This is a genomic window from Pseudoduganella flava (assembly GCF_007830495.1).
GTDB lineage: Bacteria > Pseudomonadota > Gammaproteobacteria > Burkholderiales > Burkholderiaceae_D > Rugamonas > Rugamonas flava.
Genome location: NZ_VLKW01000015.1, coordinates 1 through 56371, shown reverse-complemented (window position 1 = coordinate 56371; position 56371 = coordinate 1). Strand labels below are relative to the sequence as shown.

54 protein-coding genes and 2 rRNA genes (1 of these 56 cut by a window edge) are annotated in these 56371 nt (G+C 66.1%); 16 read left to right on the top strand and 40 right to left on the bottom strand.

Going from position 1 to position 56371, the window contains the following annotated elements; all coding sequences use genetic code 11:
• Together astC and IP92_RS27800 are read right to left on the bottom strand one after the other, a co-directional pair.
• Window positions 1-1150 carry the 5' portion of an acetylornithine/succinylornithine family transaminase gene (gene astC, locus IP92_RS27805; protein WP_145881539.1) on the bottom strand. The gene continues 95 nt to the left of window position 1, outside the view, so the window shows 1150 of its 1245 coding nt (coding positions 1-1150); the start codon lies at window positions 1148-1150; its stop codon lies off the left edge, out of view.
• Window positions 1151-1388: 238 nt separating this feature from the next.
• The gene (locus IP92_RS27800; protein WP_145881538.1) at window positions 1389-2327 is read right to left on the bottom strand and encodes a GlxA family transcriptional regulator; all 939 of its coding nucleotides are present in this window, start codon (window positions 2325-2327) and stop codon (window positions 1389-1391) included.
• Between the two features lie 145 nt (window positions 2328-2472).
• Here IP92_RS27800 and IP92_RS27795 point away from each other — a divergent pair, with 145 nt between their 5' ends.
• The 4 genes from IP92_RS27795 to IP92_RS27780 all read left to right on the top strand — a co-directional run bounded on the left by IP92_RS27795 (window position 2473) and on the right by IP92_RS27780 (window position 5118).
• On the top strand, window positions 2473-2904 hold the full coding sequence (locus tag IP92_RS27795; RefSeq protein WP_145881536.1) for a MarR family winged helix-turn-helix transcriptional regulator: 432 nt from the start codon (window positions 2473-2475) through the stop codon (window positions 2902-2904).
• Between the two features lie 23 nt (window positions 2905-2927).
• Entirely contained in the window at window positions 2928-3215 is a 288-nt protein-coding gene (locus IP92_RS27790; protein WP_307724878.1) for a hypothetical protein, read from the top strand.
• 85 nt (window positions 3216-3300) lie between these two features.
• On the top strand, window positions 3301-4137 hold the full coding sequence (locus IP92_RS27785) for an HDOD domain-containing protein (RefSeq protein WP_145881534.1): 837 nt from the start codon (window positions 3301-3303) through the stop codon (window positions 4135-4137).
• Window positions 4138-4185: 48 nt separating this feature from the next.
• Entirely contained in the window at window positions 4186-5118 is a 933-nt protein-coding gene (locus IP92_RS27780; RefSeq protein WP_145881532.1) for an alpha/beta hydrolase, read from the top strand.
• 4 nt (window positions 5119-5122) lie between these two features.
• Here the strand turns inward: IP92_RS27780 and IP92_RS27775 are convergent, their stop codons facing one another.
• On the bottom strand, window positions 5123-6109 hold the full coding sequence (locus IP92_RS27775; protein ID WP_199271946.1) for a YeiH family protein: 987 nt from the start codon (window positions 6107-6109) through the stop codon (window positions 5123-5125).
• Between the two features lie 95 nt (window positions 6110-6204).
• Between IP92_RS27775 and IP92_RS27770 the strand changes: the two genes are divergently transcribed.
• The 3 genes from IP92_RS27770 (at window position 6205) to IP92_RS27760 (ending at window position 9243) form a co-directional block, all read left to right on the top strand.
• Window positions 6205-7089 (top strand): LysR family transcriptional regulator, encoded by an 885-nt coding sequence (locus IP92_RS27770; RefSeq protein WP_145881528.1) that lies wholly within the window; start codon window positions 6205-6207, stop codon window positions 7087-7089.
• Between the two features lie 76 nt (window positions 7090-7165).
• Window positions 7166-7837: a heavy metal response regulator transcription factor gene (locus IP92_RS27765; protein ID WP_145881526.1), complete on the top strand. Its 672-nt coding sequence runs from the start codon at window positions 7166-7168 to the stop codon at window positions 7835-7837.
• The gene (locus IP92_RS27760; protein WP_158206748.1) at window positions 7834-9243 is read left to right on the top strand and encodes a heavy metal sensor histidine kinase; all 1410 of its coding nucleotides are present in this window, start codon (window positions 7834-7836) and stop codon (window positions 9241-9243) included. The genes IP92_RS27765 and IP92_RS27760 overlap by 4 nt, the downstream gene beginning before the upstream one ends.
• On the opposite strand, the gene IP92_RS27755 is transcribed toward IP92_RS27760, so the two are convergent.
• The 4 genes from IP92_RS27755 to IP92_RS27740 form a co-directional block, all read right to left on the bottom strand.
• On the bottom strand, window positions 9191-9382 hold the full coding sequence (locus IP92_RS27755; protein ID WP_145881522.1) for a hypothetical protein: 192 nt from the start codon (window positions 9380-9382) through the stop codon (window positions 9191-9193). The genes IP92_RS27760 and IP92_RS27755 overlap by 53 nt on opposite strands.
• 152 nt (window positions 9383-9534) lie before the next feature.
• Window positions 9535-10152: a glutathione S-transferase family protein gene (locus IP92_RS27750; RefSeq protein ID WP_145881519.1), complete on the bottom strand. Its 618-nt coding sequence runs from the start codon at window positions 10150-10152 to the stop codon at window positions 9535-9537.
• A 65-nt stretch (window positions 10153-10217) separates the two neighbouring features.
• Complete coding sequence (locus tag IP92_RS27745; protein ID WP_145881517.1) at window positions 10218-10910, bottom strand: helix-turn-helix transcriptional regulator; 693 nt, start codon at window positions 10908-10910, stop codon at window positions 10218-10220.
• A gap of 99 nt (window positions 10911-11009) precedes the next feature.
• The gene (locus IP92_RS27740) at window positions 11010-11795 is read right to left on the bottom strand and encodes an FRG domain-containing protein (protein ID WP_145881514.1); all 786 of its coding nucleotides are present in this window, start codon (window positions 11793-11795) and stop codon (window positions 11010-11012) included.
• Between the two features lie 155 nt (window positions 11796-11950).
• Between IP92_RS27740 and gntR the strand changes: the two genes are divergently transcribed.
• On the top strand, window positions 11951-12979 hold the full coding sequence (gene gntR / locus IP92_RS27735; protein ID WP_145881512.1) for an HTH-type transcriptional regulator GntR: 1029 nt from the start codon (window positions 11951-11953) through the stop codon (window positions 12977-12979).
• Between the two features lie 148 nt (window positions 12980-13127).
• Here gntR and IP92_RS27730 read toward each other — a convergent pair whose 3' ends face one another.
• From IP92_RS27730 to queA, 10 genes are all read right to left on the bottom strand, one after another.
• Window positions 13128-15530 (bottom strand): GH36-type glycosyl hydrolase domain-containing protein, encoded by a 2403-nt coding sequence (locus IP92_RS27730; RefSeq protein ID WP_145881510.1) that lies wholly within the window; start codon window positions 15528-15530, stop codon window positions 13128-13130.
• Window positions 15493-16890: an MFS transporter gene (locus IP92_RS27725; RefSeq protein ID WP_145881508.1), complete on the bottom strand. Its 1398-nt coding sequence runs from the start codon at window positions 16888-16890 to the stop codon at window positions 15493-15495. Before IP92_RS27725 ends, IP92_RS27730 begins: the two co-directional genes overlap by 38 nt.
• 469 nt (window positions 16891-17359) lie before the next feature.
• Window positions 17360-17995 (bottom strand): hypothetical protein, encoded by a 636-nt coding sequence (locus IP92_RS27720; protein WP_145881506.1) that lies wholly within the window; start codon window positions 17993-17995, stop codon window positions 17360-17362.
• Window positions 17996-18003: 8 nt separating this feature from the next.
• Window positions 18004-18957 carry a 5'/3'-nucleotidase SurE gene (gene surE / locus IP92_RS27715; RefSeq protein WP_145881504.1) on the bottom strand — a complete coding sequence of 318 codons (954 nt, stop codon included), beginning with the start codon at window positions 18955-18957 and terminating at the stop codon, window positions 18004-18006.
• A gap of 131 nt (window positions 18958-19088) precedes the next feature.
• On the bottom strand, window positions 19089-20129 hold the full coding sequence (locus tag IP92_RS27710) for a PIG-L family deacetylase (RefSeq protein ID WP_260071922.1): 1041 nt from the start codon (window positions 20127-20129) through the stop codon (window positions 19089-19091).
• A 236-nt stretch (window positions 20130-20365) separates the two neighbouring features.
• Window positions 20366-21388, bottom strand: coding sequence for a protein translocase subunit SecF (secF, locus tag IP92_RS27705; RefSeq protein ID WP_145881499.1), 1023 nt, complete (start codon window positions 21386-21388; stop codon window positions 20366-20368).
• A 29-nt stretch (window positions 21389-21417) separates the two neighbouring features.
• On the bottom strand, window positions 21418-23277 hold the full coding sequence (gene secD, locus IP92_RS27700) for a protein translocase subunit SecD (protein WP_145881496.1): 1860 nt from the start codon (window positions 23275-23277) through the stop codon (window positions 21418-21420).
• Between the two features lie 68 nt (window positions 23278-23345).
• A complete protein-coding gene (gene yajC / locus IP92_RS27695; RefSeq protein WP_145881494.1) occupies window positions 23346-23678 on the bottom strand; it encodes a preprotein translocase subunit YajC in 333 nt (110 codons plus the stop codon).
• Between the two features lie 193 nt (window positions 23679-23871).
• A complete protein-coding gene (tgt, locus tag IP92_RS27690; protein ID WP_145881492.1) occupies window positions 23872-25011 on the bottom strand; it encodes a tRNA guanosine(34) transglycosylase Tgt in 1140 nt (379 codons plus the stop codon).
• A 12-nt stretch (window positions 25012-25023) separates the two neighbouring features.
• Window positions 25024-26049 carry a tRNA preQ1(34) S-adenosylmethionine ribosyltransferase-isomerase QueA gene (gene queA / locus IP92_RS27685; protein WP_145881490.1) on the bottom strand — a complete coding sequence of 342 codons (1026 nt, stop codon included), beginning with the start codon at window positions 26047-26049 and terminating at the stop codon, window positions 25024-25026.
• 114 nt (window positions 26050-26163) lie between these two features.
• Here queA and recG point away from each other — a divergent pair, with 114 nt between their 5' ends.
• Complete coding sequence (gene recG, locus IP92_RS27680; RefSeq protein ID WP_145881488.1) at window positions 26164-28233, top strand: ATP-dependent DNA helicase RecG; 2070 nt, start codon at window positions 26164-26166, stop codon at window positions 28231-28233.
• Between the two features lie 76 nt (window positions 28234-28309).
• Here the strand turns inward: recG and IP92_RS27675 are convergent, their stop codons facing one another.
• Complete coding sequence (locus tag IP92_RS27675; protein ID WP_145881486.1) at window positions 28310-28912, bottom strand: TetR/AcrR family transcriptional regulator; 603 nt, start codon at window positions 28910-28912, stop codon at window positions 28310-28312.
• 112 nt (window positions 28913-29024) lie between these two features.
• Between IP92_RS27675 and IP92_RS27670 the strand changes: the two genes are divergently transcribed.
• A complete protein-coding gene (locus tag IP92_RS27670; protein ID WP_145881484.1) occupies window positions 29025-29783 on the top strand; it encodes an SDR family NAD(P)-dependent oxidoreductase in 759 nt (252 codons plus the stop codon).
• Between the two features lie 316 nt (window positions 29784-30099).
• On the opposite strand, the gene IP92_RS27665 is transcribed toward IP92_RS27670, so the two are convergent.
• Window positions 30100-31317, bottom strand: coding sequence for an MFS transporter (locus tag IP92_RS27665; protein WP_145881481.1), 1218 nt, complete (start codon window positions 31315-31317; stop codon window positions 30100-30102).
• A 209-nt stretch (window positions 31318-31526) separates the two neighbouring features.
• Between IP92_RS27665 and IP92_RS27660 the strand changes: the two genes are divergently transcribed.
• Window positions 31527-31850 (top strand): PEP-CTERM sorting domain-containing protein, encoded by a 324-nt coding sequence (locus IP92_RS27660; protein ID WP_145881479.1) that lies wholly within the window; start codon window positions 31527-31529, stop codon window positions 31848-31850.
• Here the strand turns inward: IP92_RS27660 and IP92_RS27655 are convergent, their stop codons facing one another.
• The 4 genes from IP92_RS27655 to IP92_RS27640 are packed head-to-tail and all read right to left on the bottom strand — an operon-like array spanning window position 31851 to window position 35479.
• Window positions 31851-32846 (bottom strand): Gfo/Idh/MocA family protein, encoded by a 996-nt coding sequence (locus tag IP92_RS27655; protein WP_145881477.1) that lies wholly within the window; start codon window positions 32844-32846, stop codon window positions 31851-31853.
• Window positions 32843-33646, bottom strand: a complete 804-nt coding sequence (locus IP92_RS27650; RefSeq protein WP_145881475.1) for a DUF3025 domain-containing protein — start codon at window positions 33644-33646, stop codon at window positions 32843-32845. Before IP92_RS27650 ends, IP92_RS27655 begins: the two co-directional genes overlap by 4 nt.
• Before the next feature lie 4 nt (window positions 33647-33650).
• Entirely contained in the window at window positions 33651-34703 is a 1053-nt protein-coding gene (gene pyrC / locus IP92_RS27645; RefSeq protein ID WP_145881473.1) for a dihydroorotase, read from the bottom strand.
• Between the two features lie 50 nt (window positions 34704-34753).
• Window positions 34754-35479, bottom strand: a complete 726-nt coding sequence (locus IP92_RS27640) for an amino acid ABC transporter ATP-binding protein (protein ID WP_145881470.1) — start codon at window positions 35477-35479, stop codon at window positions 34754-34756.
• Between the two features lie 179 nt (window positions 35480-35658).
• Here IP92_RS27640 and IP92_RS27635 point away from each other — a divergent pair, with 179 nt between their 5' ends.
• Complete coding sequence (locus tag IP92_RS27635) at window positions 35659-36918, top strand: dicarboxylate/amino acid:cation symporter (RefSeq protein ID WP_145881467.1); 1260 nt, start codon at window positions 35659-35661, stop codon at window positions 36916-36918.
• Window positions 36919-36928: 10 nt separating this feature from the next.
• Here the strand turns inward: IP92_RS27635 and IP92_RS27630 are convergent, their stop codons facing one another.
• The 5 genes from IP92_RS27630 to IP92_RS27610 form a co-directional block, all read right to left on the bottom strand.
• Window positions 36929-37402: a hypothetical protein gene (locus IP92_RS27630; RefSeq protein WP_145881465.1), complete on the bottom strand. Its 474-nt coding sequence runs from the start codon at window positions 37400-37402 to the stop codon at window positions 36929-36931.
• Entirely contained in the window at window positions 37399-37611 is a 213-nt protein-coding gene (locus tag IP92_RS27625; RefSeq protein WP_145881463.1) for a hypothetical protein, read from the bottom strand. The genes IP92_RS27630 and IP92_RS27625 overlap by 4 nt, the downstream gene beginning before the upstream one ends.
• A gap of 18 nt (window positions 37612-37629) precedes the next feature.
• Entirely contained in the window at window positions 37630-38385 is a 756-nt protein-coding gene (locus IP92_RS27620; RefSeq protein WP_145881461.1) for a hypothetical protein, read from the bottom strand.
• Window positions 38382-38777, bottom strand: a complete 396-nt coding sequence (locus tag IP92_RS27615; protein ID WP_145881458.1) for a hypothetical protein — start codon at window positions 38775-38777, stop codon at window positions 38382-38384. Before IP92_RS27615 ends, IP92_RS27620 begins: the two co-directional genes overlap by 4 nt.
• 161 nt (window positions 38778-38938) lie before the next feature.
• Entirely contained in the window at window positions 38939-40765 is a 1827-nt protein-coding gene (locus IP92_RS27610; protein ID WP_145881456.1) for an ABCB family ABC transporter ATP-binding protein/permease, read from the bottom strand.
• Between the two features lie 65 nt (window positions 40766-40830).
• On the opposite strand from IP92_RS27610, the gene IP92_RS27605 reads away from it, so the two are divergent.
• Window positions 40831-41274, top strand: a complete 444-nt coding sequence (locus IP92_RS27605; RefSeq protein WP_145881593.1) for an acyl-CoA thioesterase — start codon at window positions 40831-40833, stop codon at window positions 41272-41274.
• A gap of 5 nt (window positions 41275-41279) precedes the next feature.
• Entirely contained in the window at window positions 41280-42848 is a 1569-nt protein-coding gene (locus IP92_RS27600; RefSeq protein ID WP_145881453.1) for an alkaline phosphatase D family protein, read from the top strand.
• Between the two features lie 60 nt (window positions 42849-42908).
• On the opposite strand, the gene IP92_RS27595 is transcribed toward IP92_RS27600, so the two are convergent.
• From IP92_RS27595 to IP92_RS27575, 5 genes are all read right to left on the bottom strand, one after another.
• Window positions 42909-43457, bottom strand: a complete 549-nt coding sequence (locus tag IP92_RS27595) for a PEP-CTERM sorting domain-containing protein (RefSeq protein WP_145881451.1) — start codon at window positions 43455-43457, stop codon at window positions 42909-42911.
• Window positions 43458-43619: 162 nt separating this feature from the next.
• Window positions 43620-45290, bottom strand: a complete 1671-nt coding sequence (locus IP92_RS27590) for a long-chain fatty acid--CoA ligase (RefSeq protein ID WP_145881449.1) — start codon at window positions 45288-45290, stop codon at window positions 43620-43622.
• A 47-nt stretch (window positions 45291-45337) separates the two neighbouring features.
• Window positions 45338-47035, bottom strand: coding sequence for a long-chain fatty acid--CoA ligase (locus tag IP92_RS27585; protein ID WP_145881447.1), 1698 nt, complete (start codon window positions 47033-47035; stop codon window positions 45338-45340).
• A 239-nt stretch (window positions 47036-47274) separates the two neighbouring features.
• A complete protein-coding gene (locus tag IP92_RS27580; protein ID WP_145881445.1) occupies window positions 47275-48405 on the bottom strand; it encodes an aminopeptidase in 1131 nt (376 codons plus the stop codon).
• A 9-nt stretch (window positions 48406-48414) separates the two neighbouring features.
• Window positions 48415-50490: a molybdopterin-containing oxidoreductase family protein gene (locus tag IP92_RS27575; protein WP_145881443.1), complete on the bottom strand. Its 2076-nt coding sequence runs from the start codon at window positions 50488-50490 to the stop codon at window positions 48415-48417.
• A gap of 184 nt (window positions 50491-50674) precedes the next feature.
• On the opposite strand from IP92_RS27575, the gene IP92_RS27570 reads away from it, so the two are divergent.
• The gene (locus tag IP92_RS27570; protein ID WP_145881441.1) at window positions 50675-51868 is read left to right on the top strand and encodes a M20 aminoacylase family protein; all 1194 of its coding nucleotides are present in this window, start codon (window positions 50675-50677) and stop codon (window positions 51866-51868) included.
• On the opposite strand, the gene IP92_RS27565 is transcribed toward IP92_RS27570, so the two are convergent.
• A complete protein-coding gene (locus IP92_RS27565; RefSeq protein WP_260071892.1) occupies window positions 51860-52774 on the bottom strand; it encodes an NAD(P)-dependent oxidoreductase in 915 nt (304 codons plus the stop codon). The two genes, IP92_RS27570 and IP92_RS27565, sit on opposite strands and share 9 nt — an antisense overlap.
• A gap of 138 nt (window positions 52775-52912) precedes the next feature.
• Here IP92_RS27565 and IP92_RS27560 point away from each other — a divergent pair, with 138 nt between their 5' ends.
• Window positions 52913-53461: an acyloxyacyl hydrolase gene (locus IP92_RS27560; protein WP_229419006.1), complete on the top strand. Its 549-nt coding sequence runs from the start codon at window positions 52913-52915 to the stop codon at window positions 53459-53461.
• Between the two features lie 49 nt (window positions 53462-53510).
• Here the strand turns inward: IP92_RS27560 and IP92_RS27555 are convergent, their stop codons facing one another.
• From IP92_RS27555 to IP92_RS27530, 6 genes are all read right to left on the bottom strand, one after another.
• Complete coding sequence (locus tag IP92_RS27555; RefSeq protein ID WP_145881439.1) at window positions 53511-54266, bottom strand: spondin domain-containing protein; 756 nt, start codon at window positions 54264-54266, stop codon at window positions 53511-53513.
• Window positions 54267-54278: 12 nt separating this feature from the next.
• On the bottom strand, window positions 54279-54572 hold the full coding sequence (locus tag IP92_RS27550) for a hypothetical protein (protein ID WP_199271947.1): 294 nt from the start codon (window positions 54570-54572) through the stop codon (window positions 54279-54281).
• A gap of 112 nt (window positions 54573-54684) precedes the next feature.
• Window positions 54685-55320, bottom strand: a complete 636-nt coding sequence (locus tag IP92_RS27545) for an NrsF family protein (protein ID WP_145881436.1) — start codon at window positions 55318-55320, stop codon at window positions 54685-54687.
• Complete coding sequence (locus tag IP92_RS27540; RefSeq protein ID WP_229419005.1) at window positions 55317-55862, bottom strand: sigma-70 family RNA polymerase sigma factor; 546 nt, start codon at window positions 55860-55862, stop codon at window positions 55317-55319. Before IP92_RS27540 ends, IP92_RS27545 begins: the two co-directional genes overlap by 4 nt.
• A gap of 172 nt (window positions 55863-56034) precedes the next feature.
• A 5S ribosomal RNA gene (gene rrf, locus IP92_RS27535) occupies window positions 56035-56147 on the bottom strand.
• Window positions 56148-56257: 110 nt separating this feature from the next.
• Window positions 56258-56371, bottom strand: a 23S ribosomal RNA gene (locus IP92_RS27530); the annotation flags it as partial.

Genomic DNA, 56371 nt, shown 5'->3' with positions numbered 1-56371 from the left:
GCACGACGTCCGGTCCGGCGATCAGCACCATCAGGCCTTCCGCCTCGACGGCGCGCTGGATGTCCTTCGAGCGGCCCTTGAACTCCTCGCCGACGACGAGGCCCAGCAACAGGCCGGCGCCGCGCACGGCGGTGAACACCTGCGGATAGTCGCGGATCAGTTCTTCCAGCTGCTCGATCAGGTACAGGCTCGCTTCCTTCACGCGGGCCAGGAACGCCGGCTGGTTGATCGTCTCGAACACGGTCAGCGCGACGGTGGTGGCCAGCGGGTTGCCGCCGTAGGTGGTGCCGTGGGTGCCGACGGACAGGACTTTCGCCAGCTCGTGCGTCGTCAGCATCGCGGCGACGGGGAAGCCGTTGCCCAGCGCCTTGGCCGACGTCAGGATGTCCGGCGTCACGCCATAGCCCATGTAGGCGAACAGCGAACCGGTACGGCCCATGCCGCACTGGACTTCGTCGAAGATCAGCAGCGCGCCGGTCTTGTCGCACAGTGCACGGAGCTCCTGCAGGAATTCAGGATTACCTGGCATCACGCCGCCTTCGCCCTGCACCGGCTCGACGATCACGGCGCAGACGTCGTCGCCGATCGCGGCGCGTGCCGCTTCGATGTCGTTGTACGGGATGTGGTCGATCGACGGCGGCAGCGGCTCGAAGCCTTCGGTGTATTTCGACTGGCCGCCGACGGACACGGTAAACAGCGTGCGGCCGTGGAACGAGTTGAAGCACGAGATGATGCGCGACTTGTGCGGGCCGAACTTCGCGTGCGCATGCTTGCGCGCCAGCTTCAGCGCGGCCTCGTTGGCTTCCGCGCCGGAGTTGCAGAAGAACGCGCGGTCGGCGAACGTCGCTTCCGTCATCGCCAGGCCGAGGCGCAGCACGGGTTCGTTCGTGTAGCCGTTCCCCAGGTGCCACAGCGTGTTGGCCTGGCGGGTCAGCGCCTCGACGACGATCGGGTTGCAATGGCCGAGCGCCGCGACGGCGATGCCGGAGGTGAAGTCCAGGTAACGCTTGCCGGCCTGGTCCCACAGTTCCAGACCCGCTGCTCGCACCGGTACCATCGCGGCCGGCGCATAGGTCGGCACGAGCACTTCGTCATACGTCTGCCGGGTGACAGGGCGAGTGGTAACAGTCGAATCAAGCTTGGCGTTCATTGGCATTCCCCATCAGAGTTAAGAGGTACAGCCGCGGCAAGTCCACGGTGAGTACCCATTGTAAAAGCGGGGATGCTAAAACTCTTTTGAAAGTGCGACAAGAATTTTTATATATCGGTGCAGGGTCGGACCCGCTGGGTCTGACCCAAGAAGTTGCATTTTGGGTTGGTCGCGTCAAGACTTAACCCCAATATACAAAGTCTAGGGTCAGGCCCGGCGCGCAGCGCCGGGCCTGACCCTATGCCCCCGCCAGCTTGCGCTGCCGCTCCTCCCGCGGCGTATTGCCGAACAGCGCGCCGAATGCGGTGGAGAAATGGGAGCCGGACGAGAAACCGCACATCAGCCCTACCTGCACGATCGAATGGTTGGTTTCCAGCAGCAGCTGGCGCGCCCGCTGCAGGCGCAGTTCGAGGTAGTAGCGCGACGGCAGGCTGCCCAGGTATTGCTTGAACAGGCGCTCCAGCTGGCGCCGCGACAGGCCGACCAGCTGAGCGATGTCGTCGGTGGACAGCGGCTCCTCGATGTTCGCCTCCATCAGCGTGACCGCTTCCGACAGCTTCGGCTGCAGCGCGCCGAAGCGGGCCTGCAAGGCCACGCGCTGGCGTTCCTCGGCGCCGCGCACGCGGTCGATGCACAGCGCTTCCTTGACGACGGCGCTGGTGCCGCCGCCCAGCAGGTGCTCGATCAGCGTCAGCGCGAAGTCGATGCTGGCCGCGCCGCCGCAGCAGCTGAGCACCCGGCCGTCCAGCTCGAACAGGTGCGGCGTCAGGATGGCCCGCTCGGCGATTTCCTCGGTATCGGCATACAGGGCCCACGGCAGCGCGATGCGCACGCCGGCCGCCAGGCCCTGCTCGGCAAGCCACAGCACGGCCGCGCCGACGCCGCCCCAGTATTGGGCCCCGCGGCAGCGCTCCAGCGCCGCGTGCAGCAGGTCGGCCTGAGGCGCGGGCTGCTGCTCATCGGCGACCAGCAGCGCCACGTGCCAGCCGTCGCCCGGCTCGCGCGCCGCCGCCTCGAGCGTGCGCACGTCGAGCGTGAAGCCGGGGTGGGCGCGCTGCGCGCGGCGCAGCGGCTGGACAAGACCGGACCAGGTCAGGCTTTCGGCATCGCCCGCGTTCACCAGCAGCATGCGCAGCGCGGGTTCGCGGGCCAGCCGCGCGAGGTTAGCGAAGGACATCGATGCGGGACATGCGGTACGGACCCTGGTAAAAGTGCCCGGCAGGCAGTGCCGCCGGGCCGGTATGGCCGACTATGATAGCGGAACTGCACGCCCCTGCGTGCGGCGCCGTCGTAGCCGCCTCTGCGCCGCTATAATCTGGCCCATGGGCGAACGCTATCTGAAAAGTATCCGGCTGCTGGCGGAATGCATGCAGGGCTTCGAACGCCTGTCCGGCCGGCATGTCCGCGAACAGGGCCTGACCCACGCGCAGTTCGACATCATCGCCACGCTGGGCAATACGCCCGGCATGTCGTACAAGGAGCTGGGCGAGCGCACCCTGATCACGAAGGGCACGCTGACCGGCGTGATCGAACGGCTGGAGCAGAAGGGCCTCGTCGCGCGCGAACGCAGCCCCGTCGATGCGCGCAGCTGGTTCATCCGCCTGACGCCCCAGGGCGAGCAACTGTTTGCCGACGTGTTCCCGCGCGTGACGGCGCGCGGCGGCGAAGTGTTCGCGCAGTTCACCGAGTCCGATTACGAGCAACTGGAACAGGCATTGGCGCACCTGAAAAGCGTGATCGCCGCCTCCCCCTAAACAACTACCCCACGAAAGACACGATGCTGAAAACTACCCTGATCGACGGCGTGAAGCCGGCCAAGTACGACAAAGACATTGCCGGCAACCTGCTGCTGGAGAATACCGACGCCGACGAGGTGCGCGCGCAGAAGTTCGTGATCGGCGTGCGCAACGAGGACGGCGCGATCTACCGCCTGATCGGCGCGACGAAGCACAACAGCTTCACCAACGCCGTCGAGGAACTGGAAGACCTGGAACTGGTCGACGAACTGTCCGACATGGAAGGCACCACGCACGAAGGCTGCGACGCGATCTTCCGCCAGAGCTGACCCCGCGAGCGGCTTCCCCGCAACGTTCGTTAGAAAAAATGCTCAAAACAATTCCATACGGAAATATTCTGGGTATAATTTTTTGATGGACAGACTCGAAGCCTTCAAGACGATCGCGGCCCAGGCGAGCCGCGGCGAGCTCGCATTCCCCGCCAACGTGGAGGCTTCCATCAAGCTCCAGCAGGCGCTCGTCGATCCCGACTGCCACGTGGACCTGGCCGCGCGCCTGATCCAGGCCGACCCGCTGCTGGCGGCGCGCACCGTGGCGATCGCCAATTCCGTTGCCTACAACCGCTCCGGCACGCAGATTTCCAGCGTGCGCTCGGCCGTGCAGCGCCTGGGCGTGCGCACCTTGCAGACGCTCGTCGCGGCCGTGATCGTGCGCCAGCTGGGCAGCAAATTGACGGACCCCGGCCTGCGCGCAAAGGTGGCGCAGCTGTGGGAACACACGGCCCACACGGCCGCGCTGGCACAGGTGATCGCACGCCGCGTCACGCACGTCGATCCCGATACGGCGATGTTCGCCGGCGTCGTGCACGAGGTGGGTGCGTTCTACATGCTGTCGCGCGCCGGCGACTTCCCCGGTCTGATGGAAGGCGAGCCGGAAGACTGGATCGAGCACGGCGAAGCGATCATCAGCGCGCGCGTGTTCGAGGAACTGATGGTGCCGGAGCACGTCGTCGATGCCGTTGCCGCGATGTGGACCGGCATGCGCGCGCTGCCGCCGGAGACCCTGGGCGACACGCTGCTGCTGGCCGACGACCTGGCGGCGGTGCGCTCGCCGATGCACACGCGCCCGGGCGCGACGACGCCGCAGGCGGCCCGCACGATCGATTTCGCCGTCGGCGACGGCACGCTGCAAGCGATCCTCGACGAATCGAAGAACGAAGTGCAGTCGCTGTACGCGGTACTGATGCTGTAACGAACCCGTCATTTCGGCGATAATCGGTTCTTTTGCATCGCCGACAACATGAAGAACCTCGTTTGCGCCATCGCGCTGGCCTGCGCCTGTGTGGGCGGCGCGCTGGCCCAGGGCGGCACGATCGCCCTGCAGGGCGCCCCGTATGTACTGGAGGGCACCGAGGTGCGCAGCGTGCGCGCCAAGGAGCTGCAGCGCGACTACCAGATCTATGTGGCGCTGCCGCCGTCGTATGCGAAGTCCGGCCGCAGCTACCCCGTCGTCTTCGTCACCGATGCGCCGTATGCGTTCCCGGTGGCCCGCGCGATCGCCCAGCGCACCAGCCGCAAGGGCCGCGCGATCGGCGAATTCATCCTCGTCGGCATCTCGTATGCGAACGGCGAGACGGCCGAATACAGCCGCCGCCGCGACTACACGCCCGGCCCCACCGACGATGCGACGCTGGTTTCCGACATGCCCGGCCGCGAACCGAAGTTCGGCGAGGCCGCCGCGTTCGCGCGCTTCATCACCAACGACGTGTTCCCGCTGGTGGCCAGGCAGTACCGCGCCGACATGAACCGCAAGACCTACATCGGCCACGCCTACGGCTCGCTGCTCGGCCTGGAAATGCTGCTGACGGACCCGCCGGCGTTCGAACACTATGTGCTGGGCAGCCCGTCGCTGTGGTTCGGCCGGCGCATGATGTTCGAGCGCGAGAAGGCTTACGCGGCCACGCACAAGGACCTGCGCGCCAATGTGTTCTTCGCCGTCGGCGAACTGGAGTCGCCCCGCCACGGCGCCCGCCAGGGCCGGCCTGACGACGGGGTGCGCGACGGTGTGCGCGACGGTGTACGCGACATGCGCGCATTCGCCGCCGCGCTGAAGTCGCGCAACTACCCGAACCTGAAGGTGGCGACGGCCGTGATCCAGGATGAGGACCACCTGACAGTCGCCCCGGCCGTCATCACCCGCGGGCTGCGCTGGGCGGTGCCCGGCAGCGAATAACACACTAAACGCCCAGCAGCCGGATCAGCGCCAGGCTGATCGCCGCCAGCCCGGCCAGCGACACGATCACCGCGGCGCTGACCCGCGCTCCCGCACGCAGCACGGCGCGGGCATCCACACCGAGGCCCAGCGCCGCCATCGACATCGCCGTCAGCCAGCCCGCCGTCCCGTGCGCCGCTGCGATGACGTGTGCCGGCAGCAGCCCGGCCGAGCGGGCCGCCATCAGCGCCAGGAAGCCGACGATAAACCACGGCACCATGTGCGCCAGCGGCACTCGTCTCCCGCCCCGGCCCGCCAGCGACAGCAGCAGCACGACAGGCCCCAGCATCAGCACGCGCAACAGCTTGACGACGGTGCCCGCCTGCAGGCTCGTGGCCGATACGGGACCTGCCGCGGCCAGCACCTGCGGCACCGCATACACGGTCATGCCGGCAAAGACGCCGTATTGCAGCGGCGTCTGCCCCAGCAGCCGGCCCAGCGGCGGCAGCAGCAGCACGACCGCGACGCCCAGCACGGCGGTGAACGCGATCGACGCGGCCACCTCGCCCCCTTCCGCATCGATCACCGGCGCCACCGCCGCGATGGCCGAATTGCCGCAGATCGAATTGCCGCACGCGATCAGCAGCGCCAGCCGGTGCGGCAGCCGCAGCGCGCGACAGACGGCGTAGCTGAACGCGATCGCCACCAGCACGCTGCCGGCGATCCCGGCGGCCAGCGCCGGCCGGGCCAGCGCATGCGCATCGACGGTGGCGCCCAGCAGCAGCACGGCCACCTCCAGCAAGGTCTTGGCGCCCAAGTGGATGCCCGGTGCCGTGGCGGCCGGCAGCGGCCGCGCCGTGCGCAGCAGGCTGCCCAGCAGGATCGCCAGCACGAGCGGCTCCAGCCACGCCCTGCCCAGCAGCAGTGCTTCGGCGTGGCCCAGCGCGGTGGCGGCCAGCGTGACGGCGGCGCACAGCGCCAGGCCGGGCAGGTATTGTTTGATGTCGTTCATGGTCGAACCCTCCTTTTGACCGGCAGTATCGGCTCGACGGATCATCCAGTCCATCTTACAATTTCGCACGTTTCGTTCGATGGAAGTGAACAGTCATGACACTGGAACAATTGCGCGTCTTCGTGGCCGTGGCCGAGCGGGGCCACCTGACACAGGCCGCCGATGCGCTGGCGTTGACGCCGTCGGCCGTCAGCGCGTCGATCCGCGCGCTGGAGGAACGCTACGACACGCCGCTGTTCGACCGCGTGGGCCGGCGCATCGAGTTGAACGGCGCGGGCCGCCTGTTCCTCGACGAGGCCAGGGCGACCCTGGCGCGCGCCGGCGCGGCCGAGCGGGCGCTGGCCGAACTGGCAGGCTTGCAGCGGGGCGCGCTCGCGCTGCAGGCCAGCCAGACGATCGCCAGCTACTGGCTGCCGCCGCTGCTGGTGCGCTTTCGCCAGGCCTATCCGCACGTGGCCGTGCGGCTGGAGGTGGGCAACACGGTCTCGGTGGCGGACGCCGTGCGGGCCGGCGCCGCCGACATGGGCTTCATCGAGGGCGAGGTGGCGGACGATGCGCTGGAGGCCGTGCCGGTCGGCGCGGACAGCATGGCCGTCGTCGTCGCGCCCGGCCACCCGTGGGCACGCAAGCGGGCAATGAAGGCGGCCGACCTGGCGAGCGGCGAATGGGTCGTGCGCGAACCCGGCTCCGGCACACGCTCGGCATTCGAAGCGATGCTGGCGCAACTGGGTGTGGCTCCCGCCGGCTTGACGGTGGCGCTGACGTTGCCGTCCAACGAGGCGGTGCGCGCCGCCGTGATGACAGGGCGCTATGCGGCCGGGCTGTCCGAACTGGTGGCGGCGCCGTATGTCGCCGCCGGCCTGCTGGCGCGGGCCAGGCTGCAATTGCCGCCACGGCCGTTCTACCTGCTGCGGCACCGGGAACGGCACCGCAGCAAGGCGGCGCTCGCGCTGGCGCAGTTGGTCGGGCCGGCAGCATGACAGGATTGTCATCCTGCCCGGCCGGCGGAACGGGCACAATGGCGGCAGGAACGACGGATGGAAGGCGGAGGGCACGATGCGCATATTGATCGTCGAAGACGAACCGAAGACGGGCAGCTACCTGCACAAGGGCCTGCAGGAATCCGGCTTCACGGCCGACCTGGCCCGCACGGGGCCGGATGGCCTGCACCTGGCGCTGGAAGGCGACTACGACCTTGTCGTGCTGGACGTGATGCTGCCCGGGATGGACGGCTGGAGCGTGCTGCGCCGGCTGCGCGAGCGCAACGACGTGCCGGTGCTGTTCCTGACGGCCCGCGACGACGTGGCCGACCGGGTGCGCGGCCTGGAACTGGGCGCGGACGACTATCTGGTCAAGCCGTTCGCGTTCGCCGAACTGGTGGCGCGCATCCGCACGCTGTTGCGGCGCGGCCCCGTGCGCGAAGCGGACATGATCCGCATCGCCGACCTGGAGATCGACGTGCTGCGCCACAAGGTCACGCGCGCCGGCCGCCGCATCGACCTGACGCCGAAGGAATTCGCGCTGCTGCACCTGCTGGCGCGGCGCCCCGGCGAAGTGCTGTCACGCTCGCTGATCGCCTCGCAGGTGTGGGACATGAACTTCGATTCGGATACCAACGTCGTCGACGTGGCGATCCGCCGGCTGCGCGCGAAGGTCGACGATCCATGGCCCGAAAAGCTCGTGCACACGGTGCGCGGCATCGGCTACGTGATGGAACTGAAGGCGTGAAGCTGCCCCGCCTGTCGATCACCGCGCGCCTCGCGCTGCTGTTCTGCGCGATCGCGGCGGGCGTGTTCGTCGCCGTCGGCGCCTACCTGTACCAGACCTTGCAACGGCAGATGGCCGCGCGCGACGATGCCGCGCTGCTCGGCAAGGTCGTGCTGATCCGCCAGGTGCTGCAAACGCGCCCGATGCCGCTGGCGATGCCGGAAGAATTGCAGATGGTGCTCGACAATGTGTTCGGCCAGGATGGCATGCTGCTGCGCCTGACCACGCAGGACGGCCGCACCGTTGCGCAGACCACGGACGAGCCGCTGCCGGTGGGCCAATTGCCGGCCGTGCCGCTGGCGCGTGCGCCGCACGCGGGCGACGTGCGCGACTGGAGCTCGCCGGCCGGTCCGGCCCGCGCCATCGCGGCCGAGGGCAGCGCGGGCGCCGGCAATGCGCCGGTACTGATCACCATCGCGCGCGACCGGTCGGACCGGCTCGCGATCCTGAAGCGCTATGCGGCCGATCTGCTGGGTGCCTTCGTGCTGGGTGCCCTGCTTGCCGCCGGCCTGGCATTCGTCACGGTGCGCCATGCGCTGCGGCCGTTGCGCGACGTGGCGCGCAATGCCGATGCGATCCACGCCAATCGGCTGAACACGCGGCTCGAAGCGCGCGCCGTGCCGGCCGAGCTGCGCCCGCTCGCCGTGGCATTCAACGCGATGCTCGACCGCCTCGAAGAAGGCGTGCAGCGGCTCTCCGGCTTCGCGGCGGATCTGGCGCACGACCTGCGCACGCCCGTCAATGCGCTGATGATGGAAACGCAGGTGGCGCTGGCGCGCCCGCGCACGGCGGAGGAGTACCAGGCGCTGCTGGCATCGAACCTGGAGGAATACGAACGGCTGGGCCGGATGATCGAGAACACGCTGTTCCTCGCGCGCGCCGACAATGCCCAACTGGCGCTGCGCCGCGAGGTGCTGGACGCACAGGCCGAGCTGGCCCGCATCCGCGATTATTTCGACGTGCTGGCCGACGATGCGGGCGTGGCGCTGCGCCTCGATGCGGCGGGAAGCGTGTACGCGGACGCCGTGCTGCTGCGCCGCGCCGTCGGCAACCTGCTGTCGAACGCAGTGCAGCATACACCGCCCGGCGGCCACATCGTGCTGGCGGCACGCGATGGTGCGATCGCCGTGACCAACACGGGCGAGCCCGTGCCGGCCGCGCTGGCGGAGCGCATCTTCGAACGCTATGTGCGGGCCGACCCGGCCCGCGGCGACGGCGCGGGGTCGGCCGGCCTGGGCCTGGCCATCGTGCGCGCGATCATGCAGCTGCATGGCGGCAGCGCCACCTTGGCCACCACGGCGGACGGCAACACGTTCACGCTGCGTTTCCCGCCAGTGCCTGCAGGCGCAGGCGGCGATAACGGTTGAACAGCCGGTCCGGGCCTTCGCCATCGGCCTCTTCCCACATGGCCGGCAGCGGCAGGCCATCGTGGCCGTCATGCCCCGCAGCCGCGGCGTCGTTGGCCGCTGGGGGCCGGCCGAGAAGGATGTCGTACAGGTCCTGCATCAGGAACTCCCTCGTTGTCGGCGGCGCGGACAAAAAAAATGCCCGCTCGAGAGCGGGCCAAGTCCAAAACTAGGGATGTCCTGAAAGAGACAGTTCCATAGTACAAGGTGGACCCAGCCCGCTCTGTGCGCCAGTTCACACAAAACGAAAATTCACCACACCGCGTGAGTCTGGCGCCATGCCGGCAGCTGCTGCACCCGCTCGAACCAGGCCAGCACGTTGCGGTAAGCCGCCATCGGCACCTTGGCGCGTTCGATGTACATCAGCGGCGCGGCCACGGCGAAATCAGCCAGCGTCAACGCGTCGCCGCACAACCAGGTGCGCGTGGCCAGGTGGGCATCGAGCACCCGGGCCGCCGCTTCCAGTTCCTCGTTGCCGCGCGCCAGCTCGGCCGGGTCGGCATCCATGCCGGTGACGACCTTCTTCCACACGTTCTCCCACGTGAAGAGGCTGATCGCCGGCGCGAAATGCTGGGCTGCCCAGAACAGCCAGCGGTTCACGTCGGCACGCGCCCGCACGTCCCGCGGGTAGATGGTCTGGCCGGGGGTCTGGTCGGCCAGGTACTGCATGATGGCGCATGATTCCCACAGCACGAAGCCGTCATCCTCCAGCACCGGGATCTTCGAGTTCGGGTTGAGCTCGACCAGGCGGCGCCGGTCCCCGGCACTGGTCAGGTCGATCTCGACGATCTCGGGTTGCAGGCCCAGGTGCGCGGCGGTCAGCAGCACACGGCGGGCGTTCGAGGAAATCGGGTGGAGGTAGAGGCGCATCGTCTTGTCCAGTCGGTTGTTGTTATCGATGCGCCTATCGTAGGCAACGGGACTGACAGATCCTGTCAGGAGTCTTCGCGGATGCCGTGCTCGGCGCGCCAGGCGCGGATCAGCACATGGCGCGGCGTGGGATAGCGCTCGGCAATCGGCTCGGCCGCGCGGATGCGGTCGATGCGGAAGTGACGCTGTGCCGCGCGCAGCTCGCACCATGCGGCCAGCAGCCGGCAGCCGTCGAGGAAGGCCAGCGCGAACGGCCACACGGTGCGCTCGGTCGGCGTGCCGCGCTCGTCGCTGTAGTGGATGCGCAGCTTGTGCTGGCGGCGGATCGCCTCGCGCGCGGGCGCGACGAACTCGTCGAACTCCGGTTGCGGCGGCGCGATCGGCACCCACAGGCTTGTCTCGGCCATTTCGTCGCGCAGGTCCTTCGGCGTGGCCGTGGCGATCTTCGCCAGCGCGCTCGATGCCGCATCCGCCAGGCCCGCATCGCCCTGGCGGCGCACCCAGCGCGCGCCGAGCACGAGGGCTTCCAGCTCGTCCGCATCGAACATCAGCGGCGGCAGGAAGAAGCCCGTCTTCAGCATGTAGCCGACACCGGCCGAGCCGTGCACGGGCGCGCCCAGTTCGGCCAGCGACTGGATGTCGCGGTAGATCGTGCGCTCCGATACGCCCAGCCGTTCCGCCAGCGCGGCGGCCGTGACGGGATGGCGGTTGCCCCGCAATGCATCCATCAGCTGGAACAGCCGTCCGGTACGGCTCATCGTGTCTCCCTGCCCGCGTGTGAAACGCGCAGCTTAGCATGGGCGATGGGGCCTTTACCATGCCCCGGCGGCTTGCAATCGTCGAGTGTCCAGGCCGCGTTACGGGCCCGCGTCGCGGTAGCCCGGCCAGGTGATTTCAAGCTCGTAGCCGATCGAACGCGCCAGGCCGTCCAGGTCGGGGAACAAGGTCGCGTGCGTGATGTTCATCCGGTACAGCGACAGCATCGCTTCCGTGCGGATCGCCGGCGGCAGCACGAACTTGCGGATCAGCGGCGTGCCCCGTTCGTACTGGCGGATGATCTCGTCGAGCGGCTTGTCCAGCACGCCCGGCACGACGAAGGTGCCGGATTGGGCGACGAGCCGGCGGTCCATCGCCTCCGGTTCGCCGACCCAGATGATCTCCTTGCCGTTGCCGGCGAAATGCCGCTCGAAGTTGCCCTGCACGCGCGGGTCGATCGCCTCGCGCTTCAGCGTGGCATCGCCGCGCGGCGCGGCGCTCCACAACGTCGGCGTGTCGAGCGCGAACACGGCGGCGCTGCGGGTGGCCTTGTACAGCGCGAAGAACGCGGCGACGAACGGCGACTTGGTGAAGTCCAGCATGCGCGTGGGCGCGCCGTGGTGCTGCATCAGCGCGAGGCAGCGCACGTCGTCGGCCAGCACGGCGGGATCGGGCAGGTAGTTGTGCGCCTTGCGGCGGAAGATGCGCAGCGCCCGTTCCTCGCGCTGGCGCCACAGGGTTTTGTCGGAAACGTAGCTGTGCAGGTAGCGCGACAGGGAGCTGTAGAGCTGCCAGTCGGCGTCCGGCAGGCCGCGAAATGCCCAGCCGTCGCACTCCGAGGTGCGGGTGACGAACTCGTTCCAGCTGCTGATGTGAAGGATGTCCATCGGTGCCTGTTCTGTGAGCGCCGCCGATCTTCGCATGTGGCATCGAGACCGTCAAACGATGCTTTGTGCACCGCAGCGATTGACAGCCCCGGCGATGTATGGATAAATCCAAACCCAACAACGATAAAACGTGCGCGACGCGCCTCCTCTCCGACATGAGCAAATCCCCTTCCACCCGCAGCCGCGCCAGCGGCCGTGTCACGCTGAGCGACGTGGCGGCCCGCGCCGGCGTCGCGCCGATGACGGCATCGCGCGCGATCAATCAGCCGGACCTCGTGTCGGCCCTGCTGCGGCAACGCGTCGAGCAGGCCGTGGAGGAACTGGGCTACGTGCCGAACCGCGCCGCGCGCGCGCTCGCGTCGAGCCATTCGAACGTGATCGTCGTGCTGGTGCCGTCGCTGTCGAACACGGTGTTCACGGCCGTGCTGCAAGGGATCCAGGATGCGCTCGACCACGACAACTACCAGCTCCTGATTGGCAACACGCGCTACTCGGATGCGGAAGAGGAAAAGCTGCTGAACGTGTACATGCAGTCGAACCCGGACGGCATCCTGCTCTCCGGCCTGACGCACAGCGCGCGGGTGCAGCAGATGCTGCAGACGTCGCGCGTGCCGGTCGTGTCGATGATGGACCTGTCGTCCGACCCGGACCTGCTGTGCGTGGGCTTCTCGCAGGTCGAGGCGGGCCAGGCGATGACGCGCTACCTGATCGGCAAGGGCAAGCGCCGCATCGGCTTCATCGGCGCCCAGCTGGACGAGCGCACGCTACGCCGCGCCGAAGGCTACCGCAAGGCGATGGCGGAAGCGGGCCTGGCCGACCCGCGGCTGGAACTGATGGTGCCGGACCCGTCGACGATCGCGCTGGGCGCGGAACTGGTGGGCCGCATGCTGGCCCAGGTGCCGGACTGCGACGCGATCTTCTGCTGCAACGACGACCTGGCGCACGGCGCGATCTACCAATGCCAGCGGCGCGGCATCGCGGTGCCCGAGCAACTGGCGATCTGCGGCTTCAACGACCTGCCCGCCTCGGCGTGGATGAAGCCCGCGCTGACAACGATCGCCACGCCACGCTACCGCATCGGCTTCGAAGCGGCCACAATGCTGCGCGCCGCGATCCGCGGCGAATTCCCCCGCGAAGCGCACCTGGACCTGGGGTTCACGCTGATGGCGCGCGAGAGCGCATAGGGTCAGCCCCGCTCGCGGGTCTGACCCAAGATTCTGCCTTTTGGGGTGCATGAACGCATACCCCAGAACCCAAAAGGCAACTGCTAGGGTCAGACCCGGCGGGGTAGAGCAGGGGGTTCGGAGAGCACGCTCTCCGCCTGCGGAACGGTCATGGCTTGCAAGCCATGACTCCTTCCTGACCCTGCGGGATCGTCACTTCCAGCTTATATGCCCGCCCCGCTTCGATGCCGGTGACCCGCGCTTCGGGCAGGGGCGTGCCGTCGCAACGCACCTGCACGGCGCTGACGTCGCCGCGCTGGATCGTCACGTCGAACGTCGCGCCACGGAACGCGCGGGTAGCGCGCATCCCTGGCCACGACTGCGGCAACTGCGGCGCGATGCGCAGGCCTTCCGCGTCGCCCACCAGGCCGCACAGGCCTTCGATCAGCGAGCGGTAGATCCACGATACCGTGCCCGTGTTGAACAGGTGGCTGGAACGGCCCGCCGTGCGCGGGTATTCGCGCCATGCGCCGCGGTAGTAGTTCGGGATGAACACGGGCAGCTGGCCGCGGCGCAGGTAGTCTTCCTCGTCCGGGCCCGGGATCATCTTGCGCATCAGGTCCCACGCCCGGTCGGTGTCGTTCACCGTGTACAGGCTGTAGATGTAGAACGCGGCGGCGTGGTTGTACACCGCGCCGTTCTCGGCCGAGCCGGGGTGCTTCTGCGTGACGCGGCCCACGTCCTCGCGCATCTTCGCAAACGGCGGCGCGAACATCTGCACGCCGTATGGCGTATGCAGTTGCGCCTCGACCTCGGCGATCATCGCCGCGCGCTGCTCCGCGCTCGCCGCGCCGGACAGCATCGCCCACGCCTGCGGGTTCAGCCAGATGCGCCCTGCCTCGTCGTCCTTGACGCCGAACACGACGCCGTCGTCCGTGATGCCGCGCGCGAACCAGCGGCCATCCCACAGGTGCAGGTTGGCCGCGTCGTTCATCGCCTGCGCGCCGGTACGGAACGCAGTGGCCGCTTCATCGTTGCCGCGCTCCGCGCACATGTCCGCCCACAGGTTCAGCGCATACGCGGCGGCCACCGTCAGCCAGCCCGATACGCCCTTGCCCTTGTAGCCCACCATGTTCATCGGGTCGCACCAGTCGCCCTGGGCGATGTACGACAGGCCCCGCTCGTCGCGCTCCTTCAGCAGCCACTCCATCGCGCGGCCGATGCGCTGCGCGACCGTCAGGCCATGGCCCACCCCATCGAACACCAGTTCGTCCAGCAGCGCCCAGTCGGCCGTCTCGTCCAGGTAAGCCTTCAGGCACACGGGCAGCCACACGCAATGGTCCGTGTGCGGCACCTGGTTGATGTACTTCAGTTCCGCGCCCTCGACGAGCAGGATCCCGTCCGGCATCGCGCCGCTCGGCTCCTGCTGCGACAGCGCGTGCAGGAACGCGTGGCGCGCCGTCGCCGGTTCGACGAAGGTCATGCCCATATTGTCCTGCAGGTAGTTGCGCGTCTGCGGGTCCGTCGTCAGGCGGTTCACGCCGCCGTGGTAGTACACCTGGCGCGGCAGCCAGTGGTTGACGAAGTTATCGAACTCCGCATCCGGCGTCTCGATCGTCACGCAGCCGTGGCCGGCCGCGACGAACGCCGCGTACTCGGCCGCCGTCGCGGTAAATTGCGCCGCGCCCAGGTAACGCTCGCGCAGCGCGACGATCTCGGCGTCGTCGAACGCGGGGCCGAACAGGAAGCGGTATTCCTCGCTGGCCGACGCCCCCAGCGCGACGCGGTACTGCACGGCCGCCACCGGGGTCTCGTAGCGCGCGTCGCCGCCCGCCAGGGATTCGCCTTCCAGCGCGGACGGCGCGTGCAGGCCGCCCTCGCCTTCGAACACTTCCTGCGCCGCTTCCCATGCATCGGGCGCGCGCTCGCACAGGAAGAACGTCTTGTCCTTGAAGTCCTTCTGCTTGAAGTAGTCCGCCACCTTCTGGTATGGCGTGACGGACGACGCGACGATGCCGCGCAGGTCGGCGCGGTATTCGGCCGACTGGTTCATCCAGCTCATGTAGCCGATCGTGAAGTACGGGTAAATCGACAGCTTGCGCGGCCGGCTGCCCAGGTTCGTCACCTTCAGCGTCCACAGCTCGGCCACGTCGTCGACGGGCAAGGTCAGCGCCATCTCGATGCGGATGCCCAGCTTCTCGACGGTCCACGCCAGGTCGCTCTTCCCGGCCGAGAACACGAAGCGGTCCGGCGTGGCGCGCACCGGTTCGTGCGGCGCGGAGAACAGCTCCCCCGTCTCCTCGTCCTTCACGTAGAAGAAGCGGCCCGGGTGGTGCGCGTAATAGCCCTGCTCCGGCTGCATGAAGGTCTTTGCTTCCAGGTTCGGCGCATGCGCGTACTTGGCCGGTTCCGGCTGCATGAACTGCGCCACCGCGTAGCCGCGGCACGTCATCTGGATCATCATCTTCCGGTTCCACAGGAAGCCGGCGGCGCGCGGCATCGCCGTGGGCGACAGCAGCTCGTAGCGCTGGCCGTCAGCGGCTGGCCGCAGGAGTTGATTCGGGTGTTGCATTGCTTTCTCCGGTGTTACGGGTGTCGAGGCTCTTGCGCGCGGCAAGGTCGGCCTGGATGGTTTGCAGCATCGGCGCATCGAGCTTGTAGCAGCACATGACGACCACGGCGAGCAGCGCGAACGCGGCGGGGATCAGCGACATCAGCCACACGATCGCCGCCGTCGAGCCGGGGCTTTGCGCGGCGTTCGGCACGTAGCCGAGCGCCGTCAGCAGCGCGCCGATGACGGCCACCGCAAGCGCGGTGCCGAGCTTTTGCGAGAAGGTGGCGGCGGCAAACGTCATCGCCGTGGCGCGCCGGCCCGTGCGCCATTCGTTGTAGTCCGCCGTATCCGCATACATCGAGAACGCCAGTGGCGACTTCGGCCCGAGCGCCAGGCCCAGGCCCGCCTGCAGCACGAACATCAGCCATACCTGCCCCGGCGGAATCACGAAGAACGCGGCGGACAGCACGGCCGTCACGCTCATCAGCACGATCATCAGCTTCTTCTTGTCGATGAAGCGCGTCATCAGCGGCGACGCGGCCGCGCCCACCGCGGCGGCGAACATGTAGACGGACACGAACGCGCCCATCGTCTCCGGGCGGCCCACGTAGTACTTGAAGTAGTAGGCGGCGGTGGTGGTGCGCAGCGTGATCGTGACCATGATGATCAGCGCGAGGAAGAACAGCACCACCCACGGGCCGTTGCGCGACAGGTCGCGCACGTCCTGCAGCACATTGCTTTGCTGCTGGGCCGTGGGAACGATGCGTTCGCGCGTGTTGAGGAACGCCAGCACGAACATCACGCACGCGGCCAGCGCCCACGCCAGCATCGTCAGCTGCCAGCCCAGCTTGTCGTTGCCGGCGCCCAGCCATTTGACGAGGTGCGGCGTGGCGGCCGTCACCAGCATGCTGCCGCCGAATGCGCAGATGAAGCGCAGGCCGTTGATCGTCGAACGCTCCTGGGGGTCCGACGACATCACACCGGACAGCGCGTTGTACGGGATGTTGATCGCCGTGTAGCAGACCATCATCAGCAGGTAGGTGCCGTACGCCCACCAGATGCGGCCATCGGCATCGAGGTCGGGCGTCGTGTACGTGAGCACGGCGGCGGCGCCCAGCGGCACGGCCATCCACACGAGGTAGGGCCGGAACTTGCCGAAGCGGGTCGACGTGCGGTCGGCCAGAGCGCCGATCAGCGGATCGGTGAACGCGTTGATCAGCTTGATCGCGAACATCATCGACGCGGCCGCGGCGGCCGAGATGCCGAACGTATCGGTATAGAAGATCAGCAGGAACGTGGCGATATTGGTCCAATAAAAATTGAAGCCCATATCGGCGATGCCGTAGCTGATCTTCTCGCGCCAGGGTAAGCGGTTCATCGGCAAAGGGGATTAACGGATGGCGGCAAAAAAACTGCGCGGGTGAACCACAACGGTCCACCCGCACAGAAAAAAACAGACCGGGAAAGTGTAACCCGGTCCGCCCATCGGACCTGCGGGATCAGCCATTCTGTGCGCCGTGCGGGGTGTGCGGCATGATCGTCTCCTTGCGTTGCGCCACTCTGCTGGCAGCGCTAACATTTGTTCGTTTCTATAGCGCCAACTTCTTTTTCTATCTTTTGCCGCTTGCGGCTGATAGCGCTAACAAGATGCCTTCAGTTTAATCATGCCGTTTTGCGAAGTCAACAAGATCGTGCGACCTGTGGTAACGGACGGAGTCGTGTCCGATGGGTTGAAGAGGGTTGCGCAAGCATGCTCAACCCGTTCGGCAGGCGCGAAGCGGCGCTTCGCGCCCCCCCTGCCTTCACCCCAAGTGGCCCTGAAACGGACACGAGCCCGGCCGTACTGGCTATTCCGCGTATGCCCAGAGATCGGTCAGCGTCGCACCGCTCGCGGTAACGAGGCGGAAGCGCGCCGGCGCGTAGTCGGCGTCGACGACGAGGTAGCCTTCGCCGGCCGCTGGCAGGTCGCCGCAGCCGGTGGCGTTCAGCGTCAGCTTCAGCGTACCCGGCAGCGGCGAGGCCGATGCCTTGCCGGACAGCTTGCAGGTGCTGCCGCCGGCGGCGATGTCACCCGCACCGCTGAACGTGAACGCGGCGGTGGCGCCGGAGGCCAGCCGCACCGCGTAGCTGCCCGCCAGCCCGGCGCTGTCGACAGCGGCGGAGGGAAGCGGATTGGTGCCGAGGAAGCGCACGGCGGTGTCCTGCTTGACGGCCGGCGTGGCCTGCCACGCATCCTTGCCGGCGCGGCGGTACAGCACCTGCGCCTGTTCCTTCGTGTCGTTCAGGATGGCCAGTGCGGTGCCGTCGGCGGCCACGTAGTACTTGCCGGCCGCCGGGCTGGCTTCGTCGCCGCTGCTGACGGCATACACCCCCGCTGCCAGCTCGGGCAGCGTGACGGTCGGCTGGACGGGTGCCGGATCGTCGCTGCTGCCGCAGCCGGCCAGCAGCGTGCCCACCAGCGTGGCGATGAGAAGACGGTTCATCGCGCGCCTCACTGGGCGAACAGGTCGCGCAGGCGCAGGCGCAGCCATTGCTGGCCGGCGGCGCGCTGGTCGAAGCCGACCTGCATCGCGGTCACCGCGACCTTCGTCTTGTAGACCACGCCTTCGTCCTCGGCCTGCTCCGCGGTGGCGCCGGTGCTGCCCATCGTGTAGGTCGGGCCCCACGGTTCCTTGCTGCTGAACTTCATGCCGTACACGTCGTAGCTGCCGTGGCGCGAGAATGCCCAGCCCACGTTGGCGTTCGGCGCATCGGGGAAGTTCACGTTCAGCGCCACGCCGGTCGGCAGCAGCGCGCCGCTGCCCGCCTTGGCCTGCAAGGCTTTGAGCAGCTTCGTCGTCAGCTGCGCGACGATCTTCGAATTCGGGTTGGCGAGGTTCGTGTTGTCGACGGTGTCCGTGCCGGCCGACAGCGCGATCGACGGGATGTTGCGGCTGGCCGCGAACTGCGCGTTGCTGACGGTGCCCGAGCCGTTGACGATGCGGCCCACGTTCTGGCCTTCGTTCGGGCCGGACAGCACCACGTCCGGCGCCTTGCCCCAGCGCGCCGGCGCAAGCACGTCGAGGCCGTACATCGTGGCCATCACCGGCGTGCCGTGCACGTAGTTGAAATCGCCGCCCGTATAGCCGGCCTTCGTGAACGGCCCGACGGCCGGTGCTCCCAACGCCGCGGCGCCGTTGTGGCAGCCCTTCTCGGCGTCGATCTGCGTCTTGTCGTTGTCGGACACGATGACGGTGGTGCTGTACATCACCATTGCGGCACCGCGGCCGCTCTGGCCGGAGCACGGCACCGACACGACGACCGAATGGCCTTGCGCCTTCAGTTCGTCGTACAGGGCTTTCAGGTTGCTGGTCAGGCCATCGTCATTGGTCAGCAGGATGTTCAGGGCAAAGGCCGGGCTGGCGCACAGCGTCAGCACGGCGGCGGCAAGGGCGTGTCGGGTCATGAGGGTCGGCTGAATTGTTAAACAAAAGTCAGCAAAGCGTACCCATGTTCGATGACGTGCCGATGACAGGCGGCGCAATAAAAACATCCCCCGGCTGTGACACCGGGGGATGTTTTCCTGTCGATCGGACTTCAGCCGTTCACGCCGAGATTGCAAGGCCCGGTCGACGGAATGCCGTACCAGATCTGTTTCCCGTAAAAGCTCGTGTGAAACGCATCCATCGCGCCGCGCTGGCGCTGCTGGCCGGTGATTGTCGGCGAATACACCTGCGTGGTGCCCCAGGTGCCGCCGCTGACCGCATCGCCCGGGTGGAACGGAATGATGTTTCCTTGCGTGGAAAGCGTCTGGTGCAGCGCCTCGTAGCCGAGACGCTGGTCGTTGATCGCATTCGGGAAATTCGGCGACGGCAGGTTGGCGGCCTGGACATACCCGTAATAAATCGCTTCCGTCATGCAGTAGTAAGCGGGCACGCCGGCGATCGCGTCCTTCACCATCTTGCCGACCGCCGTGTGATCGATATGATCGGTCGCGCTCGGGTCCATCCTGGGCACCGGCTGGTAGGACGCATTGCGCCATGCCGGCTCCTGGTAATTGATGACCAGATTGGGCTCGCTGGGGAAATTGCGCTTGATGATCTGGCGGACGATCTCGCGCAAGCTGTGGATGTTGTAGACGTTTTTACCCGTCACGTCGTAGGCATAGTAATCCCCCGTCGCGCCCGAAGTGTTGTTCAGGTTTTCGATCGTCGTGTACTGGTTGCCTTCGAACTGGTCGGGCAGATTGATGTGATATTCGATCACATTGCCCAGCGTGGCCTTCTCGACATACGTCGGTACGCCACCGAAGTACGGGCCGAACGCTTCCGTGGTGATCTGCCACGGCCGGGGGTACGAAGCGGGAATCCACGTGGCCAGCGCGTTCAGCCTGGCATTGAGCCTCGCCCGATAATACGGCGTCGTGCCGGTATTGAACGATGTCGCGATGTCCGCCGTGTAACCGGGCGCCATCGGCGCGGCACCATTGGCGGCATCGCCGGCAGTGACGACAATGATGACGGTCTTGTAGTTCCCCTTGATATCGGTGAGGAGATTCGCTCCCATCATCAGGATATCGTCGTCCGGGTGTGCGACGACAAACACCGCGGCAGACGCGGGATTTGCCGCGGCAAACATCCCGGCCAGAGTAACGCTTGTCGCCAACGCCAACATCTTTTTCATCGGGTGACCTTTGCAGGTTATGGGAGAGGAATTCATTCTAATAGCGACGATCCGCCTGAATTCTCTCCAATCTTCACCCGCGGCGACGTAAAAAAAATCCCCCTGCTCGCGCAGGGGGATTTCTTCATACCGGCACGCTGAAGTCCTCCTGCCCGGCGCAGGAAGATTGCAACATGCAATCGACGCACTCTTTATACCACGGCGCCGTCGGTTTCGTCTTTTTCCTTGACGGGCTTGATCAGGTCTTCGCGCTTCACGCCCAGCCACATCGCGACCGCGGCGGCCACGAACACGGACGAGTAGATACCGAAGCAGATGCCGATCGTCAGCGCCATCGCGAAGTAGTGCAGCGTGGGGCCGCCCAGGAACAGCATCGACAGCACCATCATCTGCGTGCAGCCGTGCGTGATGATCGTGCGCGAGATCGTGCTGGTGATCGCGTTGTCGATCACCTCATGCACGCTCATCTTGCGCTGCTTGCGGAAGTTCTCGCGGATCCGGTCGAAGATGACGACCGATTCGTTGACGGAGTAACCCAGCACGGCCAGCACGCCGGCAAGCACCGTCAGCGAGAACTCCCACTGGAAGAACGCGAAGAAGCCCAGGATGATCACCACGTCGTGCAGGTTGGCGATGATGGCGGCCAGCGCGAACTTCCATTCGAAGCGGATCGCCAGGTAGATCATCACGCCGACGACGACCATGATCAGCGCGTTCAGGCCGTTCTGCGCCAGTTCCTCGCCGACCTGCGGGCCGACGAATTCCACGCGCTGCAGCGACACGAGTTCCTTGCCGGCGTTGTCCACGCAAGCCGTGCGCGCATGGCGCTCGCCTTGCGGCGTCACGTCTTCGAAGTGCTTCGACGCGCCGCCTTCGGAACGGCACAGCGCTTCGAACGCCTGCGCCGACGTGGCGTCGGACGTCTTGCCCGGCGTGATCGGCAGGCGGATCATCACGTCGGCCGCGGTGCCAAAGCCGGAGACTTCCGGATGCTCGAAGCCGGCCGCGGACAGCGACTGGCGCATCTTTTCCAGGTTGGCCGCGTGCGGATACTGCACTTCCAGCACGGTGCCGCCCTTGAACTCGATCGACAGGTGCAGGCCCTTGTGGAACAGGAAGAACACTGCCGCGACGAACGTCAGCGCCGAGATCACGTTGAAGACCAACGCGTGGCGCATGAACGGGATGTCTTTATGAATGCGGAAAAATTCCATGAAATCCTCTTAAGTTGCAGCCGCGGGGCTTACTTCGCCTGGCCCGGCACCCATACGGTACCGATCGACAGCGTTTGCAGTTTCTTCTTGCGCCCGTACCACAGGTTCACGACGCCACGCGACACGAAGACCGCGGAGAACATCGACGTCAGGATGCCCAGGCAGTGGACGACGGCGAAGCCGCGGATCGCGCCCGAGCCGAACACCAGCAAGGCCAGGCCGACGATCAGCGTCGTCACGTTCGAGTCGAGAATCGTGGCCCACGCGCGGTCGAAGCCGGCCGCGATGGCCGCCTGCGGCGATGCGCCGGAGCGCAACTCCTCGCGGACACGCTCGTTGATCAGCACGTTGGCGTCGATCGCCATGCCCAGCGCCAGCGCGATAGCGGCCATGCCGGGCAACGTCAGCGTGATCTGCATCTTCGACAGGATCGCCACCAGCAGCAGCAGGTTGACGCCCAGCGCCACGACGGAGAAGAAGCCGAACATCATGTAGTAGACGATCATGAAGATCGCGATGGCGATGAAGCCGTACAGCGTGGAGTGGAAGCCCTTCGAGATGTTCTCGGCACCCAGCTGCGGGCCGACCAGGCGTTCCTCGATGATCGTCATCGGTGCGTACAGCGCACCGGACTTGAGCAGCAGCGCCAGTTCGGTGGAGTTCTCGATGGAGCCCATGCCGGTGATGCGGAAGCGGCTGCCCAGCTCACTCTGGATCGTCGCCACCGACAGCACTTCCGGCTTGCCCTTCTCGAACAGCACGATCGCCATGCCCTTGCCGACGTTGTCGCGGGTCGCTTCGCGCATCTTGCGGCCGCCGTCGCCATTCAGGTCGATCGACACGGCCGGCTGCTGGTTTTCGTCGAAGCTCGCGGTGGCCGACGAGATGTAGTCGCCGGAGATCACGACATCCTTGTACAGCACCACCGGCACGTTCTTGCCGACGGTGAAGAGCTCGGAGTTGTATGGAATCGCCGCGCTCAACTCGGTACCGCGCGTGACCGACTGGTCGACCAGGCGCACTTCCAGCGTGGCGGTACGGCCGATGATCGACTTGGCGCGGGCTACGTCCTGCACGCCCGGCAGCTGCACGATGATGCGGTCCGGACCCTGTTGCTGGATCACGGGTTCCGTCGTACCCAGCTCGTTGACGCGCTTGGCCAGCGTGGCGATGTTCTGCTTGACGCCGTTATCCAGCGTTTCCTTCAGCGCGGCCGGCTTCATCGACGCGGTCAGCGTCAGGTCGGCGCCATTGCTGCCGTCGGCCAGCTGCAGTTCGTTGAACTCGCCCAGCACCTTGCGGGCGGCCTGACGCGTCGCGTCGTCGCGGAACTTGACGACGATGCTGTCGCCCACGCGTTCGATGCCGGCGTGGCGCACGTTCTTGTCGCGCAGCTGGCTGCGGATCGCGGCCTGGAAGCCGGCCATGCGCTTGGCAAGTGCCGCCTTCGTATCGACCTGCATCAGGAAGTGCACGCCGCCGCGCAAGTCCAGGCCCAGGTACATCGGCGCGGCGCGCAGCTTCTGCAGCCACACCGGCGTATTCGGCATGAGGTTGTTGGTGACGACGAAGGTCGGATCGTTCGGATCCGTGTTCAGGCCGCGCTCGAGCGCGAGCTTGGCCTTGAACTGGGTGTCGGTATCGGCAAACCGGGCACGCACCGAATGGCTCGTTGCCGTATCCAGGACGACGTCGGTGGCGGGGAGGTTCTGCTGCTTGAGCAGCTCCTCGACGCGGGCAGCGGTGCCGCTGTCGACCTTGATGGTGGATTTGTCGCTCGTGATCTGCAGCGCGGGCGATTCGCCGAAGTAGTTCGGCGCCGTGTACAGTGCCCCCAGCAGCACGACGACGGCGATGACGATGTATTTCCAGACGGGATAGCGGTTCATGTTCTTCAGCGTGGTTGGACCGATACGAGAAGCGGGCGGTCATGCCGCCCGCTCGCTTGCCGCAAGTCTTACAGACTCTTCAGCGTGCCCTTCGGCAGCAGCGTCGTCACCGACGGCTTCTGCACGACGATTTCGGTGCCGCTGGCCACTTCCAGGGTCACGTACACGTCGGTGACCTTCACGACACGGCCGAGCACGCCGCCAACGGTCACGACTTCATCGCCCTTCGTCAGCGCGTCCATCATGGCCTTCTGTTCCTTCGCACGCTTCTGCTGGGGACGGATCATCAGGAAGTACATGACCACGAACATCAGGATCAGCGGGATGAACGTCGAAAGGTTGCCCATCAGGCCAGGATCGGCGGCGCCGGCGGTTTGAGCGTATGCGTTGGAAATGAACACGGGTGACTCCAATGTGATTAAAAAATTTTAGCGCTGTATTCTAGCACCGGGTAAAGCTGTCAAGATCGGGACTTGTTACACAATTACAAGGTCATGAACCCGAACGGCAGAGGCCGGGGTCAGACCCGACGGGTCTGACCCCAGGGTTTGCTCTGTGGTTGGCGGTTTGCGCCTATGGCCCGCAGCCTATCGATCAAACCCCGCGCGCCCGGTCGGTGTGGAATTGTTTTACCCACTCGGGGAAGCGGTCCTCGTCCAGCGCATCGCGCATCTGCTGCATGATGTCCAGGTAGTAGTGCAGGTTGTGAATCGTGTTCAGCCGGGCGCCGAGGATTTCCTGGGCGCGGTGCAGGTGGTGCAGGTACGCGCGGCTGAAATTGCGGCAGGCGTAGCACGAGCACGTGGCGTCGTACGGCTCCTGATCGTCCTTGTAGCGGGCGTTCTTGATCTTGATGTCGCCGAAGCGCGTGAAGATCCAGCCATTGCGCGCATTCCGGGTCGGCATCACGCAGTCGAACATGTCGACACCGTTCGACACGCCGGCCACCAGGTCTTCCGGCGTACCCACGCCCATCAGGTAATGCGGCTTGTTGGCCGGCAGGCGCGGGCCCACGTGCTCGAGCACGCGCATCATGTCTTCCTTCGGCTCGCCCACCGACAGGCCGCCGATCGCCAGGCCCGGGAAGTCGATCTCTTCGAGTCCGGCCAGCGATTCGTCGCGCAGCGACTCATACATGCCCCCCTGGACGATGCCGAACAGCGCGTTCGGGTTCTCGCCGCGCTTGAATTCATCCATCGAGCGCTGGGCCCAGCGCAACGACATGCGCATCGATTTCGCCGCTTCCTCCACTGTGGCGGGACGGCCGTCGATCTCGTACGGCGTGCATTCGTCGAACTGCATGACGATATCGGAGTTCAGCACGCGCTGGATCTGCATCGAGATCTCCGGCGACAGGAACAGCTTGTCGCCATTGATCGGCGAGTTGAAGTGCACGCCCTCTTCCGTGATCTTGCGCATCTCGCCCAGCGAGAACACCTGGAAGCCGCCGGAATCCGTCAGGATCGGCTTGTCCCAGCCCATGAACTTGTGCAGGCCGCCGAACTTGCCCATCACGGCATTCCCCGGGCGCAGCCACAGGTGGAACGTGTTCCCCAGGATGATCTGCGCGCCGATTTCCTTCAGCTCGACCGGCGACATCGCCTTCACGGAGCCATACGTCCCCACCGGCATGAAGATCGGCGTCTGCACCACGCCATGGTTCAGGGTCAGCGTGCCGCGGCGCGCCTTCGTCAGACCGGTGGTGTCGGTCTTGATCAGTTTAAATTCCAGCATTGTTTATCTCGATTAGGCCCGGTTACGGGTGGTCAGCAGCATGGCGTCGCCATAGCTGAAGAAGCGGTATTCGTTATCGATCGCGTGCTGGTAGGCGGCGCGGATCTCGTCGTAGCCGGCAAATGCCGAGACCAGCATCAGCAGCGTGGACTTCGGCAGGTGAAAGTTGGTGATCAGCCGCGTCACCGTCTTGAAGCGGTAACCCGGCGTGATGAACAGCGCCGTGTCGGCGCTGCCGGCCACCAGCTCGCCCGACTGCGACGCCGATTCCAGCGCGCGCAGGCTCGTGGTGCCGACGGCGACGACGTCGCGGCCCGCGGCACGTGCCGCCCGCACCGCATCGACGGTCTCCTGCGGCATCGTGTACCACTCTGTATGCATCTTGTGCTCGGCCAGGTTCTCGGTGCGCACGGGCTGGAACGTGCCGGCGCCCACGTGCAACGTCACGTACGCGAAGCGCACGCCCTTGTCGCGCAGCTTCTCCAGCAGCGCATCGTCGAAGTGCAGGCCGGCCGTGGGCGCGGCCACGGCGCCCGGCACCTTGCCGAACACGGTCTGGTAGCGGTTCTCGTCCACTTCGCCCGGCGCATGCTCGATGTAGGGCGGCAGCGGCAGGCGGCCGTGGCGCTCGATCAGCTCGAACACGTCGGCATCGAAATGCAGCGTGAAGAATTCGCCGGCGCGCTCGCCGACGGTGACGTCGAACGCGTCGGCCAGCCGTATCTTCACGCCCGGGCCGGGCGACTTGGACGCCTTCATCTGCGCCAGCACGGTACGGGTGTCGAGCACGCGCTCGACCAGCACCTCGACCTTGCCGCCGCTGTCCTTGACGCCGTAGAAGCGCGCCTTCAGCACGCGCGTGTCGTTCATCACCAGGAGGTCGCCCGGCTGCAGCAGGTCGACGATGTCGGTGAACTTGCGGTCCGCCAGGCGGGTCTCATCCACGTGCAGCAGGCGCGAGGCACTGCGGTCCGGCAGAGGGAATTGAGCAATACGCTCGGGCGGCAAGTTAAAATCGAAGTCGGAGAGCGAGTACATAGACGGATGCGGTAAACGCGAACAAACGCCGCGGGTAAGACAATTGGGCAAACTGCTCGGCAAGCTGCTGGGCAACCCTCTATTTTACGCTACTGCCCAAGAATCCTAGTGAAAATGGCTGAAACGAAGCAAAGCAAGGCCCCGGTAAAAAAAGCAGCGGCGACGACGGAAAGCAAACTGGCGAAACTCGGCCTGCGCACCGACATGGACCTGGTGCTGCACCTGCCGATGCGCTACGAAGACGAAACCGAAGTGATCGCGATCCGCGAGGCCTGCCTGCGCGGCGGCCAGACGTCGCAGGTCGAAGGCGTCGTCACGAAAAACGAAATCGCGTACAAGCCGCGCCGGCAGCTGATCGTGTACATCGCGGACGAAACGGGCGAACTGATGCTGCGTTTCATGAACTTCTACGGCAGCCAGGTCAAGCAGCTTTCCGAAGGCACGCGGGTGCGCGCGCGCGGAGAGCTGAAGCACGGCTTCTTCGGCGCCGAGATGGTCCACCCGGCCTACAAGGTCGTCAACGAAGGCGCCCCGCTGCCCACGTCGCTGACGCCCGTCTACCATTCCGGCGAAGGCCTGTCGCAGCACGTGCTGCGCCGCGCGATCGCCGACGCGATGAAGCGGGTGGACTGGACCGATACGCTGCCGCCAGCACTCGTGCAGCAGATGCAGCTGCATCCGTTCGAGCCGGCCGTGAAGCTGCTGCACTACCCACCGCAGCAGATCGACGAGCACGCGCTGGCGGAGCGCTCGCACCCCGCGTGGGTACGGATGAAGTTCGACGAGCTGCTGGCGCAGCAGCTGTCGCTGAAGCGGGCCCAGGCCGCGCGCCGTCAAAAGGGCGCGGCGCCGCTGCGGGCGGTGGGCGCACTGTCCGCCGCGTTCCAGGCCGCGCTGCCGTTCCAGCTGACGAAGGCCCAGCAGCGCGTGCTCGACGAGATCCGCGCCGACCTGCGCGAGGCGCACCCGATGCAGCGCCTACTGCAGGGTGACGTGGGCAGCGGCAAGACCGTCGTCGCCGCGCTGGCGGCCGCGCAGGCGATCGACAGCGGCTACCAGGCCGCGCTGATGGCGCCCACCGAGATCCTCGCGGAGCAGCACTTCAAGAAGATCGCCGCGTGGATGGAACCGCTGGGCGTGCAGGTCGCGTGGCTGACGGGCAGCCTGAAAAAGAAGGACAAGGCGGCCGCCGCCGCGCTGGCCGAATCGGGCGAGGCAAAGCTGGTGATCGGCACGCATGCGCTGATCCAGGACACGGTGCAGTTTTCGAAGCTGGGCCTCGTCATCGTCGACGAGCAGCACCGCTTCGGCGTCGGGCAGCGCCTCACCTTGCGCAACAAGGGCGCGGACGGGCTCGTGCCGCACCAGCTGATGATGTCGGCCACACCGATCCCGCGCACCTTGGCGATGACGTATTACGCCGACCTGGAAGTGTCCGTCATCGACGAGCTGCCGCCGGGCCGCACGCCGATCGTCACGCGCGTGATCGACCAGAACCGGCGCGACGAAGTGATCGAGCGCGTGCACGCCGCGGCGCTCGATGGCCGCCAGGTGTACTGGGTCTGCCCGCTGATCGAGGAATCGGAAGCGCTGCAGCTGCAGACGGCGACGGAAACCTACGAAACACTGGCCGCCGCGCTGCCCGACCTCGTCGTGGGCCTCGTGCACGGCCGCCTGAAGCCGGCCGAGAAGCAGGAGGTGATGGACGCGTTCGCGGCCGGCCACGTGCACGTGCTGGTGGCGACGACCGTCATCGAAGTGGGCGTGGACGTGCCCAATGCATCACTGATGGTGATCGAGCATGCCGAGCGCTTCGGCCTGTCGCAGCTGCACCAGTTGCGCGGCCGCGTGGGCCGCGGCTCGGCGGCCAGCGTGTGCCTGCTGATGTATCAAAGCCCGCTGGGCCCCGTCGCGAAGCAGCGCCTGATGACGATGCGCGAAACGACGGACGGCTTCGAGATCGCCCGGCGCGACCTGGAAATCCGCGGCCCCGGCGAATTCCTGGGTGCGCGCCAGTCGGGCCAGGCGATGCTGCGCTTCGCGGACCTGGAGACGGACGGCTGGCTCGTCGACCAGGCTCGCGACGTGGCGCATGCGCTGCTGCACGATCCGGCCGGGCGGCCGGTGGTGGAGGCGCATCTGGAGCGGTGGCTTGGGGGGCGGGAGGAGTTCCTGAAGGTGTGAGGCCACTGCCGCGGCTTCAACTCGACCTGCAAATCTTCCGGCCGACGTGCGAGCAATAGCGAGCCCTTAACGGTGCTCAAGCCCCCTGCTGTTCGCGCTCCGCAGGCCATGCGGCCAGTGCCTGCTCGGCAACAGCGAGCAGCTTGGCCCGATCGAAACCGGCCTTCGCCTGCACGGACATCCCGTGCGTGACGGCCATCAGGAACGCTGCCAGCGCTTCCGGGTTCGCCGTGGGCGGCAAGTCGCCCTCTTCCCTGGCCCGTTCGAAACGCTGGCGCAGCAGCGCTTCGCCGTCGGCGCGAAACTCGATCAGCGCCTGGCGCACCGGCTCCCCCTCATCCGATACCGCCAGCGCCCCGGTCACGCCGAGGCACCCTTGATGGTCCGGGAAGCGGGTGTTGAGGTCGACGGTATGCCTCAAGATGTGAGCGGCCACTTCGCGCGCGGTCGGCAGCGCCAGCGCTTCCGGGATGAAGTCCAGGTAGCGTTCGCTGTAGCGCTTCAACGCCTGGCGGAACAGCGCTTCCTTGTTGCCGAAGGCGGCATACAGCGCGGGGCGCTCGACACCGGCCGCCTCCGTCAGATCCGTGTAGGAAGTCCCTTCGTAACCCTTGCGCCAGAAGACGCAGAGCGCGGCGTCGAGCACGTGATCGACGTCGAATTGGCGATGGCGTCCCATCCGTTCGACCTTTCAGTAATGATCGTTACAAAAAATGCTTGACAGCGCAAGGTCAAATTATATACTGACCGTTATCGTAACGATCGTTACGCTAAACAGGAAAGGAACCGATATGTCGAACGTATTGAAGGGCAAAGTAGCGCTCGTGACAGGAGGGTCGCGCGGACTGGGCGCCGCGACGGCCGAGACGCTGGCGGACCAGGGGGCGGACGTGGCGATCAGCTATGTGGCGTCGGAGGAGAAGGCCGCGGCGGTAGTGGCAAAGCTGAAGGCGAAGGGCGTGCGGGCGCTGGCGATTCGCAGCGACCAGGCGGACATGGCGGCTGCCAGGCCGTTGATCGACAAGGTGATGCAGCACTTCGGCCGGCTCGACATCCTCGTCAACAACGCCGCCATCGCCGTGCAGGGCAAGCCGGTGGACGACCCGGCACTCGATACCGTCAACCTCGATCGCCAGTGGCAGATCAATGTGCTGGGCGCGGTGGCGACGACGCGTGCGGCGGCGCCGGTACTGTCCGACGGCGGCCGGATCATCTTCATCGGCTCGCTGCTCGGCACCCGCGTGCCCTTCCCCGGTGTGGCGGACTATGCGGGCACCAAGGCAGCGCTGATCGGCTATGCGAAGGGCGTCGCGCGCGACCTGGGCCCGCGCAACATCACGGTCAACGTCGTCCAGCCCGGCATCATGCCGACCGATATGAAGACCCAGGCACTGGGCGAGACCGTGCCGGAAGCGCTGCTGGACGCCCACCCGATCCGCCGCATCGCGACGCTGGAAGAAGTGGCGGCGTTGACCGTGTTCCTCGCGGGTCCGCAAGGCGGCTACATCACCGGCGAGGTGATCACCGCGGCCGGCGGTCTCGGCACCTGAGCCGATCGCTGCCGTCCACCTTGGGGCAAAGGCAGGGCGCCGCTCCGCGCCTGCCGAACGGGTTGCGCATACTTGCGCACCCCTCTACAACCCCATTTCTGGACATGCGCTCGGCCGTTATCAGGATGCGTTGCAAAGCCGAGGCCGTGTCCGATTTCAGGGTTGACCCCACGGTGGACACGGGCTCGGCTGTTGGGGGCTCAGAAGCACATGGCGATGCGGGTCGCCATGTCGAACATGAACGCGGGCTGGAAGTACGCGGCGAACACCAGCGCCAGCAGCAGCGCGATGGCGAGCCACCAGCGCGCTTTCATCGTCATGCCGCCTTCAGCTGGGTGCGCGCGAGGGCGCGCTCGTTGATCGGCAGGTTCGCGAGGCCGGCGAACACGCCGAGGGCGATCGAGATGCCCCACACCATGTCGTAGCTGCCGCGCGTGTCGAACACGTAGCCGCCCAGCCACACGCCGAGGAAGCTGCCGATCTGGTGCGAGAAGAACACCATGCCGGCCAGCATCGACATGTGCGACAGCCCGAAGATGCCGGCGATGATGCCGTTCGTCAGCGGCACCGTCGACAGCCACAGCACGCCCATCGCCGCGGCGAACAGGTACACGGACAGCGGCGACAGCGGCAGCGCGACGAACAGCGCGATCACGGCGGCGCGGGCGAAATAGATGAACGACAGCAGGTAGCGCTTCGGCAGCCGGCCGCCCAGCTGGCCCGCCAGGTAGGAGCCGAAGATGTTGAACAGGCCAATCAGTGCCAGCGCCATCACGGCCACCTTCGGGTCGGCGATACCCTTGTCCTTCAGGTAGGCGGGCATGTGCACGCCGATGAACACGAGCTGGAAGCCGCACACGAAATACCCGGCCACCAGCAGCAGGAACGAACGGTTGCCGGCCGCTTCGGCGAAGGCTTCGCGGATGCTTTGCTGGTGCCCGGCCGCCTTCTGCGTCGCGGGTTCGCGCAGGCGCAGCGCCATCGGCACCATCAGGAACACGACGGCCGATGCGAGCAGGTACAGCGCGTTCTGCCAGCCGACCTGCGTGATCAGCGTCTGTTCGACCGGCATCAGCAGGAACTGGCCGAACGAGCTGGCGGCGCCCGAAATGCCGAATGCCCACGAGCGCTTCTCCGGCGGCGCGGCGCGGCCGATGATGCCGCTGACGGCGCCGAACGCCGTGCACGCCAGGCCCAAGCCGATCAGCACGCCCGAGCCGGCAATGAACAGCGCCGGTTGCGTGACGGTCGCCATCCAGACGAGGCCGCCCATGTAGGCGACGGCGCCGAACAGCACGACGCGCATCGTGCCCCAGCGATCGGCCACCATGCCGGCAAACGGCCCGAACGCGCCCCACAGCAGGTTTTGCAGTGCCATCGCCAGCGAATACGTTTCCCGGTTCCAGCCGTTGGCCTGCGCGATCGGCTGCATCCAGAAGCCGAAGCCGTGGCGCACGCCCATCGCCAGGGTCAGCACGACGCCCGTCGCAAGCAACACGGTTTTCAGATCGAGCGGGCGGGCGGTGGCGGTCATGGGCGGCCTCGGAGCAAAAGAGGCAGTGTACCGCAGCACGCCAGCCGCCGCCGGAGGTGCCCCCCCCGGTTCGACGGCAGCCGTCTGCTGCACTGCAAAATTTTTCTATCGAACTGAGCAAAAAATCGTTGTATTGAATCGCTGACAACATTACAATTGGCCCGCAATTAACGTGCAAATCACGCACAATTCAACCGATTAAGTGAAAGATGCGGAAAATTAAACAAACTTTTCTAGTTGCATCAGTACTGTGGTGCGCTACCGCGACCGCAGCATACGCGGTTCCTGTGTTCGATGTGGCGCCCCCGGCAGCCACTGCCCCGGCGTTCGAAGCCGATGCCGGCGATCTCGCCATCTTGCCCGTGCCTACGACGGCGGAAGACGGAGATCGCGAATCCCGGAAACCACGGGCGCCCGCCGAGGAAAGCCCGGCGGCCCTGATTCCCGAACCATCCAGCTGGGCGATGCTGATGGTGGGGGCCGGCGTGCTGTTGCTGCCGCGCCGGCGCCGTACCGATAACGTCGTGCGCTGATCAGCGGTCGGCGTCGTACGCGACGCCGATCTGCCGCCGCATCTCGTCGAGCACGCCCATCAGCGCCAGCGTCTCGTCCAGCGGCATCACGGGGCTCTCCAGCAGCCCCTCGCGCAGGCAGCGGTTCACTTCGATGATCTCGTGCGCATAGCCGTTGCCGATCCGTGGGAAGCGCTGCGTACGGCGGTTGCCGTCGTCCAGTTCCACCGTCAGCTCTTCCGTGTTGTGGAAGCGGCTGTGCAAGCGCACGAAGCCCTTGCTGCCGCAGATCGTGAACTCGACCGGCGTGCGGGCCGCCAGGCTGGCCGTGCAGGCCGCCAGCGCGCCGCTCTCGTGCTGCAGCGCGAACGTGCACTGCACGTCAACACCGGTCGGACCCAGCTGGCCGACAGCCTGCACCGACTTCACCGGGCCCAGGAAGTAGGCGGCGATCGACAGCGGATAGATGCCCAGGTCGAGCAACGAGCCGCCGCCCAGCGCCGGATTGAACAGCCGGTGCTCCGGCCCCGCGTCCGAATAAAAGCCCAGGTCGCCCTGCACCGTGGCCACGGTGCCGATCTCGCCGCTGTCGACAATGCGCTTCGCTTCCAGCACGGCGGGTTGGAAGCGCGTCCACATCGCCTCCATCGCAAACAGCTTCTTCGCGCGCGCCAGCGCCACGATGTCCTCGGCTTCGCGGCGGTTCACCGTGAAGGCCTTCTCGACCAGCACGTGCTTGCCTGCGTTCAGGCACATCAGCGCGTTTTCGCGGTGCATCGGGTGCGGCGTGGCGATGTAGATCGCATCGACGTCCGGATCGTCTGCCAGCGCCTGGTAGCTGCCGTGGCTTTTCGTCAGCTCGTGCGAGCCATATTCGCCGGCAAACGCGGTAGCGCTATCAACACTGCGCGACGCAACGGCCGCGAGCACGGCGTCCGGCGTGTCCTTCAATGCGGTGGCAAATGCCTTGGCGATCTTGCCGGTGCCGAGGATGCCCCAGCGGATGGTACGCGTCATGATTTCTCCATGGTGGTCGCGTTCCGCGGCGGGCGGAACACGGTGGTGTCGTCATAAAAAACATCGTCCTGCCCTTCCCACCAGCCGGGAATGCCCAGCACGGGAAGCGGCGTGAAACCGGTCTTGCTCAATCCCTCTTCGCGCAGCTGCCGCGCCACGTGCGCATCGATCCACGCCTGCTGTTCGGCGCGCGGCCACGTGAAGTACGCCGCCGGCGCGCGCACGATGCGGGTGTGCGCCGTGATGGCCTTGTAGGGCGCCATCAGCTTTTCCATCAGCGCGTGCCCGAACAGCCATACCTGGGCGGTGCGCCCGAACATCGGCGCGCGCTCGACGAACGCGTCGCGCCACTGGTGGCCGCGCAGCGCATCGGCCAGCGCGGTGCCGGCATCGTCGTCGGCCACGATCAGCAGCGCGGCATTCTCGTCGAAGATCGTGGCGGCGTCGCGGGCCGGGCCGCGCACGGGCTTGACGCCGTCGCGCGCGATCTGCGCAGCCTGCAGCGCGTTCAGCTCCCGCTTGATCAGCGGGAAGGTCAGCCATACGAGGCCATTGAAGTAGTCGTGCAGGTTGTCGCGCGTGGGCACGCAGCCGGTGGCGCCGATGTGCTCCTCGTACGCCGCGCCTTCCGGCAGCGCGGCCTGCGGCACGAAGCGCACCGGCAGGCCGGCATGGTTGACGAGGCCCAGCACCGCGGCGCGGGCGCTGAACGAGCCGATCACGTCGTGCGCATCCGTCGCCCCCGCGGCTTCGCGCACCGTGTCGTACCACGGGCGGGACCAGTCGACCAGTGGCAGCACGCCGTTACGCCATGCGCCAGTTGATCGTTTCGCCGGCGTTCAGCGGCACCAGTTCCTGCTCGCCGAACGGCAGCGCCTGCGGCAGCGTCCACTGCTCGCGCTGCAGAGTGATCGTGCCTTCGTTCGGCGGCAGGCCGTAGAACGCCGGGCCGTTCAGGCTGGCGAACGCTTCCAGCTTGTCGAGCGCGCCGGCGCGTTCGAACGCCTCGGTGTACAGCTCCATCGCGTGCAGCGCCGTGTAGCAGCCGGCGCAGCCGCAGGCAGCTTCCTTCGCGCCCACCGAATGCGGCGCCGAGTCGGTGCCGAGGAAGAAGCGCTCGTCGCCGCTGGTGGCAGCCGTCACCAGCGCCAGCCGGTGCTCCTCGCGCTTGAGCACGGGCAGGCAGTAATAGTGCGGGCGAATGCCGCCCTTGAAGATCTCGTTGCGGTTGTACAGCAGGTGGTGGGCCGTGATCGTGGCGCCGATCGGGCCTTCCGCCTCGGCCACGTACTGCGCCGCGTCCTTCGTGGTGATGTGCTCGAACACGATCTTCAGCGCCGGGAAGTTCTTGCGCAGCGGGCGCATGATGCGCTCGATGAACACGGCTTCGCGGTCGAACAGGTCGATGTCGGCATCGGTGACTTCGCCGTGTACGAGGAACGGCAGGCCCGTCTCCTGCATCGCTTCCAGCACCGGGTAGCAGTTGACCAGGTCCGTCACACCCGCGTCGGAGTTCGTCGTGGCGCCGGCCGGATACAGCTTCACGGCGTGGACGAAGTCCGATTCCGCCGCGCGGCGGATTTCATCGGGCGACGTGTTGTTGGTGAGGTACAGCGTCATCAACGGCTCGAACGCCAGATCGGACGGCAGCGCGGCCAGGATGCGGTCGCGGTAGGCGGCGGCCTGGGCGACGGTGGTAACGGGCGGTTTCAGGTTCGGCATCACGATGGCGCGGGCGAACTGGCGCGCGCTGTGCGGCAGCACGCTGGCCATCGTGGCGCCGTCGCGCAGGTGCAGGTGCCAGTCGTCGGGACGGATGATGGCGAGGGAGGATGGGGCGTCGAAGGTGGTGGACATGACTGCTCTCGAAAAACGGATGCGCCATTTTACCCGCAGCGGCGCCCCGTTCAGTGGATGATGCGCGCCAGGAAGTCGCGTGCCCGGTCCGAGCGGGGCGTGCCGAAGAACTCGTCCTTGCTGCAATCCTCGAGGATCCGGCCGCCATCCATGAACAGCACGCGGTTCGCGACGCGGCGCGCAAACCCCATTTCATGGGTGACGACCATCATCGTCATGCCGTCCTGCGCGAGGCCTGTCATCACGTCGAGCACCTCGCCCACCATTTCCGGGTCGAGCGCGGAGGTGGGCTCGTCGAACAGCAGCGCCACCGGGTCCATCGCCAGCGCGCGGGCGATCGCCACGCGCTGCTGCTGGCCGCCGGACAGCTGGTGCGGGTACTTGTCCTGCTGGCCGGAGAGGCCCACGCGGTCCAGGTAGTGCAGGCCCCGCGCGGTGGCTTCGTCGCGCGTGCGCCCCAGCACCTTGCACTGCCCGAGCGTCAGGTTGTCGCTCACCGACAGGTGCGGGAACAGTTCGAAGTTCTGGAACACCATGCCGATCCGCGCGCGCAGCTTCGGCAGATCGGTCTCCGGCGCGCCGACCGGGGTGCCGTCGACAACGATGGTCCCTTGCTGGAACGGCTCGAGGCCGTTGACGGTCTTGATCAACGTGGACTTGCCCGACCCGGACGGCCCGCAGATCACCATCACGTCGCCGCGCCCGACTTGTGTGGTGCAATCGGCGAGCACCGGGAACTGCCCATACCACTTGCTGACGTTTTGTATCTCGATCATCGCCATTTCGTCCACAGGCGCCGCCGCGCGTCGCTTGACACTGCTACAAGCCGCTAGGATACTGCGGAACTTATTAAATATTTGCCAGATATTTCAACATATTAGCGCAACATTTCAGGCAAACCCCGGCCGCGCGACGCGATCCGTCAACCCGGCCCACAGATGGAGAGACACAGCTCATGGAGAAAAAAAATCGCCTGACCACCTGGATCCTGGTGGCACTGGCCCTGGGGATCGCGGTCGGCTATATCCTGAACACCAACATGGCCGCGCCGGCGTCGTACTCGGACACGATGTCGCTGCTCACGACGATGTTCCTCCGCCTGATCAAGATGATCATCGCGCCGCTCGTGTTCTCCACGCTGGTGGTCGGCATCGCGCGCATGGGCGACGCCGGTGAAGTGGGCCGCGTCGGCATCAAGTCGCTGGCGTGGTTCTTCCTCGCCTCCGTGATGTCGCTGGCGCTCGGCCTCGTGCTCGTGAACCTGTTCCGCCCCGGCGATGCGCTGAAGGGCGCCCTGTCGATGAGCGGTCACGTGACGAGCCTCGCCACCAGCAGCCTGACGCTGAAGGACTTCATCACCCACCTGATTCCATCGTCGATCGTCGACGGCATGGCGAAGAACGAGATCCTGCAGATCGTCGTGTTCTCGCTGTTCTTCGGCCTGGGTGCCGCGGCCGTCGGCAAGAAGGCCGAGCCGATGATCGACGCGATCGACGGCGTCGCCCACGTGATGCTGAAGGTCACCGGCTACGTGATGCAGTTCGCACCGGTCGCCGTGTTCGCCGCCGTGTCGGGCATCATCGCGAAGGAAGGCCTGATCGTGCTGCAAACCTATGGCGTGTTCATGGCGGAGTTCTACTTCGGCATCGTGCTGCTGTGGGCCCTGCTGATCGCCGTCGGCTCGCTGTTCCTCGGCAAGCGCATCTTCGCGCTGCTGACGGAAGTGCGCGGTCCGACGATCCTCGCGTTCTCCACCGCGTCGTCCGAAGCGGCGTTCCCGAAAACGCTGGAAGGCCTGGAACGTTTCGGCGTGCGCAACCGCATCGCCGCATTCGTGCTGCCGATCGGCTATTCGTTCAACCTGGACGGCTCGATGATGTACTGCACGTTCGCCGCCGTGTTCATTGCGCAGGCTTACGGCATCGAGCTGTCGCTGGGTACGCAGATGACGATGATGGCCGTGCTGATGCTCACGTCGAAAGGCATGGCCGGCGTGCCGCGCGCTTCGCTGGTGGTGATCGCCGCGACGCTGAGCCAGTTCAATATTCCGGAAGCGGGCCTCGTGCTGCTGCTGTCGATCGACCACTTCCTCGACATGGCCCGCTCGGCCACGAACGTGATCGGCAACAGCATCGCCACGGCCGTCGTCGCGAAATGGGAAGGCGAGCTGACGCAGCCGACCGAGAAGGACCTGGCGACCGCCCCGCTGCCCTGACGCTACCCCGTCAGCGCATCGCCCGCATCAAGGCCGGACCCGCAAGGTCCGGCCTTGTGCTTTTGGGGCGTACCGCGATCGCCTTGCGGCCCGCCACGTCGCACGTTGCGCCGTCGAACACGAAGCGGAAGCGATATGCCAGCACATGCGCCCCGTCCGGCACCATGAAGTCGAACCGGCACACCAGGTCGGCGCCGGTGCACGTCAGCCGCGCCGGGCCGACGGTGCGCCACGGCAGGCCATCCACTCCCAGCAGCAGCACGGGCCGGCGGTAGCGGCGGCCGGCAGGCGCCGTGGCATGCCCGCCGCGCACCGCCATGCGCAGCAGCACGCTGGCGAACTGGCCGGCCGTCACGCGGCTGGGCGCTGTCTCGTACACGGCCCAGTGCCGCCCGCGCCGGCACCACAGCAGGCAACCCGCGCAGGCGGCAGGTGCGCCGAGCGTCAGCCAACGGGGCCAGCGGCGGCGCGGCGGCGCAGTCATGGCAGCACCGAGATGCGCGGCCGGCGCGGGCGCGACGAGCGCGGCGCCGGTGGCGGCGGCGCGATGCCCGCGTGATCGAGGCGTTCGTCGAGCGCGTCCACGCGGCGCCGCAGGCTGCGCAAGCGCACGAACACGATCAACAGCACCGCCACCAGCGCAGCCACCAATGCCGCGGCGATCCTCGTACCGACACCCAGCAGCAGGTCCATCGCATCCTCGGCCGGCGGTCACCCGCGATAAGGGGTGAGCACGTAATCGGCCAGCTCCGGGCCGGCCGCGTCGGTGCTGTGGTTCCAGCTCGACAGCGCGACGGCCGAAGCCTGCGACGCCGTGTACGCGCTGCCGAGCTGGAAGCCGGCCAGCGAATCGCCCGGCATCACGTGGTTCGGGTACGGCCGCAAGTAGTCCGCGGCGCGCCAGAACACGTAGCTGTTGCCATCCGTCTCGCCGCGCCAGCCGGGCGGCGTGCCCGTGATCGCGACGGGCGCCGACACCATCAGCGCCAGCGCCGACACGTACAGCCCGGAATCGGCCTGCTCGTCGTTATGCAGCGTGTAGCGCCACGTGTTCTGCGCCAGCGCCGTGGCCACGCGGGCATGCAGCGCGGCGGCGGGCGGCGACGGCGCCGGGATCTCGACATAGCGGTTCAGGTGCAGCTTGTAGACAAGATTGGCCGCGCCGTTGCCGCAGCTGTAGCTGGCCGTGATCGACAGCAGGTAGCGCTTGCCCACCACCAGGCCGGCGGACGAGAAGCGCACGGTGAAGCGCGCCGCGCTGCCTGCCTCCACCATGCCCAACACGACGGGAAACGCGGCAGGGCTGATGCGCACGGCGCCACCCAGTTTCACGGCGCGCACCTCGAGGCCGGACAGCGCCGCCTCGCCCACGTTCGCCACGGGCACCAGCAGGTGGATCTGCCCGTCCACATTGTCGATCCCCGGCACGCCCAGCACGGCGCGCGCGGCGGTTGCCAGTCCGGTCATGGTAGCCTCCGTTGCAGCATGGGTTCGCGATCGCCCAGGCGGGACCAGCGCCCCATCCACGCGCCGGGCATCATCAACAGCAGCCCGCATGCGAGCATCAGCACGGACACGGGCTCGGGGACGGGCGCCGGCACGACGCGCAGTGCGACGGGGTCGCTGACGCGGCCCGCGGTGTCGATGGCGAACCACGACACTTCATACACGGCGCCGTCGGCATCGGGTGCGACGCTGAACAGGACCAGCGGCAAGGTCTGCTCGCCGGGCAGCTCGTCCGGTTCCAGCACGAGCGGGGCGACGACGGTGGCGGTGCCGACCGGGATGGCCGGCGCCGCCGCGCGCAGCGGCGGCCACGCCAGCAGCAGCGCCACGCCGATGATGAGTGAGATGTGCACGGTCGCCTCCCCGGATCGGCCGCCCGACGGGACGGCTACGCCTGCAGAGTAGGCAAGTTGCGGACCAAGCGGTAAAACCGCCGCCGAATCAGCGACTTACTGCGCAGTCACAGCCAGCCGCGAGCGTGATGTCAGAAAGGCCGACAGCGCGATTCCCACGGTCAGGCGACGGCTTCCGCCGGTGCCTCGGCCCGGGCCTGCTGGCGCGCCCACATCTGCGCATACAGCCCGCCCGCCGCCAGCAGCGCGTGGTGCGTGCCCCGTTCGACGATGCGGCCGTGGTCGAGCACGAGGATCTGGTGCGCATCCGCCACGGTGGACAGACGGTGCGCGATGACCATCGTCGTGCGGTTCTTTGCGATTTCCTTCAGTTGCGCCTGGATCGCCTGCTCGGCCTTCGAGTCGAGCGCGGACGTGGCCTCGTCGAAGATCAGGATGGCCGGGTTCTTCAGCAAGGTGCGGGCGATCGCGACACGCTGCTTCTCGCCGCCGGACAGCTTCAGCCCCCGTTCGCCGACCATCGTGCGGTAGCCGTCCGGCAGGCTGTCGATGAAGTCGTGGATCGCCGCCGCCTTCGCCGCCGCCACGATCTCGTCGTGGGTGGCGCCCGGCTTGCCGTAGGCGATGTTGTACTCGATCGTGTCGTTGAACAGCACCGTATCCTGCGGCACGATGCCGATCGCATGGCGCAGCGAATCCTGCGTGACGGCGCGCAGGTCCTGGCCGTCGATCGTGATCGCCCCGGCATTCACCTCGTAGAAGCGGTACAGCAGGCGCGAGAGCGTCGACTTGCCGGAGCCGCTATGGCCGACGACGGCCGTCGTCGTGCCGGCGGCGATCGTGAAGTCGACGTCGAACAGGATCTGCCGCTTCGCCTCGTAGCTGAAGTCGACGTGGGCGAAACGCACCTGGGCGCCGTGCGTGACGAGCGGCTTCGCGTCCGCCGCATCGGCCACTTCGCGGTTTTCATCGAGCAGCGAGAACAGGCGCTCCATGTCCGCCAGGCTCTGCTTGATCTCGCGGTAGATCACGCCGAGGAAATTCAGCGGGATGTACAGCTGGATCATGAACGAGTTCACCAGCACGAGGTCACCGAGCGTCATCTTGCCGTCGATGACGCCGACGGTGGCGCGCCACAGGATCAAGGTGACGGCCGTCGCGATGATGGCCGACTGGCCCGTGTTGAGCAGCGACAGCGACGTCTGCGAGCGCACCGCGGCCGTCTCGTAGTGCTTCAGGCCCTCGTCGTAGCGGCGCGCCTCGTATTCCTCGTTGCCGAAATATTTGACAGTCTCGTAGTTCAACAGCGAGTCGATCGCCTTCGTGTTCGCCTTCGAATCGAGCTCGTTCATCGTGCGGCGGAAGTGCGTGCGCCAGTTCGTGACGATCACCGTGAACGTGATGTACAGCACCAGCGCGCAGAACGTGATGACGGAGAACCACACGTCGTAATGCGTGACGAGATAGCCCAGCACCAGCGTGATCTCGACCAGCGTGGGCAGGATGTTGAACAGGGTGTACGAGATCAGCGAGCCGACGCCGCGCGTGCCCCGCTCGATGTCGCGCGTCATGCCGCCCGTCTGCCGATTCAGGTGGAACCGCAGCGACAGCGCGTGCAGGTGACGGAACACCTTCAGCGCGATCGTGCGCACAGCCCGCTGCGTGACGCGGGCGAACAGGAATTCGCGCAGCTCCGTGCAGACGGTCGTCGCGAGCCGCAGCGCGCCATACGCGACCAGCAGGCCGACCGGCAGCACCAGCACGGCGCGCGGGTCGCCCGGCTGGATCGTCATCGCATCGACCAGGTGCTTCATCACGACGGGCACGCCGACGTTGGCCAGCTTCGCGCCCACCAGCGCCAGCAACGCGAACAGCACGCGCCACTTGTAGACCCACAGATAGGGCAGCAATGTTTTCAGAGTGGCAAGATCGCTACGGCCGGCACGGGGTGGCGGCGGAGATTCGGAAGAGTAGGAGGAACGACGCATGACTGGCTGGCCGGCTGGCGTGGTTTACAATCGGGCCCCATTGTAGCTCCCAACGAGATTTGATGATGACCACGCCCCAAGACAAGCCTGTTTCCGCTTCCGCCCAGAACCGCCTGCCGCAAGGCAAGATGCCGGAACTGAGGGTGATGCCTGCCCCGGCGGACGCCAACGTCTACGGTGACGTGTTCGGCGGCTGGATCATGGCCCAGGTCGACATCGCCGGCTCGCTGCCGGCCACGCGCCGCGCCAACGGCCGGGTGGCGACGATCGCCGTCAACTCCTTCCTGTTCAAGCACCCCGTGTTCGTCGGCGACCTGCTGTCGTTCTATGCCGACATCGTCAAGGTCGGCAACACGTCGATCACCGTCAACGTCGAGGTGTATGCGGAACGCAACCGCCTGCAGGCGGACATCGTGAAGGTGACGGAAGCGACGCTGACGTATGTGGCGACGGGACCGGACCGCAAGCCGCGCCCGGTACCGCCGCTGGAAAGCCTGATGCACAAGTAACCAGCATGATTGAAGCGCGCCGGCTGCTGCTGCTGACGGGGGCGCGCGTCGCCACGCTGGCGGCGCTCGGCCCTGCCCTGCCGGCCGCGGCGGCGCCGCGCAACGCGCCGTATCCGTTCACGCTGGGGGTGGCCTCCGGTTCGCCATTGCCCGATGCGGTGGTGCTGTGGACCCGCATCCTGTTCGACCCGCTCGATGCCCGCATCACGCCGCCCGTCGCGTTCAGGGTGCGCTGGGAAGTGGCGGAAGACGAGGCATTCCGGCAGATCGCCGCGCGCGGCACGGCGGTCGCCAACCCGGCGCTGGCGCACAGCGTGCACGTGGACGTGCGCGGCCTGCGTCCGGGGCGCTGGTACTGGTACCGCTTCATGCTGGGCGACGCCGTCAGCCCCATCGCCCGCACCCGCACGGCGCCCGCGCCGGACGCGCTGCCCGGCAACTTGAAGCTGGCAGTGGCGTCGTGCCAGCATTGGGAATTCGGCCATTACGCGGCGCACCGCCACATCGCGCAGGCGGCGCCGGACCTCGTCGCCTTCCTCGGCGACTACATCTACGAATGGGGCCGTTACAGCCTGGACCACCCGGAGCGCGCCGTGCGCCGCGACGAAAGCTACTCGCTGGCGCAGTACCGCACCCGCTACGCGCAGTACAAGACCGACCGCGACCTGCAGGCCGCACACCACGTGGCGCCATGGATCATGACGTGGGACGACCACGAGGTGGCCAACGATTACGGCGGCCTGCGCGACGAGCTGCTGTCGCCCGATTTCGCGGCGCGCCGGGCCGCCGCCTACCAGGCCTATTGCGAGCACCAGCCGCTCCGCTTCACCGCGAACGGCTTTGCCGACGTGCGCATGTACCAGCGCTACGACTGGGGCCGGCTGGCGCGCTTCCACGTGCTGGACAACCGCCAGTACCGCTCGCCGCAAGCGTGCTCCCGGCCGCAGCGGGGCGGCTCGAACTCGGTCTACCGCAACGCCTGCGCGATGCTGGCGGACGGCCGCCGCACGATGCTGGGCGCGCCGCAGGAAGCATGGCTGAAGGAAGGCTTGCGCGCGTCGCGGGCGCGCTGGAACGTGCTGGCGCAGCAGACGTTGATGGCGCAGTCGTCGCAGGTGGAAATCCACCGCGCCAGCGACGGCCGCTTCTGGACCGACGGCTGGGACGGTTATCCGGCCGCCCGCCAGCGCCTGCTCGACGCCGTCCGGGACAGCGGCGCCGCCAATCCGCTCGTGCTCTCGGGCGACGTGCACACCTTCTATGCGGCCGAGCTGCGGCGCGACCCGACCTTGCCGGGCACGCCGCGCAACCCGGTCGTGGCGACGGAATTCTGCGGCACGTCGATCACGTCCAGTTCACGGCCGCAGGAGCGCACCGCGCAATACGTGGCGATGAATCCGCACCTGAAGTACGGCCGCAGCGACCGGCGCGGCTACATGCTGTTCGACATCACGCCACAGCGCAGCACCGTGCTGTTCCAGGGGTTGGATGATGTGCGCGACAAGGCCAGCGGCGTGCGCACGCTGGCCAGGTTTGCGGTGGAGGATGGGAAGGCGGGGATGGTCGCGGTCTGAGCGCCTTGGACAGTCTCCCGCGGGCTAGTGCGCCTGCGCACGGCGTCAAAAAACACGGCATCAGGTCTTTCTGCCGCGCCAGCGTCCCATCGCCAGCATGCCCGCCAGGCCGAGCCCCCACATTGCATAGGCAGCCGGCTCCGGCACTACCGGGACGCCATTGATCCACGTCCGCGTCGCCGATGTCCATTCCCAGCGCAAGTGTTCTTCATCACGCCAGACGTAGTAATTGTCGTCGGTGTAATATTCGCCGCTCTTCACCGCACTGTTGTACTGGAACCTTTCGTCGCTCATATGATACCGGGCGCTGTAGATCGGCAGTGTGCCAGGCTTGTAGCTGAACTGATCCACGCAGGAATAGTACATGCAGCCGCCCCCTTCGGCGTAAATCCGCCCCATCGCGAACCACGTCAATTCGTCCAGTGAATACGTACCGTCCTGGTTGTAATCTTCCGCGCGGAATTCGAGATCGAGTCTGGCTGTGGGCAGGAAGGCGTGGGCGTAAGCATCGTAAAAGCCGACATACTCGACGTGGAAATCTTCCGCGAACGCGCTGGCGATAGACCAGGCGTACGCGACGACTACTGCGGCAATCTTTTTCTTCAGCATGATTTACCCTCCGTGGAGATTGATTTCGCTCATTCATCCAAAGGTTATTCTCAGCTTTACTCTGCCATCTGCGGCAGCACAAGGTTCTTTCACAGCCCACAATAAAAAAAGCCAGCGGCATGCGCGCGCTGGCTTCGGGATTGTTGAACCGGTGATCGCCGGTCAGGCGACTTTCCTTTCGTCGCGCAGCTGGCGCCGCAGGATCTTGCCGACGTTCGTCTTCGGCAGCTCGTCGCGGAACTCGATGTACTTCGGCTTCTTGTACGCGGTCAGTTCATGCTTGCAGAAGTCCAGCAGTTCGTCGGCCGTCAGGTTCGGATCCTTGCGCACGACGAACAGCTTGACGGCCTCGCCGGAGTTCTTGTCCGGCACGCCGATGCACGCGCATTCGAGCACGCCCGGGTGCGCCGCGACGACGCCTTCCACCTCGTTCGGGTAGACGTTGAAGCCCGAGACGATGATCATGTCCTTCTTGCGGTCGACGATCTTCGTGTAGCCCCGTTCGTCCATCACGCCGACGTCGCCCGTCTTGAAGAAGCCGTTCGGCGTCATCGACCTGGCCGTTTCGTCCGGGCGCTGCCAGTAGCCGGCCATCACCTGCGGGCCGCGGATCGCGATCTCGCCGGCCACGCCCAGCGGCACTTCGTTGCCGTCGTCGTCAAGGATGGCGACTTCGGTCGACGGGATCGGCAGGCCGATCGTGCCCGTGAACTCCTTGATGTCGACGCGGTTCGCGGTGGCCACCGGCGACGTCTCGGACAGGCCGTAGCCCTCGATGATCGGCGTGCCCGTGAGTTTCAGCCACTTGTCCGCCACGGCCTGCTGCACGGCCATGCCGCCGCCGTTGCAGACCTTGTAGCTGGAGAAGTCCAGCTTGGCGAAGTCGGGGTTGTTCAACAGCGCGTTGTACAGCGTGTTCACGGCCGGCAGCACCGTCACGCGGTACTTCGCCAGTTCCTTGACGAAGCCGGGAATGTCACGCGGGTTTGGAATCAGGATGTTCAGGCCGCCCAGGCGCATGCCCATGAACGCGGAAATCGTCAGCGAATAGATGTGGTACAGCGGCAGTGCGCAGACGAACACGATCTGTTCCTTCTGCGGGCCCATGTGCAGCCACGCTTCGTTCTGCAGCACGTTGGCGATCACGTTCCGGTGCAGCAGCACGGCGCCCTTCGATACGCCCGTCGTGCCGCCCGTGTACTGCAGGAACGCGATGTCGTCGTGACCGATCTTCACCGGCGTCAGCGTCATGCGCGCGCCTTCGGCCAGCACGCGCTTGAACGGCACGGCCTGCGGCAGCGAGAAAGCCGGCACCATCTTCTTCACGTGACGCACGACGAGGTTGACGATCGCGCCCTTCACGCCGCCCAGCAGGTCGCCCATCGTGGCGACGATCACGTGCTTGACGGGAGTTTCATGCAGCACCTGCTGCACGGTGGTCGCGAAGTTCTCCAGCACGACGATCGCCTCGGCGCCCGAGTCCTTCAGCTGGTGCTCCAGCTCGCGCGGCGTGTACAGCGGATTGACGTTGACGACCGTGTAGCCGGCGCGCAGGATGCCGGCCATCGCGACGGGGTATTGCAGCACGTTCGGCAGCATGATCGCCACGCGGGCACCCGGCTTCAGGCCCTGGCCCTGCAGCCATGCGCCGAACTTGCGGGACATCTGGTCGACCTCGGCATAGGTGAGGAATTTATCCATGCAGACGTACGCGTTCTGGTCGGCGTACTTCCGGAACGAATCCTCCAGCAGATGCGCCACCGAGGTGTACTGCGAGACGTCGATCTCGGCGGGTACGCCTTCGGGGTAGGATTTCAACCAGATTTTTTCCATTCGTTGCCTCTTCTTTCTCGTTCACGCTCCGGCAGGAGCGCGCGGCTTCACGCCGCCTCTTTGTCGCCGGCCTTCACTTCGTCGCGCAGTACGCGGCGCAGGATCTTGCCGACATTGGTTTTCGGGAGTTCGTCGCGGAACTCGATGGTTTTCGGCCGCTTGTAGCCGGTCAGGTTTTCCTTGCAGTAGGCCATCAGCGTGTCGACGGACAGGTTGGGGTCCTTGCGCACGACGTACAGCTTGACGGCCTCGCCGGAATGGGGGTCCGGCACGCCGACGCAGGCGCACTCCAGCACGCCCGGATGCGCGGCGACGACGGCCTCCAGCTCGTTCGGGAACACGTTGAAACCGGAGACGAGGATCATGTCCTTCTTGCGATCGACGATCTTCGTGTAGCCCCGCTCGTCCATCACGCCGATGTCGCCAGTCTTGAAGTAGCCGTCGGGCGTCATCGATTTGGCCGTTTCGTCAGGCCGCTGCCAGTAGCCGGCCATCACCTGCGGGCCGCGCACGGCGATCTCGCCGGCCACGCCCAGCGGCACCTCGTTGCCATCGTCGTCCAGGATGGCGACTTCGGTCGACGGCAGCGGTAGGCCGATCGCGCCGGAGAACGCGGTGCTGTCGGAGCGGTTGCAGGTGGCCACCGGCGCCGTCTCGGACATGCCGTAGCCTTCGATGATCGCCACGCCCGTCGCCTTCAGCCACTTATCGTTGACGGCCTGCTGCACCGCCATGCCGCCGCCGTTGGCGATCTTCAGGTTTGAAAAGTCCAGGTGGTGGAAGTCCGGATGGTTGACGAGCGCGTTGTACAGCGTGTTCACGGCCGGCAGCAGGTTGAACCGGTATTTCGCCAGCTCCTTGATGAAGCCGCCGATGTCGCGCGGGTTCGGGATCAGGATGTTCAGCGCGCCGATGCGCATGCCCCACATCGCGCATACGGTCAGCGCGAAGATGTGGTACAGCGGCAGCGCGCAGACGATCGACAGCTCGTCCACGCGCGGCTCCTTGTCCAGGCCCGGTTGCGACCAGGCTTCCATCTGCAGCACGTTGGCGATGATGTTCCGGTGCGTCAGCGTGGCGCCCTTCGATACGCCGGTGGTGCCGCCGGTGTACTGCAGGAACGCGACGTCGTCGTGCCGCAGCTCCACCGGCGTCAACTTCATGCCGGACGCATGCGACAGCGCATCCTTGAAGCGCACCGCGTTCGGCAGCGAATACGGCGGCACCAGCTTCTTCACGTTGCGCACGACGAAGTTGACGACCATGCCCTTGGCCACGCCCAGCAGCTCGCCCATGCTGGCGACGATGATGTGCTTGACCGGCGTGCGCGGCAGCACCTGCTCGAGCGTGGTGGCGAAGTTTTCCAGGATGATGATCGCTTCGGCGCCCGAATCGGCCAGCTGGTGTTCCAGCTCGCGCGGCGTGTACAGCGGATTGACGTTGACGACCGTATAGCCGGCACGCAGCACGGCGGCGATCGCGATCGGATACTGCAGCACGTTCGGCATCATCAGCGCCACGCGGGCGCCCTTCTTCATGCCGCGGCTTTGCAGCCAGGCGCCGATGCGCTTCGAGTACGCGTCCAGTTCGCCGTAGGTGATGAACTTGTCCATGCACACGAACGCATTGCGGTTCGCGTACTTCTGGAAGGCTTCTTCCAGCAGATGTACCAGGGAACGGTACTGGTTCGGATCGATCTCGGCAGGTACGCCGGGCGGGTACGACTTCAACCAGATTTTATCCATGCTGTGCCTCTTGTCTCCGCGTTTTTATCGTTGGTTTTTGCCTGGCCGGCGGTGGCGGCAGCTGGGCTGGCGCACGGCTGTCAGCGCCGTCCCGGGCCGCCTTCCTAAAAAAACGAACGCTCGTACTATCTGCCAGCTAAGATGCTATCGGCAGGCAGGGCCGTATGCAAGCGCTTTTTGCGGCCGGAAAAAGCCGCAATCGGCCGACGCCGTCTGCGGCAATGCAGCACGGTGGCGCGTCAATGACCGCCGGCGGTGTCGGGCCGTTTTTCCGCGACGAGACTCACGGCAGGCGGCTCCGCAGAGCGTGCGAGCTGCGCCAAGCGTTCCTGCCGCTCGACGGAGGGCAGATTGCTGATGCGCTGCACCGCAGCATAGAAGCGTGGGAAGGTCTTCTCCTGGGCCAGCAATGCCTTGAATCCGGGCAGAAGATCATTATAGGTGGCCACGGCGGCCAGGTGGGCGTTGGTGAGCTTTTCGGCAAAGAAGCGGTCGTAGCCGGAGTAACCGCCCCAGTTCGCTTTCAGCACCTTGTATTCGCTGTGCAGCGACGCGAAGATGCGCGCCTTTTCCTCGCGCTTCTTCTTCACGCTGACCTTGCTCGCATACAGGTCGGAGAGCATCTGGCGGTGCCTGACGAGCAGCGCCATGAAGTCCTTGCGGCGCATGCTGTAGCGCGCGTAGGCCTCGCGCATCGCATCGTTGCCATACAGGTCGAGCCAGCGGTCGACGCCCGCTTCCTCGACGGCCGACGCGAACGCCTCGTTGAAGCGGCTGTCGCCCGGCACGTACACGACCTGGTGGGCCAGCTCGTGGAACACCATGCGCGCCAGTTCGGCGTCGGAATAATTGATGAAGGTGGACAGCAGCGGATCGCTGAACCAGCCCAGCGTGGAATACGCGGGCACGCCGCCGACCTGCACGTCGTCGCCCTCGGCGCGCAGTTCCTCGGCGTAGGCCAGCGCGTCTTCCTTGTCGTAGTAGCCGCGGTAGGCGACACAGCCCGCGATCGGGAAGCACCACTGGATCGGGCGCAGCGACAGCTCGGGCGTCGCGACGACGTTCCACAGCACGAATGGGCGGTTCAGGGAGGCGTAGTTCTTGTAGCTGGCATTGTCCGGCAAGCCCAGTTCCTTGACGGCGAACTTGCGGATCGTGACGGCTTTTTCGAGGCGCGCGCGCAGCTTCGCATCGGTGGCCGGGTCACCCAGCCAATCGTCGATCGGGCGCGAATCGGACCACAGGGAGTACTGGCCCTGCGCCGCCTGGAAGTAATACTTCATCTGCGCGCAGCCGGCCAGCATGGCTGCGCAAGAGAGCCCCGCCACGAGATACCGGGCACGTATTTTTAAACGGGCAATCTTGCGCATGCTTCCTACTCATGAGACACGTTCAACCTGTACGAGTGTATCGTAAAAAGTCGGCGCACGGCCCATGTCGGTCAGCCGCTGGCTGGTGACCTCATTGGCGTTCTTGCCATCGCCGGCAAGCTTCTTCCACCAGATCGACAGGCCCACGACGAGACCTTTGCGGGCCTTGTCCGTCACCCGTGCCTTGGATACGAACGAGCCACGATCGTTGAAGATGCGCACCATATCGCCGTGGTTGACACCACGTGTTGCCGCATCGTCAGGATGGATGTCGAGGTGTGGCTCGCCCTCCGTTCCACGCAGGCTTTGCACATTGACAAAGGTGGAGTTCAGGAAGTTCCGCGCCGGCGGAGATATCATCGCAAGCGGGTATTTTGCTGCGAGATCGGGGGAAGATGCCGCAGATTCGTAGTTCTCGATGTAGGCCGGCAGGGGGTCCAGGCCATCCGCTTCCATGCTGCTCGAAAAAAACTCGCATTTGCCTGAAGGTGTGGGGAATTTGCCATAGGCAAATGGTGCATCCGGCATGTTCAGCTTTTGCCAGCCCTTCTTCTTCAGCGATTCCCAGTCAAAATGTATAGATCTTGCGTCATCTTTTCGGAAGGCCTGTGCCGCCAGCTCGTCGTCGCTCTCCTGGAAGCATGCGTCGTCGAACCCCATGCGGGCAGCCAGCAGGCGGAAGATCTCCGTGTTCGGCTTCGCTTCGCCCATCGGCGCGATCGCCGCGTTATTGGCCATCATGTACAGGTGGCCATAGGCCAGGTGGGCGTCCGTATGTTCCAGCTGCGTCGTTGCGGGGAGCACGATGTCCGCGTAGTCGACCGTGTCGGTCTGGAAGTGTTCCAGCACCACGGTGAACAGGTCTTCGCGCGCGAAGCCTTGCTGCACCTTGGCCGAGTCGGGGGCGACGGCCAGCGGATTGGAGTTGTAGACGATGACGGCGTCGATGCGCGGTCCGAACGACTCCGACGCGGGGCGCAGCAGGTCGTCGCCGATCGTCACCATATTGATCGTGCGGGGCAGCTTTTTCAGCAGGTCCGGACGCTGCAGCGCGGGCTTGTTGGTGGGGAAGGAACCGGATGCCGACAGCTGCACGCCGCCGGCCGCATGCCGCCACGCGCCCACCAGCGCCGGCAGGCAGGCGATATTGCGCACAGCCATGCCGCCGCCGCGCACCCGCTGCACGCCGTAGTTGACGCGGATCGCCACCGGCTCGCCGGCCTGCGCCGTCTGGCCGTACAGGCGCGCCAGGTCCAGCACTTCCTGTTCCGTGATGCCGCAGGTCTGCGCCGTGCGCGCGGGTGTCCATTCGGCCACGCGCTCCTTCAGCTGCGCATAGCCGAGCGTGTACTGGCTGACGTAGTCCTCGTCGATCAGGTTTTCCGCGATCAGCACGTGCATCATGCCCAGTGCCAGCGCGGCGTCCGTGCCCGGCATCAGCGCGATGTGCTGATGGCATTTCTCGGCCGTCAGCGAGCGATAGGGATCGATCGCCACGAGCTTCGCGCCGCGCCGCTTGGCTTCCTGCGCGCGCATCCAGAAATGCAGGTTCGATGCGATCGGGTTGCCGCCCCAGATCAGGATCACCTTGGCGTTCTGGAACTGTTCCAGGTCCGTGCCGATCGAGCCGCCGATCGTGTATTTGTAGCCGGTGGCGCCGGCCATCGCGCAGATCGTGCGGTCCAGCAGCGACGCGCCGATCTTGTTGAAGAAGCGCGAAGACATCGACTCGCCCTGCACGAGGCCCATCGTGCCGCAATAGCTGTAGGGCAGGATCGCTTCGGGCGCCGTCGCGGCCAGGGGCTTCAGCCGTGCGGAGATCGCGTCGAGCGCTTCGTCCCAGCTGATCCGCTCGAACTTCCCTTCTCCCTTGCGGCCGACGCGCCGCATCGGATACAGCAGGCGGTCGGGCGAATAGGTGCGCTCGGCATAGCGCGACACCTTCGTGCACAGCACGCCGGCGGTAGTGGGGTGATCGGGATCGCCCTTGATCTCGGTGGCGACGCCGTCTTCGACGGTGACGAGGATGGCGCAGGTATCGGGGCAATCGTGCGGGCAGGCGGCACGGACCTGGGTGGTACTCATGGGATGGAGGCGTTAGCGATTGAGGGCAAACCACTATCGTAAACGATCTGGGCCGGGCTGGCTCGGGGTGGCCTGGCGGGGGTTACAAAGGCTACAATGACACGTCGCTTACTGGCGCAGCGGGCCCGGGCCCGAAAGGCGGCAACCCGACCGGGGCTTGCCGCGGAACACACTGGAGAGCCAGATGAAACTTGTCGAACCGATCATTTCGTTTCAATCCGAGCTGCAGCAAATCCGGCGCGACCTGCACGCGCACCCGGAACTCAGTTACGAGGAAGTGCGCACGTCCGACGTGGTTGCCGCCAAGCTCACCGAATGGGGCATTCCCGTCGTGCGCGGGCTGGGCGTCACGGGCGTCGTCGGTATCATCAGGAACGGCACGTCGAACCGGGCGATCGGCCTGCGCGCCGACATGGACGCGCTGCCGATGCAGGAGGTGAACACCTTCCCCCATGCTTCCCGCCATCCCGGCAAGATGCACGCGTGCGGCCACGACGGCCATACGGCGATGCTGCTGGGCGCCGCCTACCACCTGGCGCGCCAGCGCGATTTCGACGGCACCGTCTACCTCGTGTTCCAGCCCGCCGAGGAAGGTGGCGCGGGCGCCCGCAAGATGATCGAGGACGGGCTGTTCGAACGCTTCCCGATGGAAGCCATCTACGGCATGCACAACTGGCCCGGCTATGCGGCCGGCACGATGAATGTGTGCACGGGGCCGATGATGGCGTCGTCGAACGAATTCCACGTGACGGTGAAGGGTAAAGGCGCGCACGCGGCGCAGCCGCACAAGGGCATCGACCCGGTGATGGTGGCGGTGCAGATCGCCCAGGCCTGGCAGACGATCATCACCCGCAACAAGAGTCCGCTCGATACCGCCGTGCTGTCGATCACGCAGATCCATGCGGGCAGCGCCACCAATGTCATCCCCGACACGGCGGAGCTGGTGGGCACCGTGCGTACGTTCACGACGCCGGTGCTGGACCTGTTCGAGCGCAGGATGAAGGCACTGGCCGACGGCATTGCCGCGGGCTTCGATGCCGAGGTGGATTTCCAGTTCAAGCGCAACTACCCGCCGCTGGTGAACCACGAGAAGGAAACGCAGTTCGCCGTCGAGGTGATGAAGGCCGTTGTCGGCGCGGACAAGGTGGATGCCAACGTCGAGCCGACGATGGGCGCCGAGGATTTCGCATTCTTCCTGCAGCAAAAGCCGGGCTGCTACATCTTCATCGGCAATGGCGACGGCGACCACCGCACGGGAGGCCACGGCCTCGGCCCCTGCGTGCTGCACAACGGCAGCTACGACTTCAACGACAATCTGCTGCCGGTCGGCGCCAGCTTCTGGGTGCGCCTGGTGGAGACGGCGCTGCCGCTACGGTAAATCAGCCTCCAGCCGGTCGGGCGCGTCGCCGACGCGCTGGCCCGGGTTCAACCGCTCGAGCGCCAGCAGCGCGGCCGAGTGGTCCGCGTGCGGGTAGACGCCGCGGATCGATTCGTAACGCTCCGTCACGAGGCTCGTGACGGGCAGCGCGACGCCGGCCGCCGCCGCGGCGGCGAGAATGTTGTGCATGTCCTTCAACTGCGTCGTGACCTGGCCGCCGGCGACGAAATTTCGCTCGAGCATGCGCTGGCCATGCACGTCCAGGATGCGGCTCTCGGCAAACCCGCCGCGAATGGCGGCGCGCACCGCGGCAGGATCCGCACCGGCCGCCTGGGCCAGCAGCAACGCCTCGGCGACGATGTTCAATGTCCCGCCGACGATCAGCTGGTTGCACAGCTTCGCGACCTGCCCCGCGCCCGCCAGCCCCACGCGGGTGACGCGCCCCATCGCTTCGAACACGGGGCGCGCAGCCTCCACGTCCGCTTCACTGCCTCCCGCCATGATGGCCAGCGTGCCGTCCCGCGCCCCACCGACGCCACCGGAGACGGGTGCGTCGACGAAGCGGGACCCCACTGCCTGCAGCCGCGCGTGGAAGGACTGCGCTTCATCCTGCCGCGTCGAGCTCATGTCGATCCACAGCGCGCCAGGCCGCAACGCCGGCAGCGCCGCATCGAGGACGGCACCGACCACGCTGCCGGATTCCAGCATCGTGATGACGATGTCCGCGTCGCGTACCGCGTCCGCCAGCAGCGGCGCGACGATGGCGCCGGCGCCGGCGAGGGGTTCCGCCTTGCTGACGGTGCGGTTCCATGCGGTGACGGGAAAACCGGCGGCGAGCAGGCGGTGGACCATCGGGTCCCCCATCAGGCCGATACCGAGGAATGCGATTTTCGAGAAGAATGGCACCTTTTTACGCTCCGTTCGAGAAGTATTGTCCGGCTTTCAAGCTTTCGCTAGCCGCCAGCCGAATTTTGCCAGGACCGTTACAATAACCGGATTGCCGTATCGTTACGCATACAGCATGTCACTTGAGAGAATAAACCAATGAAAAAAATGCTCGCGGCCGTAGCCGCACTGATGGCGGCCAATGCCGCATTCGCGGCCGATGGCCAGATGATCGATGGCGTGTACGGCGAATTCGCCACCGGATCGAAAGTCCGCATGGTGCGCCTCGGCGCCACCAAGGACTGGAACCCCAACTGGAGCTGGTTCGACTCCGGCAGCACGCACCTGACGGGTTACTGGGACGCCAGCATCGGCGGCTGGGAACTGCGCCAGACCCGCAACGTTCCAGGCGATAAATCGCACATCGTCGACATCGGCTTCACGCCGGTGCTGCGCTGGGAGAACAAGAACAAGCTGGGCCTGTACGGCGAGATCGGCATCGGCGCCCACGTGCTGTCCCACCACTACGACAACAACGACGACGGCCTGTCGACGGCGTTCCAGTTCGGCGACCATATCGGCGTCGGCTATGTGTTCAACAAGAACTGGGAAGTGGCGCTGAAGATGCAGCACTTCTCGAACGGCGGCATCAAGAAGCCGAACAGCGGCGTCGATTACGGCGTGATCAAGCTGGCGTACCGCTTCTAAGCACGCAACGCAAGAATGAAAATGGCCCGCCGAGTGCGGGCCATTTTTTTTACCGGACAGTGAGCGTGACGCGCACGACCGGGTTCATCCAGCGATACGTGGTCTGGTCGAGCACGCTGTCGCCGCCCGCGGGACCGCCAAGCATGCCCCGGTGGATGTGCACATACCCTTCGGCGACCGCATTGGCAAAGCCGGGCGCGTCGGGATAAATGCCGACGTTGTTCAGGAACGCGGGCAAGCCCATGCCAGGCTGGCCGATCCCCGGAGCCGCCGCCGCCTTCGCTTCGTCGTTCGCTTCCGTTCCCGCATCGTAGGCGTTCAGCGCGTAGGTGTACGTCCCCGGATGCTTCGGAATCTCGATGGCGTTCAGGCCGATGAAGCCGTCGTTTGTCGGCACCAGCATGGCAAATACGGACAGCCGGTCGTTGTTGCGCCCCTTGCCGCGCTGGATGTGGGCCGTGGCCGTGCCGCCCGGTTTCAGCGGGCCATTGGCGGGATTGAGGACGACCGACGACGACGCCGGCAGGCTCTCGGACAGCGGCCCGATGTCGCCGATCTCGGCGACGGACTGCAGCGCGACGGATGCCGGCTGCCCCTCGGTGAACGCCTTGAACCCGGCCGGATGCGCGGCCACGAGGATCGGCGCAAGCCATGTGCCGTGGGTCAGGTTCGTGACGGTGACGGTCAGCGTGCCGCTGCGGCTGTCGACACCGTCCTTGTCCAGGGTGACGTCCTGCGCCAGTACCGGGGCGGCCACGCCGGCGGACAGCAGGCTGGCGATTGCGAGAGAAGAAGTGATGCGCATGATCGCCTCCGCTCAGTGGTTCGTTGCGGCCGGCTGCGCGGGCATTTCCTTGCGCATGTCGTCGTGCGGCATCGCGTCCATCGCCGCGCCATCCTGCATTGCCTGCGGCTTCATTGCCTCGTGCTTCATTGCCTCCTGCTTCATTCCCTCCTGCTTCATCGGCTTCTTCTTCATCGCGTCCTTCCGCTCCATCTTCGGCTCCATCTTCGGCTCCATGGGCATCGGGTCCTTTTTCATCATGTCGTCCGCGTGGGCGGTGACGGCGGCGAGCAGGCAGGCGAGTGCGACGGCGATCGATTTGTTCATGGTGTTCCTCTGTAAGTTAGGCCGGTAGCGGCGGGGGTTGGCTTGCCAACACCCACGTATTCGCTCGCGCGGCCGGAATGGTTACAGAGGAATCGAAAAAAAATTGGCCGGCTTACCAGGCCAACAGCCGGGGACCGGCCAGCGCGCCGATGGCAGTGGGGATCAGGATGCCCAGCGTGTACCAGACCGCCACAAACGTGGGTGCCAGCTCGGGACAATGCAGGCAGTAGAGCAGCGCAGCCAGCGCGCCGGACGTGAACCCGGCGATTGCTCCGGCGAGACGCAGGTGCGTCGGCGCGAAGCGGCGCATGCGGTACAGCGTCGCCACGAAGATCGGCAACGACAGCAGCGCGATCAGGAAAGGACAGGTGCGCCACGTGCGGCCCCAGAACTGCGCCGCCCGGCCGGCCGTGTCCGCATCGGCCAGCGTTGCGATGACGCCGCCGGCCATCAACAGCGCTGGCAGCGTCAACAGCCACGGCAGCGTATGGAAGCGTGCAGCTGGAATCGAAGCGATGCGCGCGCCGTTGAAACCGATGAGGGCAAGAGCGCCCACGAATGCGCACTTCAGCCAGAACAACCCGTTCGCGGCCAGCTCGCCCAGGTTAGGGCGGACACCCAGCACGGCCACGACAAACAGCACGCTGAGCCCGACACCGGCCGCAAGCGGCAGTGCGAGGGCAAGTGGCGCTGGACGACGAATCGCGGTGTCCTTGGCAAGCGTGGCAATCAGATCGTCGGTATTCATCGCAGGTTCCGTAATTTGCCGGCAAGCGCCTTCAGGCCGCGATGGACGGCGACCTTGACGCTGGCTTCGGAGATGCTGAGCGCGGCCGCGGTCTCACGTACCGACCAGCCGTCGAGCTTCGTGTGCATGATCGCCGAGCGCTGTTGCTCGGACAACAGGGCCAGGGCGTTGTCCAGCTCGCGGCGGGCTTCCGCGGCTTCCATATCGGACGGTGCAAACAATTCGTGCTCCTCATCGAGCGGCACATTGAACGCATCCTGCCGCGCATGCCGGCGCAGCCAGTCTATCAGCTTGTAGCGGGTGATCGCATACACCCACGATGTGAGCGGCGCCGACACGTCGTAGGTATGCCGCTGGTGATGGATCGCCAGCAGCGCTTCCTGCACCAGGTCTTCGACCTCGTCCGGCCAGCGCCCCATCCGGCGGCGCAGGAAAGCCCGCAGGTGGGGCGCCACCGCACGCAGAAAACCCTGGTATGCGGCCTGATTGCCAGCCATCCCTTCCAGCATCAACACCTTCAGCTGCCGTTCGGTGGCTTGCAACGCTTCTTGGACAGGGATGGGTGGCACGTGGATGAGGGGGAAATGGGATCCGTACAATGATAGCGGATGTGCAATTCCCCGACCGGGGTCAGCCCCCATTTTGCAGTAACTTTTGACGCGGAAATGAAAAAAGCCCGCTACGATCACGTAGCGGGCTCTCTTCGGTATAACAGCCTGACGATAACCTACTTTCACACTGGTTGCAGCACTATCATCGGCGCAAAGTCGTTTCACGGTCCTGTTCGGGATGGGAAGGGGTGGGACCGACTTGCTATGGTCATCAGGCATGACTTGTACGTAGTGTCGTTCCCTGTTGGGCAACGTGACTGCTCAATCCGGAAGAAGTAAAGTTGGGTACTCATCAGGGTTAATTGCGCTATAACCGTCAAGGTTATAGGGACAAGCCGTACGGGCAATTAGTATCAGTTAGCTTAATGCATTACTGCACTTCCACACCTGACCTATCAACGTCCTGGTCTCGAACGACCCTTCAAGGAGCTCAAGGCTCC

Bases quoted from the DNA above. Each gene is read 5' to 3' on its own strand.
- IP92_RS27635 (WP_145881467.1), top strand. From the start codon at position 35,659: ATGGAGAAAAAAAATCGCCTGACCACCTGGATCCTGGTGGCACTGGCC.
- IP92_RS27755 (WP_145881522.1), bottom strand. From the start codon at position 9,382: ATGCAGGACCTGTACGACATCCTTCTCGGCCGGCCCCCAGCGGCCAAC.
- queA (WP_145881490.1), bottom strand. From the start codon at position 26,049: ATGTACTCGCTCTCCGACTTCGATTTTAACTTGCCGCCCGAGCGTATT.
- IP92_RS27575 (WP_145881443.1), bottom strand. From the start codon at position 50,490: ATGAGTACCACCCAGGTCCGTGCCGCCTGCCCGCACGATTGCCCCGAT.
- IP92_RS27765 (WP_145881526.1), top strand. From the start codon at position 7,166: ATGCGCATATTGATCGTCGAAGACGAACCGAAGACGGGCAGCTACCTG.
- IP92_RS27790 (WP_307724878.1), top strand. From the start codon at position 2,928: ATGCTGAAAACTACCCTGATCGACGGCGTGAAGCCGGCCAAGTACGAC.
- IP92_RS27675 (WP_145881486.1), bottom strand. From the start codon at position 28,912: ATGGGACGCCATCGCCAATTCGACGTCGATCACGTGCTCGACGCCGCG.
- IP92_RS27550 (WP_199271947.1), bottom strand. From the start codon at position 54,572: ATGAACAAATCGATCGCCGTCGCACTCGCCTGCCTGCTCGCCGCCGTC.
- IP92_RS27605 (WP_145881593.1), top strand. From the start codon at position 40,831: ATGACCACGCCCCAAGACAAGCCTGTTTCCGCTTCCGCCCAGAACCGC.
- IP92_RS27560 (WP_229419006.1), top strand. From the start codon at position 52,913: ATGAAAAAAATGCTCGCGGCCGTAGCCGCACTGATGGCGGCCAATGCC.
- secD (WP_145881496.1), bottom strand. From the start codon at position 23,277: ATGAACCGCTATCCCGTCTGGAAATACATCGTCATCGCCGTCGTCGTG.
- IP92_RS27710 (WP_260071922.1), bottom strand. From the start codon at position 20,129: ATGTTTGCCGCGGCAAATCCCGCGTCTGCCGCGGTGTTTGTCGTCGCA.
- IP92_RS27720 (WP_145881506.1), bottom strand. From the start codon at position 17,995: ATGAACCGTCTTCTCATCGCCACGCTGGTGGGCACGCTGCTGGCCGGC.
- tgt (WP_145881492.1), bottom strand. From the start codon at position 25,011: ATGCTGGAATTTAAACTGATCAAGACCGACACCACCGGTCTGACGAAG.
- IP92_RS27775 (WP_199271946.1), bottom strand. From the start codon at position 6,109: ATGAACGACATCAAACAATACCTGCCCGGCCTGGCGCTGTGCGCCGCC.
- IP92_RS27670 (WP_145881484.1), top strand. From the start codon at position 29,025: ATGTCGAACGTATTGAAGGGCAAAGTAGCGCTCGTGACAGGAGGGTCG.
- recG (WP_145881488.1), top strand. From the start codon at position 26,164: ATGGCTGAAACGAAGCAAAGCAAGGCCCCGGTAAAAAAAGCAGCGGCG.
- IP92_RS27640 (WP_145881470.1), bottom strand. From the start codon at position 35,479: ATGATCGAGATACAAAACGTCAGCAAGTGGTATGGGCAGTTCCCGGTG.
- IP92_RS27570 (WP_145881441.1), top strand. From the start codon at position 50,675: ATGAAACTTGTCGAACCGATCATTTCGTTTCAATCCGAGCTGCAGCAA.
- IP92_RS27595 (WP_145881451.1), bottom strand. From the start codon at position 43,457: ATGCTGAAGAAAAAGATTGCCGCAGTAGTCGTCGCGTACGCCTGGTCT.
- gntR (WP_145881512.1), top strand. From the start codon at position 11,951: ATGAGCAAATCCCCTTCCACCCGCAGCCGCGCCAGCGGCCGTGTCACG.
- IP92_RS27770 (WP_145881528.1), top strand. From the start codon at position 6,205: ATGACACTGGAACAATTGCGCGTCTTCGTGGCCGTGGCCGAGCGGGGC.
- surE (WP_145881504.1), bottom strand. From the start codon at position 18,957: ATGACCCGACACGCCCTTGCCGCCGCCGTGCTGACGCTGTGCGCCAGC.
- IP92_RS27555 (WP_145881439.1), bottom strand. From the start codon at position 54,266: ATGCGCATCACTTCTTCTCTCGCAATCGCCAGCCTGCTGTCCGCCGGC.
- IP92_RS27665 (WP_145881481.1), bottom strand. From the start codon at position 31,317: ATGACCGCCACCGCCCGCCCGCTCGATCTGAAAACCGTGTTGCTTGCG.
- IP92_RS27620 (WP_145881461.1), bottom strand. From the start codon at position 38,385: ATGACCGGACTGGCAACCGCCGCGCGCGCCGTGCTGGGCGTGCCGGGG.
- IP92_RS27610 (WP_145881456.1), bottom strand. From the start codon at position 40,765: ATGCGTCGTTCCTCCTACTCTTCCGAATCTCCGCCGCCACCCCGTGCC.
- IP92_RS27795 (WP_145881536.1), top strand. From the start codon at position 2,473: ATGGGCGAACGCTATCTGAAAAGTATCCGGCTGCTGGCGGAATGCATG.
- IP92_RS27730 (WP_145881510.1), bottom strand. From the start codon at position 15,530: ATGCAACACCCGAATCAACTCCTGCGGCCAGCCGCTGACGGCCAGCGC.
- pyrC (WP_145881473.1), bottom strand. From the start codon at position 34,703: ATGTCCACCACCTTCGACGCCCCATCCTCCCTCGCCATCATCCGTCCC.
- IP92_RS27725 (WP_145881508.1), bottom strand. From the start codon at position 16,890: ATGAACCGCTTACCCTGGCGCGAGAAGATCAGCTACGGCATCGCCGAT.
- IP92_RS27780 (WP_145881532.1), top strand. From the start codon at position 4,186: ATGAAGAACCTCGTTTGCGCCATCGCGCTGGCCTGCGCCTGTGTGGGC.
- secF (WP_145881499.1), bottom strand. From the start codon at position 21,388: ATGGAATTTTTCCGCATTCATAAAGACATCCCGTTCATGCGCCACGCG.
- IP92_RS27785 (WP_145881534.1), top strand. From the start codon at position 3,301: ATGGACAGACTCGAAGCCTTCAAGACGATCGCGGCCCAGGCGAGCCGC.
- IP92_RS27630 (WP_145881465.1), bottom strand. From the start codon at position 37,402: ATGACTGCGCCGCCGCGCCGCCGCTGGCCCCGTTGGCTGACGCTCGGC.
- IP92_RS27745 (WP_145881517.1), bottom strand. From the start codon at position 10,910: ATGAGCCGTACCGGACGGCTGTTCCAGCTGATGGATGCATTGCGGGGC.
- IP92_RS27545 (WP_145881436.1), bottom strand. From the start codon at position 55,320: ATGAATACCGACGATCTGATTGCCACGCTTGCCAAGGACACCGCGATT.
- IP92_RS27585 (WP_145881447.1), bottom strand. From the start codon at position 47,035: ATGGATAAAATCTGGTTGAAGTCGTACCCGCCCGGCGTACCTGCCGAG.
- IP92_RS27655 (WP_145881477.1), bottom strand. From the start codon at position 32,846: ATGACGCGTACCATCCGCTGGGGCATCCTCGGCACCGGCAAGATCGCC.
- IP92_RS27800 (WP_145881538.1), bottom strand. From the start codon at position 2,327: ATGTCCTTCGCTAACCTCGCGCGGCTGGCCCGCGAACCCGCGCTGCGC.
- IP92_RS27580 (WP_145881445.1), bottom strand. From the start codon at position 48,405: ATGCGCAAGATTGCCCGTTTAAAAATACGTGCCCGGTATCTCGTGGCG.
- IP92_RS27750 (WP_145881519.1), bottom strand. From the start codon at position 10,152: ATGCGCCTCTACCTCCACCCGATTTCCTCGAACGCCCGCCGTGTGCTG.
- IP92_RS27740 (WP_145881514.1), bottom strand. From the start codon at position 11,795: ATGGACATCCTTCACATCAGCAGCTGGAACGAGTTCGTCACCCGCACC.
- IP92_RS27625 (WP_145881463.1), bottom strand. From the start codon at position 37,611: ATGGACCTGCTGCTGGGTGTCGGTACGAGGATCGCCGCGGCATTGGTG.
- IP92_RS27590 (WP_145881449.1), bottom strand. From the start codon at position 45,290: ATGGAAAAAATCTGGTTGAAATCCTACCCCGAAGGCGTACCCGCCGAG.
- IP92_RS27660 (WP_145881479.1), top strand. From the start codon at position 31,527: ATGCGGAAAATTAAACAAACTTTTCTAGTTGCATCAGTACTGTGGTGC.
- IP92_RS27600 (WP_145881453.1), top strand. From the start codon at position 41,280: ATGATTGAAGCGCGCCGGCTGCTGCTGCTGACGGGGGCGCGCGTCGCC.